We start from the raw sequence: 57,671 nt of genomic DNA on the forward strand, positions 1-57,671 counted from the left end.
AACCGTTGCCATTATGGGAGCGACCGGTGCTGGGAAATCATCCTTATTCCAATTGATTCCTAGGCTTTACGATGTTGATAAGGGAGTCATCCGGGTAGACGGAAAAGATCTCACTGACTTGTCTCTGAAAAAGCTAAGAAAACAAATAGGTTATGTGCCACAGGAAGCGCTTCTCTTTTCAGGAACGGTAAAAGAAAATATCGCCTGGGGAAAAGAGGATGCAACCTTAGAAGAAATCATTCAAGTTGCGAAGGATGCACAAATTCATGAAACAATCGATCGTTTGCCGAAAAAATACGAGACAGTTCTTGGCCAAAAAGGCGTCAACCTTTCCGGAGGGCAAAAACAACGCCTTTCCATTGCCCGCGCTCTTGTAAGGAAACCGAAGATTCTCATGCTGGATGACAGTACAAGCGCACTTGATCTAAAAACAGAAGCAAAGCTGCTCGCGGCCATTAAAAAATACCAATGCACCATGTTCATTGTGACCCAGAAGGTTAGTACGGCCATGGAAGCAGATAAAATCTTACTGATTGAAGACGGAAGGCTACTAGAAGAGGGAAGCCATGAGAAGCTGCTGGCAACCTCGGAACTTTACCAGAAAATCTATCAATCGCAATTTGGAACGGAGGTGGCAGAGCATGTCCAAGCGTATAAGTAGCAGTGCCGCCGTCGCAAGTAAAGCGAGTCCCAAGCCGAAAGCCAAGGACTGGAAAGGGACGATTAAACGAGTTTGGAGATACCTTGGTGAAAATAAAGGTTTGTTAATGCTCGTCATGCTTATGGTCGTGGTTAGCTCAGCCTTAGGGCTTTTGGGACCTTTTATTGTCGGGATGGCCATTGATAACTATGTCGTGGAGCAAAATACTTCGGGACTATTAAATGTTTTAATAGGGCTCGTATTCATTTATATTTTCTACTCGCTTTCCATGTGGTTACAGAACTACTGGATGGTGGGAATAGCACAAAATACCGTCCTGAAGATGAGGACGCAGCTGTTTGAGCATTTACACAAATTGCCAATCCCTTATTTTGATAAAAGGCAGCATGGTGAACTAATGAGCCGTGTGACTAATGATATGGAGAATGTCAGTTCAACGTTAAACAGTTCCGTCATTCAGATCTTCTCCAGTATCTTGACCCTGGTCGGAACTGTATCTGTCATGCTTTATCTAAGTCCTTTGCTGACAGGCATTACGCTAATCATCGTACCGGTCATGTTCTTTGGATTAAGATGGATCACCAACCGGACAGGTCCATTGTTTAAGCAAACCCAAAAGAACTTGGGTGAGTTGAATGGGTATATTGAAGAAACCATCTCAGGTCAAAGAATCGTAAAAACATTCTCCCAAGAAGACAAGGTGATGGAGGAGTTTACCGAAAAGAGCTTAAAACTGAAGAAGTCCGCATACTGGGCGCAAACATATTCAGGGTTCATTCCAAAGCTTATGAATATGTTGAATAACTTAAGTTTTGCTATCATCGCAGGTGTCGGCGGGATTTTGGCATTGAACACGCAATCGGGAATTACCATTGGAATTATCGTTATTTTCGCGGAGTACTCCAGACAATTCACCCGCCCGTTAAACGATCTTGCCAACCAGTTTAATACATTGCTGTCAGCTGTAGCTGGTGCAGAGCGTGTGTTTGATGTCCTTGATGAAGAAGAGGAAGAAAGTGATGAGACCGAAGCAATAGAACTGAAAACGGTAAGAGGAGAAGTGGAATTTAGGGATGCTTCCTTCTCTTATGAAGACGATGACACGACCATTCGGAACATCAGCTTCCATGTTGACGCTGGAGAAACCGTTGCGTTTGTAGGTCCAACTGGTGCAGGTAAGACAACGGTCATCAACCTGATTTCGCGTTTTTATGACCTTGATAGTGGCAGTATTCTATTAGATGGCCACCCCGTCAATCAGATTAAACGTTCGAATTTACGAAAACATATGGCCTTTGTTTTACAGGATTCGTTTCTTTTTGAAGGAACGGTTCGAGAGAATATCCGATACGGAAGGCTGGATGCTACGGACGCGGAAGTGGAGGAAGCGGCAAAGATGGCAAATGCACATTCCTTTATTAGAAAATTACCGGGTGGCTATGATTTCAAGCTGAAGCAGGACGGAAGCGGAATCAGTCAAGGTCAGAAACAGTTACTGTCCATTGCACGCGCGGTCTTAGCAAACCCTACCATCTTGGTTCTTGATGAAGCAACAAGTAGTATTGATACCATCACTGAGATGAAAATTCAAGAAGCGCTCCAACGATTGATGGAGGGAAGAACCAGCTTTGTTATCGCCCACCGATTGAATACCATTCAAAATGCCGATCAGATTCTTGTCCTGAAAGAAGGAGAAGTTATCGAAAAAGGGTCCCATAATGAATTGCTGACAGAACAAGGCTTCTACTATGAATTGTTTACGAGTCAGTTGAAGAAAGAAGTAGGGTAATAACGGATTATTTTAAGCACCTGTACGTTCATGAAAAGCGATCATGAATGCACAGGTGCTTTTTTGCATTAATTCTACATTTTATAAAAAAATCATTTCATTTTTCCCGGGAAATACGTCGCTATATAAAGGTTCGTGTCATATTTGCGCGCATGATGAAGAAGACATGTATTGTCTATTTCCCGAATATGATTTATAATGCAAGACAGAATGAAAATTCTAAATATTACAAATAAGTTAAAGGGGGGATTACAATTTGGATGCATTTATGCAAGATCCGATTGGGTTTATAGTCAGTCTTCTTTGGAGCACACCTATGATTGTTTTCTGTTTGGGAGTCGGATTGTTATTTACCATTTTGACAAAGTTTGTACAAGTAAGATTATTTGGGGATATGGTGAAGCAAATATTCACCGGTAAAGCGTCTAAAGCAGGGGTTTCTTCCTTTCAGGCATTATCCATTTCATTATCAGGACGTGTAGGAACCGGTAATATCGCTGGTACAGCAACTGCTATTGCGATGGGGGGCCCCGGAGCAGTTTTTTGGATGTGGACGATCGCATTTATAGGAGCGGCGAGTGCATTTGTTGAATCAGCGCTGGCCCAGGTATACAAATCAAAGCAAGATGGAGAATATCGCGGGGGTCCGGCTTATTACATAGAAAAAGGTATTGGCTGGAGATGGTATGGAATTGTCTTCGCATCTGCTGCCCTGTTAGCGATGAGTCTATTAATGCCAGGTTTGCAGGCTAATGCTATTGGGACAGGATTAAATAATGCTTTTGGAATTAATAAACAAGTAATTGCTATTACGTTAGTTATTGTCATCGGATTAATCATTTTTGGTGGAGTTAAACGTATTGCATCTGTTGCTCAACTTGTCGTTCCTTTCATGGCAGTAGCATATATGTTAGTAGCTCTAGGAATCATTGCTATGAATATAACAGAGTTACCGGCAGTATTCGGGTTAATTTTCTCAAGTGCTTTTGGCTTTGATTCTGCGTTTGGTGGAATTATTGGAGCAGCTATTGCATGGGGAGTTAAACGTGGTATCTTTTCCAATGAAGCGGGTCAAGGTACTGGGCCACACGCAGCAGCGGCTGCTGAGGTTTCGCATCCTGCAAAGCAAGGGTTAGTTCAAGCATTCTCTATCTATATTGATACGCTTCTTGTTTGCTCTGCCACTGCATTCATGATTCTATTCACAGGATCCTTTAATGTGGTAGATCCAGCGAACGAGGGACAGTTCCTTGTCAATAACCTTGGTGCAGGGGTAGAAGCAGGGGCTGAATATACACAGGCTGCTGTTGAGTCAGTCTTACCTGGCTTTGGTGCAGGTTTTGTAGGGATTGCTTTATTATTCTTCGCTTTTACAACAATCATGGCTTATTACTATATTGCGGAAACAAACGTAGCCTACTTGATGCGTGGACGAAGCAATAAGATTCCGATGTTCATCTTGAAGGTCGTTCTTTTAGGTGCAACTTACTTTGGGGTTGTCAGAACCACACAAGTAGCATGGAATTTAGGAGATATTGGGCTTGGTTTAATGGTTTGGCTCAACCTTATCGCATTGCTCTTATTGGCGAAACCTGCACTGGCAGTGTTAAAAGACTATGATGAGCAAAGAAAGCAAGGTCTAGATCCTACATTTAATCCTGAGAAATTAGGTATTAAAAATGCGGAGTTCTGGACAGAAGAGTATAAAAAGGATGACGAAAAAGCATCCTGATAGATGACATCAAAAAGCCCTCAGCACTAATTTGTAGTGGTGAGGGCTTTTTGTAATGCCTAGACTGACATGACCGGTACCATAATTTCCGGACTCGGTTTTCCTATAAAGTAGCCTTGTCCATAATGTATTCCGATGTCTCGGCAAAATTGAAGTTCTTCTATTCGTTCTATTCCTTCTGCAAGCACTTTTATGTTTAGCTTGGTGGCGACATTTATGACACTTTTTAAGAAAAGTTGCTTTTCTAATGTGGTGTCACAATGAGATATATAGTCACGATCTATTTTGACAAAGTCGGGTTGCAGTTTTTCGAGGACTTCTAAGGTGGAATAACCTGCTCCGACATCATCAAGTGCCACTTGCATACCCGATTTCTTGTATGTTTTGAAAATAGATTCAAGGTGATCGATATCGTGAATTTTTTCTGATTCTACCACTTCAAAAACGAGCTGATCGGGTAAGATGTCATTTTCACGAACAATTTTAAATGTATGCTGCAGACAATACTCAGGGTTGTAAATGGATGATGGCAAAAAATTGATAAATAGCTTTACATGAGAAGGAACATGTTGCCTGCTGCCGGAAACAATAGAGCTTTCCCGAGCCTTCTGATCTAAATAGTTATGTAAATTCGTTTCACGGGCGAATTCAAATAGTTTAAAAGGTGGAACAGACTGCCCCTTCCAGTGAGGGCGTAACAAACACTCATAGGCGAAAATTTCATTGTTTTTCTGCAAATTTATGATTGGTTGAAAATGGGTGGTGAAAGAATTGGATGATATCAATTCTAATAGATAATGATTTTTCACCAAGTCCAACAATTGATTTGGTTCATAAAAGCCTAATTGGGATGATGTTTTCACCAAAACTTCTGAGCGATCATTATAGTTAAGTATTTTCTTTTGAAGGAGCTGCTCTAATTCTTCAAGTGATTGATAATTAAGTTCCTCTTGCATTTGCTCTCTTTTTATATAAAGTATCCCTGAGCGGCTTATATTGTCAGGTACCCCACAATCCGTACAGTGCAAATAGATCACCCCTTTTAATAGATAGGATAATTTTACTATTAAACCATTGATGGAAGAAGTTTTTAGCTTGAAATGTTGAAAAAAAGGTTTGAATAGATGAAAAGTAGTAGAATGGATACATTTTTTGACGGAATGTACAAGGGTTTTCTCTAATGTTGTCGAAACATAACTATACGATAGAATTTAGAAGGTACGGTTAGGGGCGGGCTTGTATGTTGGCGGAAAAACTACTTTTACATGTATTGATTATTTTAGCACCGGTGCTGATTTATTATGTTGTTTCCGAAAATAAGAGGTTTGGTCAATCACCATATTTTATTGGAATCCTGCAGGGGCTTTCTGCGAGTCTTTGTTTACTGTTTGCATTCTATGATTATGGTCTATATTGGGACTTGCGATACATACCTTTAGTACTTGCCATCCTTTATGGCGGACCAAAGGCCGGGTTAATTGTGCTCGCTGCCATTCTTGGAACAAGAACCTATCTTGGTGGCGATGCTTTGGCATTTGGCTACATAAGTGGACTCGTTGCAGCAGCCATTCCGTTCTTAATGCTAAGGCGGTTTAACAAAATTCAAACAAAGAAAAAGAGGATTGGCTTTGCTGTGCTTGTAGGCTTATGGCCAAACTTTGTCATGCTGGCAATCTTAATCGCTTATCTCGTCAGTTCCACAGCTGCAAATGAAGGACCAAATCTACTATTATACATCTTGCTGTTTGGATTGATTCAAGTAGTAGGTGTCGGTTTCGCCTCGACTTTACATGAAGCGGTCCTTGAACGAGAATTGATGAAACAGGAAATCAGGCGTGCGGAAAAGCTAAATACATTAGGTGAACTTGCAGCGTCTATTGCTCATGAAGTAAGAAACCCGTTAACGGTTGTAAAAGGGTTTCTTCAGCTCATGCACAGGGAAGACAAGGGGAAGAATTATCAATATATTGGGCTCATTTTAAGTGAACTGGCAAGAGCAGAGTCCATCATTAATGATTATCTCAATTTCGCAAAACCCGAGTTCAAAAAAATTGAAAAAGTGGATCTCGGTGAATTATTGAATGATGTGAGAATGCTTTTACATCCATTAGCAGTAAAGGAAGGCATTCATCTTGAAAGTTTCCTTGAGAAGAATGTTTTTATGGAAACGGATAAAAATCAATTTAAACAAGCTCTTGTTAACATTTTAAAAAACGCCATTGAAGCAACTCCTCAAGATGGCCGAGTATACATTAAGCTTTTTTCCAACACTTCAGGCATCCAAATCCTCATCAAAGATACAGGTAAAGGGATGAGCAAAGAGCAAGTGTCACGCATCGGAACCTTATTTTATACAACAAAAGATAAGGGGACAGGTCTTGGTACCACTGTTTCAATGAGGATTATCGATACAATGAACGGAAAGGTCGTGTACTCGAGTGAACTTGGGAAAGGGACTGAGGTGAAGATTTCTTTTCCGCCTGTGAGGCAAGAGGAACAGGTGAGGAAGGAATCTTTTGTAGGGTAAATAAAAAAGAGACTGTCCAGTAATTTTGACAGTCTCTTTCTTTGCTTATTCCTTTTACAACTTCTCCAGCGGTTTATCAGCCGGCCCTTCCAGTACGTCGCCGTGAATGGAGAATCGGGAGCCGTGGCATGGGCAATCCCAGCTTCGATCACCATGGTTCCATTCGACTTCACAACCAAGATGCGTACAAGTCGTATCCACGCAGAATACTTCTCCTTTGTCGTCTTTGTAGGCTCCTGCACGTCGACCGTTGATCATAACGGTTCCACCTTCATCCAGACCAAGGTCTTCAGGCTTTTTGGAAGGACGATCAAGCTTTCCTTCAATGAGGTGCCCGGCAACATTCATGTTGGTGCTGATGAATTTTTTTAAGCTAGGATCTGCAACAAAGCGGGAAGGGGAGAACAGGTCTTCATACGCGTTATTCCTGCCAAGAATCATGTCTTGTAGGAGAAGTGCGGCTGCTGTTCCGTTCGTCATCCCCCACTTGCGGTAGCCTGAAGCAATTAAAATATTCGGATGCCCCGATGTAATGCGGCCAATATAAGGGACCTTGTCTAACGTATATAAGTCTTGAGCAGACCAACGATACAGAATCTCCTTAATCCCAGGCACTTCTTCACCAAAACTTTTTAACGCTTCGTAGTGTTTCAAGGTATCTTTTCCTTGACCTGTCCGGTGGCCGTCTCCTCCAATCAAGGCAACTTTCTCACCGTTAATCGTCACATAACGCAAAGACCTGGAAGGCTGGCCTGCGCTGTAATACATGCCTTCTGGTAGTTCTTTTTCCGTTTTTGCAGCCAGAATATAAGAACGCTCCGCATACATTCTCGTGAAAAAGAAACCATTGCCATCGTAGAATGGAAAATGTGAGCCTGCAACAATATAATCACATTCAATCTTTGCTCCACTTTTCGTCACTACAGATAAACCACGTGACTCTTCTACATCTGTTGCAACTGTGTGTTCAAAAATTTCTCCGCCTTTTTCAACAATGCCATTAACTAATACCTTCAAATATTGAAGAGGGTGAAATTGTGCCTGATTTTTCATGACGACAACAGATTTAGTCTCAATTGCAAAAGGAATTTCATAAGTTAAATCGCCATCGATTCCCAGTTTCTGATAGGCCTCGAATTCTTTCACTACCTTTTGGTCATCCTGTTCTGTTTGAGAATAAATATAGGCATTCTGTTCACTAAAATCACATTGAATTCGTTTTAGATCCACAAGGTCTCGGATGAAGTGAAGCCCTTCCTGGTTTGCTTGGTAATAGAGTTTTGCCTTTTCCTGTCCTAAATGCTGAAGAAACTCATCGTAAATCAGACCGTGTTGAGCGGTCACTTTGGCTGTTGTGTGGCCTGTTGTGCCATTTAGAATTTGATCAGCATCAATGAGAATGACCTTAAGTCCTTCTTGAGCAAGTTGATAGGCAGTCGTTATTCCGGTGATACCGCCACCTACTATACATACATCTGTTTTTATATTTTCCTTTAATGTAGGAAAAGAGGGAAGTGGTGCAGAGTCCCGCCAATAGGCTTCAGGTCCTTTTGGAAGTTCGTTAAAATTTGTTTGATCCATTACGTATTTCCTCCTCTGTCATGTAACCATATACATAATTTTTCCAAAAAGCAGGAAAACATGTATCTTTTTAGCGGAAATGACAACGATATTTCTATTGGAACCTCTAGTGAAAAAGGGTAGAATGGAGAATAGCGTAAAACCCCGTATGAGGGTCATAAAGGAGAAAACGATGTCTACAACTTTTATAAATACATTACAACCTTTTATACAACAGCTTTGGGAAAAAAGTGAATTTGTCGCTGCAACCCCCGTTCAGGAACAGGCAATTCCGGTTATTTTAGACGGAAAGGATGTTCTTGTTGAATCGCCGACAGGGACTGGGAAAACGTTAGCGTACCTTTTGCCGATCATTGAACGCGTTGATCTGTCTAAACAGCACCCACAAGCACTCATTGTGGCTCCGTCCAAGGAACTTGCTATGCAGATTTTTGAACAGATCCAGAAATGGACAGAAGGCAGCGAAATTAGCGGTGCATCTTTCATTGGTGGAGCGAATGTGAAACGCCAACTAGAAAAGCTGAAAAAGAAACCGCATATTTTGGTAGGAACACCTGGCCGACTTCAAGAGTTAATACAGATGAAAAAAATTAAAATGCATGAAGTGAAGACGATTGTTATGGATGAAGCAGATCAGCTATTTGTCCCAGAACATAAAAAAACCATAGAAAACATCATTAAATCCTCCATGCAGCAGGAAAGACAGCTTCTATTGTTCTCCGCTACTTTGAAGGAGGAAACGGAGAAACAGGCAGTTAATTTGCTGAAGGAGCCTTTAGTTATTAAGGTCACCAAAGAAGACTTGCCGCCAGCACGTGTGGAGCATTTATACGCAGTGGTCGATCAGCGAGATAAAGCGAATGTCCTGGCTAATTTGCTTCGTGAGCCTGGAATCAAAGCATTGGCATTTGTGCGTGATATTGGAAACCTTGCCGTATTAACGGAAAAACTTTTATATAAACAGTTAAATGTCGGGTTTCTGCATTCCGAATCCTCCAAACAGGAACGCGAGAATGCCATGAAAAACTTCAGAAAAGATGAGTACCCTGTCCTTCTTGCAACAGATGTGGCAGCACGGGGACTGGATATTAAAGAGCTCAGTCATGTGATCCATTACGACTTGCCTGAAGAAGTGGAAAGTTATGTGCACCGTTCCGGAAGAACAGGCCGCCAAGGGGCAGAAGGGACTGTCATTTCCATTGTAAGTGAACGTGAAGAACGAAGACTGAAGCAGTTCGCGCGTGAACTTGGCTTGAAACTGGAGAAGAGAGTTGTGTTCGGCGGGAAGCTTGTTGGTGAAGACGAGCTGAAGTCTAGCAAGCCTGGTTCTGGTGGAGGACGCGGTAAAGCTAAACCGAAGAAGCCTGGTGTTAAGAAGCAAGCTAAGAAAAAATAAATGTAGGATGTTACATGAACCATTCCGATTTAGGGATGGTTTTTGTTTTTAGCCAAAAAATCGGCAGCCCTACCAAGCGACTGCCGACATCCACCAAAAACCCTACTCCACTACCCCGCTAAACTTCAACGCCTCAAACCCGCGAAACACAATATTATTTCTCCTAATAGGCTCTTCTAGTAATTCTACATCATGTACGCGTTTGAGAAGTACCTCCAATGCTATAACGGCTTCAAGTCTTGCAAGGGGGGCTCCTAAGCAAAAATGAGGTCCTGATGCGAAGGAAAGGTGCTTCACATTTTCTCTAGTTACATTAAAGACATCAGGTGACTCATGAATATTAGGATCTCGGTTGGCTGCAGCTAGAGCGATAATGGCTGTTTGGGCCTTTTTAAGTTGTTGTCCGCCAAGCTCCATATTTTCGCCCACCCATCTTGAGGTTAGCAGAACTGGTGGGTCGTAACGCAAGATTTCTTCCACCGCATTTCCAATCAGGGAAGGATCATCAATAAGCTTTTTCATTTCATCCCGGTGCTTAAGCAACAGGCGATAGCCGTTGGTAATCAGATTCACGGTTGTCTCATGGCCGGCGATTAAAAGCAATAAACAAGTCGCCACAAGTTCGTTTTCGTTTAACTTGTCTCCGGAGTCAGATACCGAAATGAGTCCGCTCAATAAATCCTCTCCTGGGTTCACTCGTTTTGCCGCAATGAGTTTACGCATGTACTTGTCCGCCTCCTCTAGGGAAGGAGCAACCGCTTCTAAATCTGCTTGTGTCGTATTAAAATCAATGAATGTTACAAATGAATCCGACCAGACGCGGAATCGTTCTCTGTCCTCTTTTGGCACTCCAATTAACTCTGTTATGACCATGACTGGTAGGGAATAAGCAAAGTCTCGAATGAGTTCATGCTCCGCCTTACCTTTTCTTGCATCTAACAGATAGTTCGCCATTTCCACAATAGTAGGACGCAGGCGCTCGGTCATCCTCGGAGTGAACGCTTTATTGACAAGCCCGCGGAGCCTGGTATGATTTGGCGCATCACGGAAAAGCATCATGTTTCGATTCAGCATCACCACTGGCAGTAATGATTGTGGGATAGGAGGCATATTCTCCTCGGGCACCAAGTTTCTTATTTCTTTTATAAATCTAGCATCTTTTAAAACGGACTCCACTTCCTTGTATCCTGTTATCAATCATCCATCTACGTTGAAGAAGGATACCCATTGGATGGGATTTGTAGCTTGTGCTTGTTTGAACATTTCATATGGATTTTCTATAAATGTCTTTGCCAGATCTGTTTGTACACTCATTAAATTTCCCCCTAGATTACTACTTATCTTTAATCATTCGCTAAAAAGCGGGGAAATCCTTGATAAAAATACAAAAAAGGAAAAAGTTTCTACCTTTTTTCTCCAGAAATACCGACCTCATTTGACACTTATCTAGCAATCTATTGTAAAATGGTGTAATAACAAAGATGAGATTAATTACATAGAGTGATGGAGGCTTATATAGAATGTTTTGTCACAAATGTGGTAGGAAAGTGACATCTGATGCGAATTTTTGCTTTAATTGTGGAGCGAATTTGAAGGATGATGTGGAGCATAGTGAAGACGAATGGTTGGAAGGTAGAGGCAAAAGTAAGAAAAAGCGTTTTACATATATGCCATTTTTACCTCCCATTGTTAGTCTAGTATTGATAGCAGGAACCATTGGATGGTATTACAATCATGAGCAAAGTGTCAATGCAGAAGTGCTGGCTATTAAAAAGGAAGCAGAAGACTTGGCCCTTCAAGGAGAATATGACATGGCAAAGGAAGAATTGGCCGGTGCCATGGAATTGAGACCATCTTATCATGTGTTGAGAAACAATCTTGAAGTGGTGAAAATTGCAGAAGAGGTTAACGGGGAGTTAGAGGAAGTAAGGGAGCAGATCAAAACGAAGAAGTTTGAAGATGCCGAAAAAAATCTAACAAGGCTCCGTGAGAAAATTACGAGGTTAGATGGACCTTTGATACAACCTTTGAAAGAAGATGTGTCCGAAAAGGATGTCATGATTAAGGTCGGAAAAATAAATAATGAGTTAGATCAGCTAAAAACGGTGGATGAACTTTCAAGAAAGCTTGCCGTCATTTCTTCCATCCCTTCAGAAGAGGGGAAGGCGGTAAAAGAGCAAATCTTAAATCGCATCGTGCAGCTTACTGTGGAGGATGCAGAAGAGAAAATGGAGCAAAAGCAGTTTACCAATGCGATGACCCTAGCAGACAGAGGGCTACAATATGCCGTGAATGATAAACGACTCCTGTCTTTAAAAGAAAAAATTGAGCAGTCCCGTCAAGAATTTGAACAGGCGGAGTTTGAAAGAATAGAAAAGGCCATGGAAGCGGCGGCGAAAGAAGATTTGAAAAATAAAAACGCAGCCCTGGAAATCGTCGACTTTAAGGCAGAAGAGGATGAAGTCGGAGGCATGACCGTCACTGGTGAAGTGAAGAATATCGTGTCGGCAACTGTATCCTCCATTACTGTCTACTATAATATTTTAAGCAAAGATAAGAATGTATTAGATACCGGTTTTACCACCGTCTACCCATTCAAATTGGAGCCAGGTAAAAAAGGAAAGTTTGAAGACTATTATTATGGTGTATTTGAAGATGTGACAGTGGAGATAGAAAACATCACATGGGTTGTGGAAGAGTAAAAAAGCTAGGAAACGGCCAAACATAAAGAAGGTGTAGCAATGAATGTAAGATGGTTCATAAGTATCATCATGACGATTATACTAATTAGTGGGGGGCTTCTTGGTTATTTTCATATAAAAAATACGGTCCCTGCTCAACTGACAGCTCCATCCAAGTTGTATCTGGAGTCTGAAGTAGTAGAAAAAGAGAATGTTCCCCAAGCTTTGAAAGAAATTATATTTGAATCTCAAAAGCTGGTTGTGAAAATTGAATTACCGGACGGATCGTTTGGATCTGGTTTTCTTTACAACGACAAAGGCGATGTCATTACAAATGCCCATGTTGTAGCGAATGCGAAAGACGTGAAAGTAACTTCTGCGGATTCTAAGGAACTGACAGGGGAAGTAATCGGCATCAGCATTGATACGGATATTGCTGTAGTGCGGGTGCCTGAACTTGAAGGCACACAACCTTTCAAACTAGCTAAAACTAGAAAAGCAGAACTGGGTGATGATGTGATTGCCTTGGGAAGTCCTTTAGGTCTTCAAAATACAGTCACTACAGGGATTATTAGTGGTGTAGGACGTGAGTTTGAAATCGATTCATTTAAGTATGAGGATGTTTTCCAAATCTCCGCACCGATTGCACCAGGTAATAGCGGCGGTCCCCTTATTGATACAAAAACAGGGGAAGTGGTGGGGATCAATTCCGCAACCATGGATCAAGGAGTGATTGGCTTCAGTATTCCCTTAGTCAATGTCATGCCGATGATAGAAAGCTGGTCAGAATCTCCAATGGAATCACTGCCAAGGATTGGGGCTAACACAACCGGCAACAGTGCAGGCGAAACTTCAACAAATGTCGATATCGCAGAATATCTCGTCAACTATTTTTATGAAAGCATCAATTATCGCGATTATGTGACGGCCTACTCCTTATTGGGTAGCAGCTGGCAATCTAAAACGGCATATGAGGATTTTCGTGCAGGGTATTTGGATTACTTAACAATCGAGGTAGATGATTTGCTTACGAAGCAGAATGGCAATAACGTGGAAGTCATCACTGTCATTACTGCGCAGGAGCGTTCGGAAAAAGGAGTATCTTACAAGAAATTCAAAGTTACCTTTGAACTGGGGCTTGAGAATGATCAAATGAAGATTCTCTCAGAGAAGCGGGAGAGTATGGAATAAAAATAAGAAATAGTATAATACTGTTGATCTCCGTTCCAGGCGCTTCGCTTGCCTGCGGGCGGTCCGTGAGCCTCCTCAGGCTTCGCCTTCCGGGGTCTCACCTGTCCCTTCCTCCCGCGGGGGTCTGCGCGCCTTCCACTCCAATCAACAAGGTTACCTCATTTTTCTAAGGGTTTATGAAAGTAATAAACGGACCAGGCAGGATTTGCCTGGTTTTTCTTGTTGTTTAAGAAATTATAGAATAATGGAATAGTCTTCAGAGTCATTCTTGTTCGTTGGGATGAAGACCTCCGTGACGAGGAAAAAGGAGTAGAGAGGTCCTCATCGCCGTTATGAAGACCTCCGTGACGAGGACAAAGGAGGAGAGATGTCCTCATCGCCGTTATGAAGACCTCCGTGACGAGGACAAAGGAGGAGAGATGTCCTCATCGCCGTTATGAAGACCTCCGTGACGAAGAAAAAGGAGGAGAGAGGTCCTCATCGCCAATATGAAGACCTTGGTGACAATGAAATTTCATTGAGATGGTCAAAGGTTAAGTGCAAAGGCAAGATCCGGCCAAGGCCAATATTTCAAAGCTATGCGAAAAGCGAGAAAGGTCCCAAGAGATTAAAATCTTACTTGGGACGTGGTTTTAGGTCGCGTTAGCTATTTTGTTTTTAGAGAGTATCTACAACACGTCTTACGCCTATCAGTTTCTTCCGCCAATATGGTTCTAAAGAGGCGATTGCCACTTTCTTTTCCACCCGGGATGTGTGTAAGATGGAATTATTCCCAATGAAAATGGCGACATGGCCAATTTTGTGAATGCCTTTATATCTAGCACGCTTGGGTGTGGTGAAGAAGAGAAGATCCCCGCGTCTTACAGATGTGAGTGGAACAGATTTACCTATAAGATACTGTTGCCGAGAAGTTCTTGGCAAAATAATGCCATGCGCACCATATACATATTGAACAAAGGAACTGCAATCGAACCTGTCTGTCCGCCCGGACTCGGCACCAAAAACATATGGTGTACCAAGGAATTCCTTGCCGCTTTTAATAATACGCTTTGCCTTTTGCAGGGACATACATGTCACCATCTTTCATCTATTGCTATATTAGTAGATGAAAGATGATAGAGAATTGCTTGGACAATCTAGTAGTTTTTTTACTTAGGAGGTAGGAATATGAGTGTAAAAGATAGATTTTTGCATTATCTGGGAGTAGTGGAAAAAGAGACGAATCTTGAATTTTTGAATGAACTTATTGCTGCCCACCAGTCAAAGGTAAGGTGGGAAACTTGGACGAAGTTCCTTGATTTTGAAGAGAGGAAGCAGGAGGATCTTTATTTGCCAAGTATCGAGGAATATGTGAATAGAGTGATAAAGACCGGAACAGGCGGAACTTGCTGGACATTGGCGATTGGCTTTCATTATCTTTTAAAAGAGCTGGGTTTTAAAGTTGATTATTTGTATATGACACCTGGGCATCTTTGTTTGCAGGTGGAGTTGGATCAGCCCTACTATGTGGATGTCGGGTATTGTGCGCCGTTTTTTAAGGCGTTTCCTTTGCATAGCTCTTTTGAAGTACGTACAGATATGGAGATATTCCGTTATCAGGTAAACGGGGATGAGGCTTTGGTGGAGCGTACCCCAGGGCCGACGAAGTCATTGGGTCTGAAGCCTGTTACATTTGAGGAAGTGAGGGGTCCTTTACTTGATTCACATAATTGGGAGGAAGGATTTTCATTTCATAGCTTGAGGATGTTTGGTTATATTGACGGGGTTCCTTATCAATTGCGTGAGAATGCGATAAGAAGATTTAAAGATCAAACACATATCGAAGAAGCATTGACCGATGAGCAGATGCGTTATTGGATTGAGGAAAAGTTTGGTGCAGATTACGGTGTATACTTGCGGGCGAAGGAAATATACCGAAAGCGGAAGGGAACTAAAGAATAAATAAAAAGAACCTTTGTGCTACATCAAAGGTTCTTTTTAGCGTCTAATCTCTAATCTGACTTCTTTATCTTTCCTCCAAGCAATGTCATCACCAGAATCACGGCAGCCAAGGCATACGCAACATACGCGACATTGCTGTACTCCTCCATATTTTTCACGCCAATCCCAATAAACGCCCATACGAACACAAGCGGATATATCCAGTCAGCTTGAGAAATCCGGAACCAGATAGCCAAAAGGGTCGCAACAACGAGCATGATGATCGTCCATGTCACATCTGACAGACCAAATCCATCCCAGCCCTTTTCAACCAAAACATAACTAATGTTAGCAATGGTGGCTACACTGATCCACCCTAGATAAATGGAGAATGTTGCAAAATCCAGTTTCCCAGGGTTAGATTCACGCATTTTCGTATAAAGCGCAATAAGTGTCAGCAACAAGCTAAGCATCACCACTACTGTGGTCACCCAGAATCCGTAATGCCACAGTACCACCCATGCACTGTTCAATAAGCAGCTTAAGACAAAAAGGCTACTTGTGTTCACATATATCGGGAGATCCCTGCGCGATTTCGGAAACTGGCGAATAATCCAAATCCCAAGCAAAAGATAAATCAAACTCCAGATGGAAAATACATAGCCAGCAGGCTGAAAAAGGACGGTAATCCGATTGGCGATATCTCCTGTAGTAAGGCCATTAAGCGGAAGAGCATTGGCGAGGTAATTGACAACTATGACCAGTATAAATGCAGCGATATTCAATAAAAGTCTCCACATTAGTAACACTCCTTTCTTCTCTCTACTATTACTATTCCTTTTGGCGAACCTACATAACCATCCTAATATGCAAGTGAAGCAGAATAAGTAGAAGGACTCACAACAATACAGCCATATTTTCACAACTTGTCTCATAAAATAGGAAATGGATTTTCTTAGAGTAAGAGTGAGCGTTAGAGAGGGGACAATTTCGGCTATGAATAAATTTTTTAAAGGGACACTCCTTCTGGCAATCGCCGCCTTTTTGGGAGAGAGCATAGAATTTATCGTAAATATGGTACTGGCAAAGAATCTTGGGGAAGAAGGTATGGGGCTTTATATGTCTGTTCTGCCAGTCATTTTTCTGGTAGTCGTCATTTCTAGTTTGGAGCTGCCGATATCCATCTCCAAATTTGTCGCTGCCAAAGAAGAGAAGTATCACCAAAGCATGCTTCATCATGCCATGCGGCTGACCATTGTTTTTACGATTATGGTGCTGTTCGTCGCAGCGATCATCCTGCCGTTTGTTCCGGTCTTTCTACATTACCACCCACTTGTAAAATGGTTGATTCTTATTCTGATCCCGGTCATTTCCTTTTCATCCATCGCCAGAGGTTACTTTATGGGACTTCAGCATATGGGCAAGATTGCGATCTCTAACTTTTTAAGAAAGATTGTGCAACTAAGCCTGCTCGTCCTTGTTTACCACTTCTTCCATTTTTCGTTGGAAGTTTCCATTCTAATAGCGCTTTGCACATTGGTAGCGACAGAGCTGATTGTCTGTTTGTATCTTCTTTATATGTACAGGCTTCAGTATATTGAATTAAAAACAAAGGCTGCCGCCAGAATCGATGGCAGGACAGTGAGGAAAAGTTTACTTGAAGTTTCCATTCCTACAACAGGCATGCGTCTTTTTCATGCGGTCACAAATGCGATTCAACCTTTTCTTATTAAAATAGCGCTTGTAAAAGCAGGGCTCACTCATACGATTGCACTCGAGGAGTTTGGTCTCCTAGCAGGGGTGGCGTTGACCATTGGCTTCTTCCCTGGATTTATTGCGCACTCTTTGTTGATCGTCCTTATTCCCACGGTGTCTGAGGCCCATGCGAATCATGATTATAAAAAAATGCAGAAGCTGTTAAAGCAAGTGATGATTATCACGTTTATTTATGGCATTCCTATTGTGATGGTGTTTTATCACTTTGCGATTCCGCTTACCAATGTCTTTTTTGAAAATTCCCATGCCGCATCCTATGTCCAGCTGTTGTGGCCTTTCTTTCTTTTCCATCTGTTTGTCTCGCCATTGCAAGCGTATTTGATAGGATTGGGCCTGATTAAGGATGCTTTTCTACATTCCATTTGGTCCACCTGTATTTCTTTTTTACTTATGTTTCTTCTCGGTTCGCTTCCAAGCTTGCAGATGAATGGGGTGATCCTTGGCATGAATACGGGGATGGTGCTGCTAACCTTGATGCATTATTTGACGGTTTGTAACAAAATTAATGTAACACTATGGTTGAAAAGAATGGAATCACGGTCTGTTTAAATTTAATGGGAAAAAGTAGTTTTTAAACAAACGTTTGTTTCACGTGAAAAGAATTAATCCGCTTTCAATTGTGCAACTTCTTGCTTATGTGTTTACATGCCTGTCCTAGGTCTTTATAATCCCTACTAGACTGTAAAAATCACGAGGGAGGCTGACCGGTATGAACAAACACTTGAAAACACTTTTATTCTTGCACGTAGGTCCTCTTTTTGTTGCAATACATGTACATTTTTTCCTCTCGCCCAATAGCTTGGCAACAGGGGGAGTGAGTGGACTTTCCATCATATTAAACGATGTATTCCCGATGTTATCAATCGGTGTGTTAATGTTGATCGTCAATTTAATTTTGTTTGTTGTGGGCTTTTTACTGCTTGGATTCGGATTTGGGGCAAAAACCATTTATACGAGCGTCATGTTGTCTGTGATGGTTTGGCTATTAGAAGCTTTCTTCCCAATCAGCGGGCCGATAAGCGAAGACATCCTGATTCAGTTAATCATTGGGCAATGTATTGCGGCACTAGGGATGGCGCTAGTTTTTAATCAGCGTGCTTCCACAGGTGGAACCGATATTATTGCCTTGATTTTAAATAAATATTTTTCAGTGGATATGGGCCGTGGAGTATTGTTGGCAGATATCTTTATCGCTTTATCCTCCATTCTGGTGTTCGGACCGGAAGTAGGGATGTATGCGGTATTTGGCGTTATCTTGAATGGATTGGTTATTGACTATGTGCTTCAGCAGGTGAACGAAATGCGTGAAGTCGTGATCATCAGCAGCGAAAGTGATCAGATTCGCTCCTATATTGTGGGTCAATTGGGCCGTGGAGCAACCATTCATTATGCAAAAGGTGCCTTTACTTCTGACGAAAAAGAAGTAATCACCACCATCTTGAACAAAAAAGACTTCTCTAAATTGAAGAAATTCATCGGTGCAACGGACGAACAGGCATTCATCACTGTTCATAACATGAAAGAGATATTAGGACAGAACTTTAAACAATTGGTGACAAAATGATTGAAAGGGACAGGTCCCTCGATCCCAAAGCGGGTGAGGGACCTGTCCCTATTTATTTCCAGCACCCAAAAAGTTTCTTTTCCCGTGCCAAAAAGTTTACAATAAGAAGAGGGAAATTCATATGAGGTGGACATATTGTTAGAAAAAAAGGAAGTTCTTTTTAGAAAAGCAGAGGAATTTATCCTGCAGTGTTATCAGGAATTGGGAAAGTCCGAGGACGAAATGACTGTCAGGTTGCAGCTGATAAAAGATGAGATAGACCTATATGGTTATTATGAGCATACATATGAAGAGTTGGCACACGGTGCGAAAATGGCTTGGCGTAACAGCAACCGTTGCATAGGCAGGCTTTTTTGGAATTCGTTACATGTAATAGACCGTCGTCACTTAGAAGACGAAGAGGATATTGCAGAAGCGCTACTGCATCACATTGAATTTGCAACGAACCATGGCAAAATAAAGCCTACGATCACTGTTTTCCGTCAGCAAAAAGAAGAAGGGAAACAGTTGCGTATTTGGAACCACCAACTCTTGAGATACGCAGGTTATGAGACAGATTACGGTGTTATTGGAGATCCGGCATCCATTGACTTCACGAGAAAGTGTCAGGAATTGGGTTGGGAGGGTGCCAAGACCCATTTTGATATCTTGCCTTTAGTTGTACAAGTCGATGGAGCGGAGCCAAAGCTATTTACCATCCCTGAAGACATGGTGCTTGAAGTGCCGATTGTGCATCCTACCATGCCTGCGTTTGTTGATTTAGGGCTGAAATGGTATGGAACTCCGTTGATTTCCGATATGCGATTAGAGATAGGCGGCATCCATTACACTGCTGCGCCTTTTAATGGCTGGTATATGGAAACAGAGATTGGCGCGAGGAATTTGGCTGATGCTGATCGGTATAATATGCTCCCGAAAGTTGCTTCGCTTATGGAGCTTGATACGAGTACCAATGCGACGATGTGGAAGGATAAAGCACTGATAGAGTTGAATGTAGCGGTGGTCCACTCCTTTAAGGAAAAGGGAGTGAGCATTGTCGATCATCATACTGCTGCGACGCAATTCAAGCTTTTTGAGGAGCGGGAAGCGGAGAGTTGCCGGCATGTAACGGGTGAATGGGCATGGTTGATTCCGCCCGTGTCGCCTGCTGCCACACATATCTTTCATAAGTCGTATGAGAACAAAATAGTGTTGCCGAACTATTTTTATCGGGATAAATTGTATTGAATTTGGTCTCTTCCCGTGGGTGGGAAGAAGCTTTTATATATTAGGAAGTATGTATGACGGTTGATTTTCGTTCCACGCGCTTCGCTTGCCTGCGGGCGGTCCGTGAGCCTCCTCGGCTTGCGCCTGTGGGGTCTCACCTGTCCCTTCCTCCCGCGGGCGTCTACGCGCCTTCCACTCCAATCAACAAGGTGGCTTCATTTACTTAAGGGCTTGTGAGAATTCATCTAACTGAGTTATGTGTAAAAGCACTAACATTTCAGTCCTCTTAATTTCTAGCTGTGGATTGGAGCAAATGGCGGAGACTCCAGCGGGGGAGTAACGGTAGCTTGAGACCCCACAGCGCAGCGAGGAGGCTCAAGCACCGTCCCGCGGAAAGCGAAGCCATATGCGAAAAGGAACAGCGTCGGATAGTCAAACAACAAAAATCCATAATAAACAAAAACCGAGCCCTGAAATAGGAGCTCGGTTTTTGTTTATTTTTTAAAATCAAGTCGCAGCCTTTTGCAGCTTATGAATGACACTCAACGACTTCCCAGTACCAATCGCAACAGACTCCAACGGGTTTGGTGCAACATATACAGGCACAACAATTTCATTGCTCAACCATTCTTGCATGCCGTTCAACAGAGCTCCACCACCAGTGATGATAACCCCTCTGTCAACAATGTCCCCACTTAGTTCAGGAGGGCAATCTTCAAGCGTTGCACGGATTGCTTCAAGGATGTGTAATAAAGATTCTTTAATTGCTTTTTGAATTTCAGTAGAGTGCAATTCAATCGTTTTTGGAAGACCTGTTACAAGGTCACGACCGCGGATTTCCATCGTGATTTCTTCGTGGTCCACTAGTGCATAACCAATCGTCATTTTGATTTGCTCTGCAGTACGCTCACCAATCAACAGGTTGTAGTTTTTGCGTACGTGGTGCACGATATCGTCATCAAACTGGTCTCCACCTACACGGATAGAGTTACAAGATACCACACCACCGTAAGAGATGATGGCAACTTCCGTTGTACCGCCACCGATGTCCACTACCACGTTAGCCACAGGCTCGTCTACTGGTAAGTCTGCACCGATTGCAGCTGCTACAGGCTCTTCAATCAAGTGAACGTGCTTTGCGCCACAATTTTTTACAGCGTCTTGAATCGCACGACGTTCAACAGACGTGGAGCCGGATGGTGTACATACAACTACACTTGGCTTACGGATGGAGAAGCCCATCGTTTTGCTCGCTTTTTTCATGATTTGCTTTAACATGCTTGTCGTGATGTCGAAATCTGCGATAACGCCATCCTTCAATGGTCGAACTGCCACGATTCTTCCCGGAGTCTTACCAATCATGTTTTTCGCTTCTGTACCAACAGCAAGCACTGCCTTTGTTTCTAAATCAATTGCTACAACGGACGGTTCATTGAACACAATCCCTTTACTTTTACTATAAACCAGCGTATTCGCTGTACCTAAGTCGATCCCAATTTCAGTTGTTGAAAACATAATCCATTCACCCAATCTTTTTAGTTAGTTAGTTTAGGTCTCTTATATACTTTCTACGAAGAATGTCGTTTTGTGGGGGTGAATGTACTAGAATAATATGGTAATATATTTAGGCATAGAAAAAGAAATCTATACGATATAAAACAATTAAAAACTCATGGATTTTACTGGATAGTTATGTTATATTCTAGAAAAAAACGAGGATATACTGCCTATGATTTTTCGTAATGAGCATAAGGAAATAGAAGAAATAGAAGAAGAGAGATTTTGGGATATTAATCCTAGAACGGTTACTTTTTTCTTAGCGGCGTTGGCCTTAATTGTTGGGATCATCACTTTTCTAAGCTTTTATGATGGATTTAAAGTAAAGAGTCAGGAAGAAGTAGCGACATATGTAAATGAAATGAATCAACTTTTGATAAAAAGTAAGCAATATTCCGATTCTGTGGAAGACTCCCTTAAGAATGAGACAACTGCTGTGTTTACTAAAAAAGATGAACAGGAATTTCGTATCCTTATGGAGACAGCGAGCAAGTTGCCTTTCCCGTCAAAGTGGAAAGAGCATCATGAAACAGCAGCGGGGCTAATTTCTGCCAGATATATGTTTTTCTATCACTATCAGCAGAACGTTTGGCTAGGGGAGGAAGACATGGAAGAAAAGCTGTCAGAGCTTGAAAAACTTGAAGAGGTAGAAAAAGAAATGCTTCTATCTTCATTTGATGCTTCAGGAATTTCTTATCGTGAATCAGAGGAAGGGAAGATCACCTTTTCCATTAAAACCTATTAAAAAAACCTGAAGTTCTCTTTTTTATGGAGAGGCTTCAGGTTTCTTTTAATTGGGAATAGATGACAAGCCGTTCTTGGTGATTGTTTGTTTTACGATCATAAAGGCCGGTGCAGGTGATCAAATTCAGTTGTTGATTGTTTGTAGGTCCAAATATGGTCCTTATCGGCGCTTCATTGTATGGATAAGCTTCCTTCCCTGTGACAACAAATGTCAAGGTTTGGTCCCCATCCTCTACTATGATCTCATCACCAACCTCCAAGTCTTTCAAATAGAAAAAGATGGCGGGGCCTGTATAGTCGTCAACATGTGCTGCCAACACGGCATTTCCTTTTGCACCAGGTTTTGTTCCCGGTTCAAACCAAGCGACCGTTTCCCCGTCTTCAGGAACAGCCATGGCACCTGATTCATCCAACCCATAAGGTTCTACATTTGCATCAACGTTAATGGCAGGAATCTGAATACGGGTAGGAATAATGCCTTTAAGAGGAGGAGTAATTTCTGATTTGTTAGAATCAGCTTGATTTTCCTCTTCAGGTTTATCGGCATTCTCATCTATCTGTGAAGCTATTTCTTCCGCCGGAGCTTTGACAGACTCCGGTGGAAGATTTGTATCAGCTTCATTTTGTGTAATAGGTGTGCATGCTGTGGATAAGATTAGAATGCTTCCCAACAGACCTATTAGTTTTCTATTATTTTTGTGTTGCAAAGCGACGCACTCCAACAGCCGCTGCTCCAACTACTAGAAGACCGGCAATTAAAGCCCAAGCGTTCATTCCATTAGATTGTGAAGCACCACCCATACCTGTTTGAGGCATTTCGCTTGGCATCATCGTGTTATCTTCTAATACTAATACTTCGATACTGTCTACTGTGTTAATTGCATATACAGAGTAGACTTTATTTTCCTCAAGCATTGTACCAGACAGGTCTAATACTTGCTCTCCACCGTCAGCTGTACGAACTTCCAAATCATAAGTTCCAGCATCAAGTGTCATGTAATCTGTTACTGCTTTAAATTCTGCTCCAGAGAATACGTCATCTCCATCGATTAAGCCAACATTCACTGCAGGTGCGTCAGGTGAGAAGTGACCTACACGAATTTTAGATTGACCTTCAGCTACCATGTTGTCATCAGTAGTAACAGACAGTTCAAGGTTTTCCACTGTATTGATTGCTGCAACTGTATAAGACATTCCAGCTTCTACTGTTAAGTCAGTAGCGATGACAGGATCTGCTTCGCCCATTGTTCCAGCTGCATAGATTTCCACTTCGTGCGTTCCGGCTGGTAAGTTCATGTAATCAGTAGCTGCTTTGAATTCTGCATTTTCAACTGTTGCTTCGCCATTTACATAAACATCAACTGCCGGAGCATCAGGTGAAGCGTGGATGATACGAACCATTGCGTGATCATCTGCACTTGCAAAGCTTCCTAATACCGAGAATGCCAAGATACTTGCGATACCTGCAATCAATAAACGTAACTTTTTCAATCAAATCTCTCCCTTTTGTATAATTTATGTACAGGTGATGTTCATCTCCTGTATAACTACTATATACCACATTACTTTGAATTAAAACTAATAATATGCACTTGAATGTGCTCTGTTGAAAAAATGAATTTGTTTTATGAGTGGGGAGTGAGGGTATTACAAGACTATAAAACAAGGAGGCGATAAAATGAGTAAACTATTTAAAAGAGTATTTGTTGCGGTATTGCCGATATTGGTGAAAGAAGGATTCCGTTATTATAAAGAAAGAAAAAAATCGTCTACCAGCACAAAGAGTGCGTAAGGATTTAATGTTTGAAAGGAGGGAATCACATTGGACAAATATACTTATTATGTAACGATGGAAACAGGTCAAATTCACCGGGAACCTTTCGACGATCAGGTTAAATATTATGAAGTACTTGCAACTCAGGAAGAAATTCATGAAATTGAAAGACTTTTTGAGGAGCTGCATACTACGGAATATAGTCCAGATGCATTCAAGAGTCCGTTAAATGAAAAAAGCACCCAAGAGCATCGGGACAAACAACAATTAATTCTTGATAAAATTATTGTAGCGATCTATGAACTGGGTACGGAAGTGACCAAAGAAGAGATTCGCACAATGAATGGAATGAACCAGCGTGTTTAAGCGGACGCTGGTTTTTTTATGGGGGTAGAGTGTGAGATTGGTAGCTTCTAACCACAAATAAGAACATTATGGAATAAATTATCTGGAGGAAAGACCTATTTTTGGCTATGGCTCGGGCTTTCCGTTGAAAGTGGCATGCAACCGCGTTAGACTAGGTAAAAAAGTAGTGTTAGGAGTATTCCTATGATGAATAAACAAAAACAGATTAGTATGTATCCTGCCGTGGCAGTGATCATCTTTGATGAACAGAAAAGAATTTTATTACAAAAGAGAGCAGATGTGGGCTTATGGACCATTCCAGCCGGACATGTAGAGCCTGGTGAGACGGTGGAGGAAGCGGCTGTTCGCGAGGTATACCAAGATACAGGACTCGTTGTCGATCCATACCGCCTGATTGGCGTTTACTCTGATCCAGAATCACAAACCTTTGAATACCCGGATGGGCGCTTAGTTCAGTTTGTGACATCCTATTTTGAAGCGGAGATTACAGGTGGGACAACAACCAAGAAGGATCCTGCCCTGATTGAGCTCGAGTTCTTTGCGCCAAACAAACTCCCGCATGACTTGTTGCCCATGCACCCAAGATGGCTCGTCGATGCATTCTCAGATAGACCTGAGGCATTTGTAAGATGAACGTTTAATGTGAGGGGAAATTTAGTTTAACCATTTAGTATTCGACGCGAACTGAAAAAATCCTTGAGGGGTCTGACCCCCTCAAGGATTTTTTTTCTAAATATATATCAATTAATTTCAAAATCATTCAAAACCATCAATGCACATTTGTCAGGAACGTCAGGAAGAAGAGTGCCGCGATCACGTAGAGTGGAGCGGAGACTTCTTTTGCTTTGCCTAGTAAAAGTTTCATTAGCGGGTAGGCAATGAAACCGAATGCGATTCCGTCTGCAATAGAGTAAGAGAATGGGATCATTACAATTACTAGAAAGGCAGGGAATCCTTCTGATAAGTCTTGGAAGTCGATTTGTTTCACTGATTGAAGCATCAGTACGCCAATGATAATTAAAATTGGCGCAATCGCACTGCCAGGAATAATTTTAATGAAGGGGATCGCAAACATGGAAAGCAAAAATAGGCTTCCTGTCGTTATTGCTGTTACACCGGTTCTTCCGCCAGCGGCAATACCTGCTGCCGTTTCCACTGTCGAAACAGTAGGGCTGGTACCGAAAAGTCCACTTGTTAAAATGGAGATTCCGTTTGCCTGGAAGGAACGTTTGAACTTTTCAGGGCGGTTGATCATTCCCAGGTGTCCGTTAATAAGCCCGATGTTCTCAAACAAGAGAACCATCGTTAAAGAGAAGACAGCCACTAAAAACGTGAACTCTCCAATCTTTGCAAATGAAACGGCACCAAATAAGGAAAGATAGCTATCCAGCGGTAAAGCACTTCCACCAACATCAGAGAAGTTTACCACTCCCAAAGCAGCAGCGATAACCGTACCAGCAACAATACTAATTAAAAAGTTTGCTGGGACATTTCGCATAAACAATGTTACGGCTAAAATCACAGTCAGAATCGTGGCAATCACATAAGGACTCGAAACATCTCCAAGTGATAATAGAGAGTTTTCACCTTTTACGATAAGTCCGCCTTTTTCCAACCCGATTAGTGTCAGGAATAACCCTAACCCAACCGTAATCGCATGCTTTAAAGAGCTTGGAATTGCCTCGAGCAGCACTTGTGCAAGCTTTGTAAACGAAATAATCGTCACAATCACACCAGAAACCACTACGACGCCCAATGCTTCTTGCCAGGTTAATCCCATAGAGTGAACCAACGTATAGGTGAACATCGCGTTGATTCCCATACCAGGAACAAGGATGATCGGCGCATTCGCCCAAAATCCCATCAGCCAACAACCTACAACACATGTAAGGATGGTAGCGATGATTCCGGCTTCAATCGGAATACCTGCTTCTGCAAGAATCGTTGCATTAACAGCAATAATGTACACAATGGTAAAGAATGAAATCATTCCGGCCATCATTTCACGCTTTAAAGTCGTCTCATGACCAGCCAGATCAAATGAATTCTTCATCCATTGAAGCATAATAAAACACCTTATTCAGTTTCCCTCTCCCACCCGGCCGCACAGGACCCACAAACAAGTATTATAACGTGCAATTAAACATTCGACAATAGAAAATTCGAAAGGTTAATTGAAAGAATGTTCAGAAAAAGTACACACTCTTTTAGAAAGAAATGGGGTAAACTGGTAGTAATGAATTGGAAAAGGGTGAGTGCGATGGACTTTTTTCGATTAACAGATGAAAAAATCAGAAAAGCTTATGAAGACGGAGAGTTCGAAAATCTGCCGGGTTACGGAAAACGTTTGGAACTTGAAGACTTATCCAATGTTCCTCCAGAGATGAGAATGGCATACAAAATGATGAAAAATGCCGGGATGATGGAAGAACAGCAGGTTAGAACAGAGATTGAATACTTGGAGGATCTTATCGAAGGGGCGCATAGTGATGTGGAGGAAGCCAGGTTGAATAAAAGGCTGACAGAAAAACAACTTCGATTACAGCAACTTATCCAAAAGAAGAAAAAAGATGCCAATTCGGCAGTTTTTAAAGACTATCAGAATCAAATCATGAAAAGATTTGATTGAACGATAAAATTTCAGAACCGAGTCACCCCTTGAATTAGGTGTACTCGGTTTTTATTTTACATAGACGTTACACCAACATTACACTTTCAATTCTCATCAAATTCTCATCCCACAAACACCAATATTTAGGTAGTATAAAAGAGAGACTCAAAACCAGGCAATTCGTCTAAAATAAATCTAGAACCCACACGTAAGGTGGAGGTGCAACCATGTGCAGAGTATTAATAATAGAAGACGAAAAGAATCTTGCTCGCTTTATTGAGCTAGAGTTACAATATGAAGGTTTTAATGTTGCCACATCCTATGATGGGCGAGAAGGACTGGATCTTGCATTAAAAGAAGATTGGGATATTATCTTGCTAGATCTGATGCTCCCTGGATTAAGTGGGATGGAGGTTTGCCGAAGAATACGTGCAGCCAAAGAAACTCCCATCATAATGCTGACTGCAAGGGACAGTGTAATGGACAAGGTGTCAGGACTTGATAGCGGCGCAGATGATTATATGTCCAAACCATTTGCAATTGAGGAGCTTTTGGCAAGAATTCGTGCGCTTTTCCGCCGTATGGAAGGAAAGAAGGAAGAGGAGAATAATATCCTGTTCTTTAGGGAACTGAAAGTAGATCTAGATGCAAGAACCGTTACGAGGGCGGAAGAACAGATTGAATTGACAAAGAGGGAATTTGACCTGCTTGTGGTTTTCATGACCAATATTAACAGGGTACTGACAAGGGAAATTTTGCTAGATAAAGTATGGGAGCTTGGTTCCTATGCCGAAACAAATGTTGTCGATGTTTATGTCCGTTATTTGCGCAATAAGATTGATAAACCAAGTGAAGAAAGCTATATCCAAACCGTGCGAGGGACAGGTTACGTGATGAGAAAATGAATCAACTTCAAAGATATTTAAAGCAACTGCCGATCAGGTGGAAAATTACTATATGGTCCTCCCTGGTATTATTCGTTCTTTTCGTAGCATACAACTCTGTTCAATATTATGTGATGAGGACGTGGATGATTGAACAAGAAGAACGCAATATACAGGAAAAGATGAATGAGATTCAAGCTTATTTCTCGGAGCAACCTTTCTTTGTAGGTAGGACGGAAATAGTAAACAGCAGCGGTTTTATCGAGAAAGTAAATGAAACCAATGAACTTATCCGTGTCATCGATAAAGATGGAGCTCTGCTGGTTGCGGTTGCAACAAATCTACCTCGAGAACTACTCATCACTCCAGTTGAAAGCAAAAACCTGGAGCATGTGAAGGTAAATGGAAAACATTATCTCATCCATCGAAAACCTGTGATTACCAATGGATTTATTGGGTACATAGAAATCATAAGAGACTTAAAGAATTATGAAAGGCTTCGAGGATTGATTTTCCTTGTCACATGGTCTGCCGGTGCCGGAGCGATTCTGTTGAGTGGAGTCGGTGGTATGCTTATAGCCAAACAGCTCCTCGCTCCGATTCAAGCGCTCACAGATACGATGAAGCGGATCAAGATGCGCGGCTTTAAAGAACGTGTGCCGCAAGATAAAAATCAAAAGGATGAAATAGCAGACTTGTCCAATGTTTTTAATGAAATGATGGATGATGTGGAGATTTCTTTCCAAAAACAAAAACAGTTTGTGGAGGATGCCTCTCATGAATTGAGAACCCCAATTTCCATTTTAGAGGGCCATCTTAAACTGCTCAACCGTTGGGGGAAAAATGATCCTGAGGTGCTGGAAGAATCATTAAAGGCATCACAACAGGAAGTAGAAAGGCTCAAAATGCTCGTCTATGAACTCCTGGAACTCACTCGCCTGGAATCCGACCGATTGGAATTAGCAGAGGACTTCATTGAGCCTGTCCATGTTGTGGAAGATGTTGTGAAAAAATTCACCCTGCTATATCCTTCTCTGACATTTAAGTATGAAAACACCTTAAAAAGTGAAATGAAAGTAGCGATTGCAGAAAGACATTTGGAACAGGTGCTTATCATCCTACTTGATAACGCCGTAAAATATTCGAACGGATCTACTACTGTTGAGATCGTTACAGAACAAATCCAAGATCACTTTGCTTTATCCATTAAAGATTACGGCATTGGTATCCCAAAAGAAGATTTGGAAAAAGTCTTTGATCGTTTTTATAGAGTGGATAAAGCACGGAGTAGAGAAAAAGGTGGACAAGGTCTCGGTCTGTCTATCGCCAAGAGAATGGTGACTAATTATAAAGGCACTATTTCAGCGGACAGTGAAGAAGGCGAATGGACGATTATTACGGTTAAGCTAAATGGTGTATTAGAAGAAGATACACAACAGGAGTAGCACAATAAAAATTTCTCATCATATTCTCATTTTTCTTTAAGATTACTTTCATCCTTATAGGGTTTAATAGAAGTAGATAAAAAATTAATGAGGTGAACCAAGTATGGGTTATTATGACGATCATGTAACTCAAAAGAGAACAAGGAAAGAAAAGAGCTTCGGAAAAGTAGTGTTCGCTGCTGTCACAGGAGGAGTCGTAGGTGCGCTTGGAATTGTAGCAATGTTACCTGTCCTTTTGGATTGGGGATTTTACATGGATAACAATGAGGCGGGTGCTTCTGAAACAGCTCCAATGAGTGTGGAAACCAACTCGGTTGTTCAAACAGACCAGGTGGAATACGAAAAAATACAAACTAATATAACAAATGCGGTAGAAAACGTTTCTGAAGCTGTAGTTGGGGTAGTTAATATACAAAGAGGCGGAAATTCACTATTCGACCCGCGTGGTGCACAAGGAGATCAGGAGGCGGGAACCGGCTCAGGTGTTGTTTACAAAAAGGAGAACGGTAAAGCCTATATTGTAACTAACGCACATGTTATTGACGGAGCCTCAAAAGTGGAAGTAAGCCTTGTTGATGGAACAAGAGTAGAAGCTGAAGTCGTAGGCAGTGATGCTCTAACAGATTTAGCCGTATTAACGGTGGACGATGCAAACATCAAACAAGTTGCAAAGTTCGGTGACTCTGATGCAATCACGCTTGGTGAACCTGTCATTGCTATTGGAAATCCATTAGGACTTGAATTCTTTGGATCAGTTACTCAAGGAATCATAAGTGGAAAAGAGCGGATTATTCCCGTTGATATAGATCAAAATGGCCAACCTGACTGGGAAGCAGATGTTATTCAAACGGATGCTGCCATTAACCCAGGTAACAGTGGTGGAGCACTTGTAAATCTTCGTGGTGAAGTTATAGGTATCAACTCCATGAAAATAGCTCAATCAAGAGTGGAAGGTATAGGATTTGCTATTCCAATCCGTGCTGTTCAACCAATCATTGAGGATCTTGAAAAACATAAAGAAGTACAAAGACCGTTTATGGGAGTCGGCTTGGCTTCACTTTCTGATGTTCCTCTTGAAGCACAAAGGTCTACTTTAAAGCTTCCTGAAGAAGTGAAAAGTGGAATTGTCGTAACAGGAGTAGAACCAACTTCCCCTTCTGATAAGGCTGGTCTTAAACAATACGATGTTATCGTAAAACTAGATGATCAAGAAATAAAGGACGCACTTGGTTTAAGAAAATTCCTTTATAGCCAAAAGAATATCGGCGACACGATGAAAGTTAGCTATTATCGTGATGGTAAATTGGAAGAAACAGAAATGAAACTGGTTAAGCAGATGTTCTAGTATTAGTTTTAGATTAAATATGTATGTGAGAAAGTCCAATAATCTAATGAATAGAGGGATGAAAACATGCAAAAGACTGTAGAAAAAGCGAAAAAAGGAATCGACGTCAGGAAGATTGTTGATAAGTATAAAGCTAAAGGAATTAAGGTAGAAGTTGTAAAGCCAAGGTTAGATCTAATAAAAGGCTTAAGCCCACAATAACTATATATACTCCCCCCTTAAATATATATAGGCGACCTGTTATCAAGTTTGGTAACTGGTCGCCTTTTGTGTTTTATTTCCATATATTTTAGACAAACTAAAAAACCGGACATGAGTCACGGTTTTCAAAGGGGGAGTTTCTATTTATTTCGTAATTAATTCTTGCACCATGTATTTTTGATAGATGTGAATGATTTCTTCATCATCCATTCCTAGAACTTCTTCACGCAGGTGGCCTTTGTTAGTCAATGTTTGTTCTACACTTTCACGTTCCATGTCCGTTAAAAAGTATCTCTTTGAAACTATCATCTTCAAGCACCTCGTTTGTTTTTTAGTATTTAATGATAGTATTCCCAGTTTAGTAGAATAATATACATTAAAATCAAAAAACATTCAAAAAGTTTTAGCTCTTGCTTTTTATTGACTTTTGCCAAATGCCATCACTGTTTTTCTATATATTCAAATAGGAATGATTGCCCGTTGCGGTAGAATCTTGGGTCGTAGATGCCCAGTCTTTCTTTGTCATCGACAATGACCACGAAGGGAGACCATTCGTATAAGGTTTTTGCTTCTGGCACTTCGGTGAATAGTGTGTCCAAATCGGCTTCTTCTGCTGATTTTAGGGTGTATTGCAATTTAGGACTAGTGAAAAGGGCGTCGTCAAAGATTTCCACTGTATGTTCATTTTTACCTATCACAGAAAAATGCCAAGGGAGGAAACTTGCAGATAATGCGACTTGCTCGTATTTATCTTCATATTGCTTGTACAACACATATCCCTGGCTCGTTTGTAAGGCAACGTGGGCAATTATCAATATCCATACCAAACGATATAGGAGATGTCTTTCTTTATTCCAAAGCTTTCTCGCGAAAAAAGCGATCGCAATAATTGTCCAGATGACAAAATCCACGATGGGGATGGTGCCAAAGGTTACTCTTATAGACGAGAAGGGTTCTAGATAGCCTGTTCCCCATGCATTAAACAAATCTGCTGTGTTATGTATGAATACAGCAATAAGCGGCACCCAGAGAAAGCGCCAATCTTTTCTTTTTAAAAACCAGATACTTATTAAAAAGAAGAGCAATGCCCATATCGGAACCATAAATAGCGAGTGAGTAATTCCTCTGTGCCACATTTGGTACATGCCTTCTGTGTCCCAGAGGCTAGAGATGACATCACTATCCGGAATTTGGCTTGCCCCGACTGCTGAGACAAACATTGCTATTTTAGTCTTTTTGTCATCTTGGCGTTTATCCACTGCGCCATAAATGGTCATCCCAAAAAGTGTGTGGGTAATTGTATCCACGGTAAGCCACCTCATTGTATGTCTATTTCTTTTTTTATTTTACCTTATTAAGAGTAAAAAAAAAAAGAAACAACCTTCTTGAGGCTGCTTCATTTTGCGTTTATGGATTCATTTTCTTCTGTCGGTTCTGGAGGCAGAGGATCAATTTCTATAGCGTCTTTTTTGTTAAGTCCTTGTGAGACATTGTAGAGAAAGATGCCCATTAATAAAAATAATAATAAGACAAATCCTATGGTTGCTGCGTAAAGAAAAAACATGCTTATCCCCCCTCTGTACACTTATATGCACAAGGAGGTGGGGCTAGTACTATGTTTCGATTTAACTAGTTGATTTCCGTTCCAGGCGCTTCGCTTGCCTGCGGGCGGTCCGTGAGCCTCCTTCGGCTTGCGCCTGTGGGGTCTCACCTGTCCCTTCCTCCCGCGGGCGTCTGCGCGCCTTCCACTCCAATCAACTGAGTTACTGCATCAAATTTAATAGAAAAACACCTACCGAAGTAAGTGTTTTTTAGTTGTATTATTGTTTACGCAGGTTGCCGAGTTCTTCTGCGATTGCTTGCATTTCGTTGGGGCTGAAAGATGGTTTTCTCATGACAAGTTCATAAATGTCTTTTAGCTCTTCATACATTTCTTCATCAAAGTGTGAAGGCTTGATGGCACCAAGGTTTAACACTTTTAGTTTACCTTTGATGGCTTCGATCATATATTCTACATTTTCAGTTGATTTTTCTGTTAAGTTCATTTGAACCGTCCTTTCGTACAGAAGCTTTTCCTTATTTTATCATGAATTGAGGAAAAACAGTATCTTCTTCTGGGAACTGGGGTATTAAACCATTACAAGAGTCGTGAAAGTTTCGAAATATGTTTATAATAAAGGTAAGATTAACGGAAGATGTAAGAAAAAGAAAAATTAAATGGATAGGAGAGAGGATAATATGGGGAACAGAAATAAATTAGTGGATGGTATGCTTATTGGGGCGCTTATTGGAGGGGCCATTTCTTTATTAGATAAAAATACAAGAACCACGGTCATACATAATGGCAAGTGTGTTGGTGGAAAATTAAAGTATGCGATACAGCATCCACAGGAAATTGCTGATTCAGTACGAAATCAAATTGAATCTGTTAGAACAACTGTGGAAGATGTATCTAAAGATATTGATTACCTTCGTTCTAAAGTGAATGAGTTAAAAGAAACGACGCCGCAAATGCTTGAGATTGTTTCAGAAACTAAAGAAGTGATTGCCAAGCATTTGGAATCAGCAGAGCGAAAGAATAAAATCTTGTCGTAAGGTGGACTTGCTCACAATAGAATAGAGTAAATGATACGTTCTGGAGGAGAGTGAATGGGAATTTTACGTTTTGGAAAACAGCTGTTTCATCGCCTAGACAGGAATGAAGCATTGGGAATGTCAGCAGAGTTAGCGTACTTTTTCTTATTATCTCTTTTTCCGTTTCTTATTTTTTTACTCACGTTGATAGCCTATGTTCCAATAACACAGGATGATGTATTGGGAGTGATTCACCAATATGCTCCTGGCGACACGATGCTTCTAATTGAATCGAATGTCGTCCGAATACTAAATGAACAACGCGGGGATCTATTGTCATTTGGTATCATTGCAACCATTTGGTTTGCTTCCAATGGAATCAATGCGATTGTTCGAGCATTCAATAGGGCATTTGATGTAAATGAGAACAGGCATTTCTTCATTGTTAGGGGCACGGCAATTTTGTTGACCCTTGCGATGGTTTTTGTCATTATTGTTGCGCTTTTACTACCTGTTTTCGGCAGGGAGATCGGTTTGTTTATATTTTCTTCCTACGGTCTGTCGGAAGAATTTATCACCATTTGGAATACCATTAGGTGGGGAGTAAGTTTTGTTATTTTGTTTTTTGTTTTTACCTGTTTATATTTGGCTGCCCCCAACATCAGGCTGCATTTGAAAGATGTCCTTGCAGGTTCTTTTTTTGCAACGATCGGCTGGATGTCCGTTTCTGTGTTGTTTTCCTATTATGTGAGCAACTTCGGGAACTATACAGCGATGTATGGGAGTCTTGGAGGGATCATTGTTTTGCTTGTTTGGTTTTACCTTTCAGGCTTAATGATAATCATTGGTGGAGAAATCAATGCCATCTTGCTGCAATGGAAGAAAAGCTTTGTGCGATAAAAATTCCCAAGAAACTTTTTTAAGCAAAAGGGAAATCTATTGTTGAAAGATACTCTAACCAAATAGGAGGGACCTTTCATGACAAAGCATACGAAAAAAGACGGCGGTACAAAACAAAACTCTAAGCACAAACCGAAGAACAAAACTTCAGGTAGTGCGAACGGGCAAAACGGCTACCACTAGATAGCAAAAAGCAGCGAGGCCATGTGCCCGCTGCTTTTTTACAAGGTGAATTTATCGCAATAATCTTAACCCATTTAAGATAACGAGTATGGTACTCCCTTCATGTCCGATGACTCCGAAAGGGAGATCAATGAACTGAAGGAAGTTGGAACTGATCAGAAGCATTATCACAGTTATGGAGAAAATAACATTTTGTTTTATAATTTTGTTCATTCTCTTTGAAAGTTTTATGGCTTCGGCAATTTTAACAAGGTCATTTTTCATCAAAACGACGTCAGCAGTTTCTAATGCCACATCCGTTCCTTCTCCCATGGCTATACCCACGTTTGCTGTTGCGAGTGCGGGAGCATCATTGATCCCGTCACCAACCATGCCGACAATATTATATTCCTCTTTTAAGTTTTTTACAGTTTCTACTTTTGTCTCAGGCAAGCATTCTGCGACATACTTTCCAATAGCGGCCTGTTTTGCAATGGCCGCAGCAGTGCGCTCGCTATCACCAGTAATCATAATAGTTTGAACCTGAAGGGCTTGCAGCTGCTTAATGGCTTCCACGGTTTCTTTGCGAATAACATCTTTTAAAGCAAGGATGCCGACTATTCCTGCTTCGTCACTTACGTAAACAACTGTTTTTCCTTCATTAGTAAAGGTTTCTGCAACACCATTTTCAAATACTTTGGCAGCATCTGTACCCACAAAATCGGCCTTTCCAACAAGATATTCTTTTTCGTGTAGGTTGCCCTTCACTCCCCAGCCAGCCTTGTCATCCAAATGATCCGGACGCTGCAGTGGTTTAGGGGTATTCTTTTTGGCGTAAGCAGTGATAGCTTGTGCCAGGGGATGGTTAGAATAACTTTCAATAGACCCGACGATAAATAAGAATTCTTCTTGTGTGATGTTTTCGCGTACGACTACATCTGTCACTTCCGGCTTTCCTTTGGTTAGCGTACCTGTTTTATCAAAAGCGATGGCTTGCAGATGGCTTAAGTTTTCTAGGTGCACGCCTCCTTTAAACAAGATTCCTTTGCGTGCCCCATTCGAGATGGCCGATAATGTTGCTGGCATAATGGAAGCAACAAGGGCGCAAGGGGAAGCAACAACAAGTAAAATCATCGCCCTGTAGAATGTTTCGTTCCAACTCCATCCCAGTAGGAAATGAGGGAGGACCATCATGACGGCTACAACAACAAGTACAATTTTTACATACGGCCCTTCAAAACGTTCCAAAAATTGTTGCGAAGGGGATTTTTCACTTTGAGCATTTTGAACAAGATTAATAATTTTTTGGAACAAGGTTTCTGTAGAAAGTTTTGTGACCTCCACTACTATGGAGCCATTGACGTTCATGGTTCCCGCATAGACCCCATCGCCGTGTTTTTTCTCAAGGGGGATGGATTCGCCCGTAATGGCAGCTTCATCTATCGCGGATTCCCCTCTAATAATGTTTCCGTCTGTCGGGATGCGTTCGCCAGGTTTAACAAGTACGTGATCACCAATGGCAAGTTCAGAAATATGGACTCGTTCTTCCTTGTCATCCATTATTCTTAATGCTTCCTCAGGCTGAATGTCCATGAGGGCAGAAATTTCTTTTTGACTTCGATTCATCGTGTAGGTTTCCAAGGCTCCACTTAATGCGAAAATAAAGATAAGGATAGCGCCCTCCATCCAATATCCAATGATTGCGGCACCAATGGCCGCGATGATCATCAGCATTTCCACATTCAGCTCTTTCTCTTCAATAGTATCCTGAATGCCTTCTTTGGCTTTAAAATATCCGCCAATTAAAAAAGCGAGAATAAAGATGGGAATCGCAACCGTCTGAATGTCAAACTTTAAAAGGATCCAACCTGTAAAAATAAGAACGCCTGAAATAATGGCGAAAATAAGTTCAATATGAGTGGTGAACCTGTTGAAAAGGGATTCTTTCTGTAGGTTTTCTGTCATTTCTTTCATTTAATCAACCTCCTAATTGAGAAAAATAATCAACATCATTAGCCTTATTAAATGACGAAAGCTGCCATCTATCCTGATAGCAGCAACACTTTATAAGGGGGATTACTTAATGAGAGTAGTTATCAATAAATTATATTAATTATTATCTAGTTATTATTATAGATTATTGTCTGGAAGATATCCAGTATTTTTTCTTTTCCAAGACTATACAGTATGTAACCTGTGATTCTTCTGTGTATAATGTAGCTTGGAGAGAAGGTGAATGGCCGTGAAGGCTGAAAAATTTTTCACAAGCAAGCTTGGTATCATTGTAGCGGCAATGTTTGCAACATTTTTGTGGGGCAGTGCATTTCCGGCAATTAAACTAAGTTATACAGCTTTAAATATAGGGGCGAATGAATACGACAAGCAGCTATTATTTGCCGGCTATCGATTCTTCCTCGCTGGGATTATGATCTATTTATTTTTTACCCTATTCAAGCAATCGCTAAAACTGAGAAGAGCGACAATTGTTCCGTTGGCACAGTTAGGGCTTGTCCAGACTTTCTTGCAATATTTATTGTTTTACTTTGGATTAAGTTATTCCACTGGCATGCAAGGAGCGGTTATTGCTGGAACAGCTTCGTTTTTTCAAATCTTGTTTGCTCATTTTTTATATGCAGACGATTCATTGTCTGTACGAAAATGGCTTGGGATTGCCCTTGGCTTTGGAGGTGTGTTGGTGGTTAATTTGCCAAAAGCAGGGGCGGGCTTTCAGTTTGGAATAGGGGAGTTATTGCTGTTACTGGCAATGATGGCTTCTGCTTATGGAAACATCATGGCTAAAGAACGCGCGGCTTCCATGGATGTATCCTATTTGACGGCATATCAAATGTTGTTCGGATCGGTAGGATTAATTATTGTTGGTGGAGTGAGCGCAGGTTTCTTTCCTTTTGCCTTTGACGGTTATACATTATTACTTGTAGTGTATCTTGCATTTTTATCGGCAGCAGGCTTTATATTGTGGAACAACGTAATGAAATATAACAAGGTTGGCAAAGTGTCGATGTACCTGTTCCTTGTACCTGTATTTGGTGTGTTACTATCTGGTCTGTTTTTAAATGAGGTTATGCACTATACGATTTTGATTGGGTTAATGTTTGTGGTTATAGGCATTATTATTGTGAATGGACAAAAGACAGACGATAAAGCACCAAAAGAAAAACTGCAATCTTCCGCTTGATGTGGGAGGATTGCAGTTTTTTCGTTTGTTTATAAGCTCTGATGAATCATCATTTGCTCGTAAACATTATTGTATAAATGCTCGATGTCGGCATCCGTCATAAAAGCCAGTGACTCACGATCTGCCTTCTTCATCACTTCAATAAAATTAATCATGTTTTTACGTTCCTGTCTGCTCATGTTACTTTCTCCTCCTTTGTATTAGTACAGTGTATGTTCGATTGATATTATTATATAACAGAATATTTAGAAATGGAACAACTTTTTGAAAGTTTTTTTAAAAAAGGGTCAGACCCCTTTGTGTCGCGGTAATGAGGTAGTGTAGAAAAGGAAAGGTTGCTGTAAGGTATGTATTCCAAAAGTTAGCGGTATGGTAGGATTAACTATTATATAGAGTCTTTTTTTAGTCAGGAGGATAAATTATGGTGAATGTTATAACAGAGATTGTAATTAACTGTTCGAAAATGCAAGTAGCGGACTATGCAGCAAACCCGGATCATGCGCCGGTTTGGTATGATAATATCGATTCATCCGATTGGAGAACACCCAAACCTTTGCAGTTAGGTTCACAAATTGCGTTTAGAGCGAAATTTCTTGGCAAAGAGCTCGCGTACATATATGAAATTGTTGAATTTATACCAGGTGAAAAATTAACGATGAAAACTGCCCAAGGACCGTTCCCAATGGAAACAACTTATACATGGACAGCTATAAATACCAACACAACTAAGATGACACTACAAAATAAAGGAGAACCAAAAGGCTTTTCCAAACTTTTTTCACCTGTCATGGCAACCATGATGAAGAAGGCAAACGAGAAAGATTTGAAGAAAATAAAGGCTATATTAGAGAACCAATAGATTCTGAACAAGAAAAAAACAGGCAAATCCATTAAATGAATTTGCCTGTTTTTTTCTATACTATTTACCCTTTCACCGCAACCAATCCGCGCTCTCCAAAAGAATACGTTAACAGAAATATCACGAACAGCAAAAAGCTGATGATGTGGAAAAAGCTGATGTCTGAAAAGTATTGAATAAAGAGTCCTCCGAAGAATGGTCCTCCTAGGCTCCCGATACTAAAGGCAATTCCACACATAAGGTTACCAGTAGGGAGCAGGTTTTTCGGCATCAGGTCGGTCATATAGCTGATACCTAGTGAGAAGGTAGATCCCACGAGCATTCCTGCGATGAAGATGCATACCGCCAACGCAATGAAAGTACCTTCAAGGAAACTCGCCGTTACAAAACTTAAGCACCCAAGGGAAAGAATGACCAATAAGATATTCCGACGACCAAATTTGTCGCTCAGTATCCCAAGAGGAAGCTGAAAAACGATACCTCCGATAGCAAAAGATGCAAGTAATACAGATACACTTCCAACTTCAATACCGGAGCGCAAAGCATAAATGGGAAAACTACCGTTTAGTGAAGCTTCCAGAAAACCATAGCCTAAAGGCGGTAGGAACGCAATCCATCCGTATTTCCAAGCTTTACGAAAACGTTTGATGGTCTCAAAAAATGAATTCACCCCAAGTTCTTGTTCCGGGTGCTCATTTTTCAAGAAAAATAAGAACAACCAGCCTATCAAACAAAGAATGGAAGATAGGATAAAAGGTAGGGCCTGATTAATTTCGACCAGAGGAGTCATTAATGGTCCAGTCGCAAAACCTATTCCAAAAAACACTCCATATAGTGATATATTTCGTCCGCGTACATTTTCAGCAGAGAACGATGTTATCCAGGTTTGCGTTGCAAAGTGCAGGGCATGGTCCCCAATTCCAATCAGCAATCTCAATACAAACCAGAACCAAAAACTTTGCCATAATGGGAAAAGGGCAAGAGATACTACAACCAGAAAACCACCGACCAATATAACAGGGCGGTAGCCGTATTTACGTAAAGGCTGTTCCATAAAAGGAGATGCAAGTAATATTCCAATATATAAGGCAGTAGCGTTCAATCCATTCAAAGTGGAGGAGACGCCACTATTTTCAAATATGACAGCAATTAAGGGTAATAGCATTCCTTGGCTAAAGCCGGAAACTGCGACGATGGATACAAGGATCCAAAAACGAAAACGATTCATAAGATGCAACCTCGAAATTTTAGTATTTTTACCATCCCTAATTCTACATAATTTATGAACATTTTGGAATGGATAATACGAAGCAAACAAAAAACTGGCAGGATTATTTGCGGATTTGCTATTCTATTAAAAAGAAGGAGATGACAGTCAAATGGAATTCAAAATGAAAGAAGTGGGATTTACAACGAACTTAGAATATGGAGAATTACATGTTGCAGGGGATGAACAGTATGGTTTCCGTCCATATCAGTTGATGGTATCTTCCATCGCAGTCTGCAGTGGAGGCGTGCTAAAGAGCATCCTAAAGAAAAAGCGTCTAGAAATTGAAGATATAGGCATTAAAGCAGACGTTACCCGTAATGAAAAAGAAGCAAACCGAATCGAGAAGATACATATCCATTACACGATTAAAGGTAAAGACTTGGTGGAGAGCAAAATTGAGTCTGCTATCGAACTTGCCAGCAAAAACTGCCCGATGGTCCAATCTGTCAAAGGCAGCATTGAAATTGAAGAGACATTTGAATTGGTTTAACAGATTTTGAAGCGCTGTCCACTTAGTTGGATAGTGCTTTTTTTGTTTAGGGGATTAAACTTCGGACATTTAGACTTGCCAAACAAATTGAAGGCATCTCCAAACCCCTCCAAACCCCTCCAAACACTTTACCACAAGTATTTTCATAAACTAACTATCATATAAAATCAAAAAGGAAAATTTTATCATATGTAGAATACAAACAGATAAGGGTGCAAAAACAATGATAATTCTAAAATCCGAAAGAGAAATTGAAGCAATGGCAAAGGCCGGGAAACTCTTGGCTGCCTGCCACAGACGATTGGCGAAAATGATCAGACCAGGTATTACCACCATGCAGATTGATAAGTATGTGGATGCATTCCTAAAAAAGAATGGTGCTAAATCGGAGCAATACGGTTACAAGGGATATCAGTTTGCCACTTGTGCTTCCATTAATGATGAGATCTGTCACGGCTTCCCGAGAGAGATACCCCTAAAAAAAGGAGATCTGGTCACGATTGATATGGTAGTAAATTTAAATGGTGCACTCGCTGATTCGGCCTGGACCTATGCAGTTGGTGAGGTGAGTGATGCAGCGAGAAAGCTGATGGATGTGACGAAAAAATCCTTATATATTGGAATTGAACAGGCTGTTATCGGCAACCGTCTGGGGTATATCGGTCATGCTATTCAAACGTATGTAGAGGGAGAAGGGTATTCGGTTGTCCGTGATTTTACTGGGCACGGTATTGGCAAGAACATTCATGAAGAGCCGCAAGTGTTCCATTTTGGTTCGCCTGGGCGGGGTGTCCGTCTAAAGGAAGGAATGGTCATCACCATTGAACCGATGGTAAACGAAGGCACTTGGCACAGTAAGATGGACGATAATCGATGGACGGCGAGAACAGTAGATGGAAAGCTTTCCGCACAATATGAACATACCATTGCCATCACAAAGAATGGGCCGGTTATTTTGACAGAACAATAGAAAGAGGCGGGAAAAGTTGATAAAGAAAATGAATGATCTAAACGCCTATGAATGGATAGAAAAAGATACAGTAAGTGTTGATTTGGAAAATTGGAATGGCGGCAAGGTGGGCAATCTAATCCCAAATCGTTATACCCACTATTGCAAAATCATGAATTCTACTTTTTATCGAGACCGAAGTATCCGAGATGAGACACTTCTTTGGAACCAGATTCATCCAAATGATGAGGTGAAAAACGATTTAGGAGAAGGGATTACCTTGAAGGAGCTCGCTGAAAAATATGACATCCCTTATGACAAAAAGATCAGCAGTATATCAATTGAAAGAAAGCTCGGCGGCTGTCCAAGATATTTGATCTATCCTGATGAAGGTCGTATCAATCTGGATGTACTCAAGGAAATGACCAAGGTACTGGCACCCTTCACAAAAGAAAAAACATGCTACTTCTTCTATAATATCCTTAAACTAATAGGCAGGATTCCCAATCACGAAATAGAAAACGGGCATTTATATACAGGCGAACTCATCGATATATTCAATATATACAACAAGGGGGACATGGACGGATTGGCATCGCCCACATATTGGTGGCCTGAAGACCGAAGCTGGTGCATGTTCACCGACTATGACCTTGATTTCACGATTTTCGGGGGAAGTAATCAGATGCTCGATGCACTAATTTCAAACAAGAAACTAGAATGTATCGAAGTAGATTTGGACACACGAGTTGATGATTAATAATCAATAGAAACCACTCTCCCCGAGTGGTTTTTTAGAACCATTTTTGAAATTAAGTTTCAAAATTAAAAATAATCGTTGACACTAAATGTCAGAAAATTTATACTTATCTTATTAAAAGTGTTAGGGGAAAGACAATGATCATAGGCATTGATGGGGGAGGCACCAAGACTACCGGAGTGGCTGTAGACAAGGATGGAAACATCCTTGCATTTAAAACGGTAGGTCCTTCTAACCCGAATAGTTCGTCCGAAGAAACAGTTCGTCATGAAATCAATGAGTTGTTTTCTATTTTAACAAAAGGGAAAGCGCTTACAGAAAAAGATGTTGTTTTTGCAGGAATATCAGGTGTCGAAAGTGGCGGAAAAAAAGAGTGGTTCATCAAGTTGTTGAGAGAGTTCACAGGTCCGCTTGCCACTATTTTCGTAGATAACGATGCTGTGACAGCACTTTATTCGGAAACTAAAGGCCAACCAGGAATTGTATGTATCAGCGGAACGGGTTCTATCGTTTATGGTATCAATGACAGCCAAAAACGTGACCGTGTCGGTGGCTGGGGTTTCCTGATTGGCGATGAGTATAGTGGATTTGCAGTAGGGAAAAAAGCGTTGGAACATATTTTTTCTGAATTGGATCATGGTGAGTTACCTGGCGAAATGGCAAATCGAATTCTACGCCAATTTTACGTGGAAACTGTCCCTGAATTAATCCCCGTTATGTATGAGATGGGGAAAAGCCGGGACCGAGTGGCGTCCATTGCTAAAATTGTGATTGAGCTTTCTGATAAAGGTGATGAAAGAGCCATCAAATTCCTACATGAAGCAGCAGACTCCATGTTAAAAGACATTACTTTACTATTTAAAAAGTTATATGAGCGCGAAGGCGACCACAAACAAATACCTATTGTGTTAACAGGCGGAATCAATCAGCATGCCAAAGAGATCATAACTTATTTGCAAGAAAAAGGGTTGAAAGAGCGTTCGCCGTTTTCTTTCAAGCTGGCAGCCCAACATCCTGTGGCAGGTGCTATCTATGCTGCGCATAAGGAAATAGGGAAAAACATCACTCCTTCGTTTGTGAAAAGGTTGGAAGAAGAGTTAACAACATGGGTGAAAACGGATGTAAAAGGATGATAGAAAATGAATGGTGGACTATTACGATTACGTGAAGCATTATCAACGATCAATCCGGCGGAGAGGAATGCCGCTACTTTTATACTTGAGCACCCAGAGGAAGTTTGCACATTATCAGTAAAAGAATTAGCTGATAAAAGCAATTCCAGTCAAGCTGCTATCATCAGGCTTTGCAAGAAAATTGGCTTAGATGGATACAAGGAGCTGAAGCTGCGAATCGCAGGAGATGTTACAAGCATCTCGTCCAACACCCAAGAAGCATATCATGAGTTTAAATATAATGCCGATATTCCGACATTTATGAAGACCATTACTGAAAACAATATCAAGTCATTACGCGACACATTGGAATTACTTGATAAAGAGGAAGTAAGTCAAGCAGTTGAGTTGCTGCATAAAGCAAATAGGATAGACTTCTACGGGGTGGCAGCATCACAACTCATCGCGCAGGATGCTCAGCAGAAATTCATGCGGATTAACAAACTTTGCACCGCATATAGCGATTCCCATCTTCAACTGACTTCTGCTACAACAATGACCAAGGGTGATGTAGCGGTTGGGATATCTTATTCAGGAGAAACAACACAGACAATTGAAGCGATAAGGGAAGCAAAAAAGGCAGGAGCTATAACAATCGCGATTACGAAATACGGAAATAATACGTTGAAGGAGCTTTCCGATATTTCTTTATCCATCTCTTCTATGGAATCTTCTATCAGAAGTGCGGCAACTTCTTCTAGAATCTCGCAATTAAATGTAATAGACATATTATTCACAGCAGTTGCAGCAATTGACTTTGAACAATCAGTCGAATATTTGAAAAAATCCAGAGAGACAATCAATAAGACATACAGATAATTAAGAGTTACAAAAAAAGGTGATGGTGATGATGGGATTAGAAAATTTACAAGATTTAGTGACGGAGCAGCAGAATTCAAAAACATTAAAGATTGACCGTAAATCTACCGAAGAAATCCTCGAAATCATCAATGAGGAAGATCAAACGGTACCCATACATATAAAAAGAGAGATACCAAGCATTACTAAAGTGGTTGATCAAGTGGTGAAGTCTTTTGAGATGGGTGGACGCCTCTTCTATGTTGGCGCAGGAACGTCCGGCAGAATTGGAATCCTGGATGCCTCCGAGTGCCCTCCTACTTTTGGAACTCCGTCAGAAATGGTGAAGGCGGTTATCGCTGGTGGGGAAACGGCCATTTTTAAAGCGGTGGAGGGTGCGGAAGATAGTGAAGAACTTGGAGCATCCGACATGCACAGCAATGGGGTGAGGCTTCATGATGTTGTTATTGGGATCACGGCGAGTGGGAGAGCTCCTTATGTGATTGGTGCTCTTAAGGAAGCGAAGAAGCTTGGAGCAAGCACTGTTTCCTTCACCTGCACAAAGGATTCCGCCCTTAATAAAGTAGCAGATTATAAGATTAATATAGAGGTAGGTCCAGAAGTTATTACTGGATCCACAAGAATGAAAGCTGGTACCACACAAAAGCTGGTTCTGAATATGATTACAACCACTTCAATGGTGAAACTAGGAAAAGTTTATAACAACTTGATGGTGGATGTTCAACCATTAAATAAAAAACTGGTAGACCGTGCAAAAAGGATTATCCAAAATGTAACGGGCTGCTCGTTTGAAGAAGCCAGTGAGCTCTTTGACCAATCAGAGGGTAATCCGAAAATTGCCATTATCATTTTCACCTGCCAAGTCAATAAAGACAAGGCGGCAGAGTTATTAAGTGACGCAAATGGATTCGTTTATAAGGCTATAAAGGCTTATAATAAATAATAATTTTCAAGGGGGAATTGGTGTTGAAAAGGGGTTTAAGTTTAATGATGGTCATGTTGCTTGTAGCTGCCGTGGTTCTTGGTTGCTCCAACAATTCATCGACATCATCCGATGGAAAAGACGTTGTAACAGTTTGGACATATCCTGTTCATGGTGAATATGAAGCAGAACTAGAAGAGTTGATTGCTTCATTCGAAAAAGAAAATGAAGACATTAAAGTAGAATATGAAGTACTAAGTTGGGCGGAGGGTCCACAGAAGTTTGATATTGCCTTGAACTCTGGAAATCCACCAGATGTTTATTTTGGAAAACCACAAGGTAAATATGTGGATTCCGGTTTGATTGTAAACCTTAATGACAAGTTAAATGTTTCTCAAGATGATTATAATGAAGTTGCCTTAGACTATATGAAAATTGAAGATAATCTATATGGATTACCAATTTACATGTTCTTACATGTATGGGGTGGAAACAAACAAATGCTAGAAGCTGCTGGCGTTGACTACGAAAAGATCCAACAAGAAGGCTGGACTTGGGATGAGTTTGAAGAACTAGCATCTAAAGGTGTTGGCAAGAAAGACTCTGGTGAAGATACTTACGGATTTGTATTCCAAGGAAACAACGAAGAACTTCTTGTTCATTTAGCGATGAACAATGGTCTTCCAAGCCGCTATACTGCGGATGGAACGACTTGGAATGACGATAAAATTTTAGACACAATGAAATATATCTCGAACTTGGTTGATTCTGGTATCATGCCAAAAGAAACGGCTGCAGTTGATCCAGCAAAACGTATGGAATTGTTCTATAACCACCAAGCAATGTTCTTTGGGCGCGCTATTCCTTATTTTGACCCAGTAGTAGAAGCTCACAATGAAGAAATCAAAGCAGGTAAAATTGAAGGAGAGGAAGTAGATTTCGTTCTATTGCCAATCCCTCATAACGAAGGGGAAGAGCAAGTATCATTCGGTGGATCTGAAGGATACATGTTATTCACTCAAAAGAATGCAAAAGAAGAACACTTAAATAACAGCGTTAAAGTATTAGAGCACCTGACAAGTGCAGAGGCTGGTAAAGCTGCAGCAGCATTAGCATTGCCACAAGTCCATAAAGATGCTGAAGGCAAGTTTGAAATGCCATTAGCGCCTTATAATGAAACGGCTGCGGAAGTTCTGGCTTCTAAAGTTTTACCACCAGCTAACGCAAGTGCTGAAATGGCGGCAAAAGATGATCGCTTCCGTACAGAAGTTGTCATCCCAACATTCCAAGGTCTTCTGAGCGGGGAATTGACACCTGAAGAGGCGTTAGAAACGTTTAAGACCAAGGGCGAGGAAATCTTTAAGTAAGGTAGAAGGAAAAGAGGAGGGGGTAACGCTCTTCCTCTTTTATTTTCAAGGAGGTGTAGACATGTCAGCGAAACCGGCAGCAGCCGCAACTACCAACAAATTTAATTTCTCCCAGTTTATAAAAGATTATGGATGGTGTTATGCCTTCATAGCTGTTCCTATCATCCTCTTTCTAATGTTTACACTATTTCCAGTAGGTTACGCCTTTATTATGAGTTTTCAAAACTATCATGTGTTAGGTTCCACATGGGTAGGGTTGGAAAACTATCAAACAATGGTGAACGATGATATCTTTTGGAAAGCTATGTGGAATACATTCATTTTCACAGTGGGTACAGTACCTGTAAATGTTGCCATCACTCTATTTTTGGCGGTATTGATTTTTCCGCGTGCCAAAAAGGCTCAAACTTTCTTCAAAGCATCGTTATATCTTCCGACGGTAGCTTCTGGGGTAACGATCGCATTAGTATGGTTCTGGATTTATGATCCAACCTCTGCGGGACTTTTTAATATGTTCCTAGGACTTTTTGGTATCGATAACATCATGTGGCTCGGGCAGAGTAGTACAGCATTATTTTCTATCATGCTAATGTCTTATCTGACAGGACATGGCGCCGGTATTATTCTTTACCTCGCAGCACTTGGAGGGATTCCGAAATCTCTTTATGAGGCAGCAGATATCGATCATGCGTCTGAGTGGTCGAAATTCAGAAATATCACTTGGCCATTATTGAAGCCTACCACTTTGTATCTTTTAGTAACAGGTATCATTATGAGTTTCCAAGTGTTCATGAGTATCTATCTTATGACTCAAGGTGGTCCAAACTTTGCGACTACCACCATTGCCTATTTAATTTATACACACGCATTTGAATATTATAAATTCGGTTTGGCGGCGGCAGAATCATTTGTGCTTGGAGCAGTAATTATTTTGGCTTCTGTCATACAATTCAAAGTGATGTCATCTGATGTGGAATTTTAGGAAAGGAGGAAACATCTTTTGGAAACGACAACGGTAAGCAATCAAAATTATGCAGAAATAGCCTTGAAAAAAGAAAAAGCAAGAAATCGCAAAAAGAAGATTTATAGTGTGATCAGTTACAGCATTCTGATTTTATGGGTAATTATCACCATCATCCCTCTATATTGGATGTTAATTTCCTCTTTCCGGGATACCACTGTCAGTGTCTCATTCAAACCTGAATGGTTCCCTTCCGAAGTGACACTTGCGACATATATTCGATTTTTGACAGAAACCGATGCACTACGTTGGTTATTTAATAGTATTTTCGTATCATCCGTCTTAACGTTATCAAATGTAATTTTCTCTTCTCTAGCAGGGTACGCATTTGCGAAACTACGATTCCCTGGAAGAAACACTATTTTCTGGTTACTGCTTGGTACGATGATGATACCAGCGCAGGTAACATTAATTCCGGTCTACATCATGATCGTAAACGTATTCGGGTTAGTAGATACATATTTAGCCATTATGCTCCCGATGTTTACAGTAGTGGGCAACATCTTCTTGATGAAACAGTATATGTCTACACTTCCCACCACTCTCATTCAAGCTGCCCGTATTGACGGGTGCAGTGAGATTGGCATATTCAGAAAGATTATATTACCGATATCTAAGCCCGGTGTGGCGGTGTTAGCAATTTTCACGTTTGTGTCTACCTGGAATGAATTCTTTTGGCCGTTCCTTGTTACGCAATCCAGTTCCATGAGAACGATACAAGTTGGATTGGCTAGCTTTAAATTCCAAGATGCAACAGACTATGGAGCAATGATGGCAGGATCCATGCTTGCTGCATTGCCAATGTTCATATTGTTCTTTGCATTACAGCGTTACTTCTTACAAGGAATTACAATAGGTGCAGTGAAAGGATAGGTGGAAGAAATGGCAAGTATCATTATGGAAAACATCACAAAAACCTTCGTGGACGAAAAGCGTGGCGGAACCTTCACTGCTGTAAATGATGCCAGCTTTGAGATAAAAGATAAAGAATTTCTTGTATTTGTAGGACCATCCGGATGTGGAAAGACGACTTCCCTCCGCATGATCGCAGGACTTGAAAGACAAACTTCAGGAAACATTTACATTGGAGATAAAGTAGTAAACAATATGCACCCAAAAGATAGAGATATCGCGATGGTGTTCCAGGATTATGCGCTATACCCGCATATGACGATTGAACAGAACCTTGAATTTGGATTAAAGAATATGAAGGTGTCCAAAGAAGAAATTAAAAAGAAAGTTCAATATGCTTCCAGAATCCTTGGGCTTGATGAGATGCTTGATAGAAAACCAAAAGAATTGAGTGGGGGACAACGCCAGCGTGTTGCCGTTGGAAGGGCGATTGTCCGTGATCCGAAAGTGTTCCTTTTTGACGAACCTTTATCCAATTTGGATGCCAAGTTACGCGTGCAAATGCGTATCGAGTTAGCAGAATTGCATCAGAGATTAGGGGCAACAATTGTATATGTTACACATGATCAGGTGGAAGCAATGACACTTGGAGAACGAATTGTGGTCATGAATAAAGGTGAAGTACAACAGATAGCTTCACCGAGAGAATTATACCGAAACCCTGCAAACATGTTTGTTGCGGGATTCATCGGTTCACCGCCAATGAACTTTTTCGATGCAGTTCTTGAAACGGCCTCTACATTAAGAATCGGTGATATTTCCTTCACTATTCCAGAAGGACTTGTTAAACAATATTCAGATTATGTTGGCAAAAAAGTTATCTTGGGTTTACGACCGGAAGATATTTATGACGAAGAGTTTGCGTTCACCGTTCCAACCAATAATAAAACGGCCATCAAGGTAAAGGCGATGGAACATTTAGGTGGAGAGAACCTTGTGTATTTCTCGATTGGCGATCGAATGATTACGGCGAAAGTACATGGTGAGAGTTTTGTCCGTCCTGGGGAAGCGAAAAACTATGTATTCAACCTGGATAAAATGCATCTGTTTAATCCTGCAACAGAGAAAAGAATATTTTAATAGACATTAGCGAATACAACCAAGAAAAGATTTTAAAGGAGAGAGTGTAATGGATGGATTAACACAAATTATAAGAGTCACAGGGAGAGAGTATTACAAACATATAGTTTCTATGGTCATGATCAGCCTTATAATGGTGACGGTACTTAGTCCATCCTTCTTTCTTATTAAACTGCCATTTTCTATTGTATACGTCATGATTGTAATGGGGCCTTTACTTGTTGGGGCCGCGTGGGCGGTTCAGCAGTTATTGCTTGATAGAAGCACATCTGTGATTAAAAGTTTCTTTCAGGGGGTAAAACGATATTTTCTTCCAAGTATCGGATACAGCTTATTTTTATCCTTTTTTGTCATCATCATTGCTGCTTCTTGGTGGCATTATAATCAAGTGGGTGGAACGTTTGCCTTTGCATTAGCATGCTTTCAGACGTATTTCTGCGGAATGGTTTTCTTAAGTCAGATTTATACCGTTCCTTTATTGGTGAAATTTGAGTATTCATTAAAGGATAGTATCTTCACCAGTGTAAAACTTTTGGTGAAAAATCCGTTGTATACCATTCTATCGTTCTTCCAAATCTTATCGGTCTTTGCTTTATTGTTATTAACTGTCGTGGGCCTTTTCATTATTTTCCCTGCCCTTGCGACACTTTTCAATAATATTGTGACTAGTACCGTCATTGCTACAGAAGAAAACATCGATAGTTGGGAAACGGCAAATATTTAGGAGGGAAACATGGCCAAAGTATTATATGGAATCGATCGTTTTGTGGATGAAAAACCAAGTATATGGAGTGGGAAACGAATTGCCCTTGTTACGAATCAAACAGGTATCACTTCTGATTTCCGCTCTACTATCGACGTGTTGAATGAAATGGAAGGAATAACCCTTCATAAACTATTTGCCTGTGAACATGGAGTAAGAGGAGATGTTCAGGCAGGTGTGCATGTAGAAGATTTTATCGATGAAAAGACAGGATTGCCTGTTTTTAGCTTATACGGACCATCCAAAAAGGTATCTACAGAGTTGTTAGAAGATGTAGATGCCATTTTTTTTGATATTCAAGATGTTGGAGTAAGATTTTATACATATTTAGCTACAGTTAAGTACATCATGGAGGCTTGTCAGCAGACTAGAACGGCATTTGTGGTAATGGACCGTCCCAATCCCATTGCACCACTTACGTCAGGGAATATCCTGGAGTCTGAGTTTGTCTCTTTTGTCGGTCCTTATTCCCTGCCTGTTTGTCTTGGTTTGACGATAGGGGAATATGCAAGGCTGATTCAAAAGGAGTTATATCCGGAAGTGGAGTTGCTTGTGTACGAGGTGAAGAATTGGGACCGGAGCATGTGGGGCGATCAATGGCAGCAGCAATGGATTCCGCCATCCCCAAACATTCCGCACTTTTCCACCACTTTGTATTATCCCGTTACATGCTTTATCGAAGGAACGAACCTTTCAGAAGGAAGAGGCACGACCAAACCGTTTGAGTGGATTGGTGCGCCATGGTTTAAGCCGGAAGAGATGATCAAGCATTTTGCTGATAAAAATATTGATGGTGTGGAGCTTATTCCCGCTTATTTTACACCAAACATGAGTAAGCACGCTGATGAACTTTGTAAGGGAGTTCAACTGTTGATTACAGATCGGCACTCTTTACAAGTATCCAAAGCCGCCTATGAATTCTTGCATTCTATCTTTTCCGTTCATGAAGAGGCGGAGTGGCTAGAACCTTTTAAAGAAGGGATGCACCCTTTTGCCGACCTATTATGGGGAACGGAAAAAGTTCGGATGGCAATTGACTCTCGTGTGCCGTATGAAGTTGCAGCAGACAGTTGGGACAAAGGATTAGATGACTGGCAGAAACGAATAGATTCGATATTACTATATGACTGATAGAGGAGGACTTGGGATGAAGACAATTCACGAGATGACATTGCACGAAAAAGTAGGTCAATTGTTTGTTGCGGGATTTCACGGTACTGCCCCTTCTGGGGAGATAGTGAAACTAATAAAAGATTATCACATTAGTGGAGTCATTTATTTTGCACGAAATGTGGAGGACCCTAAACAGCTTCATGCGCTTACAAAAGAATTGCAAAAAGCTGCCAAGGATGCGGGAACAGCTCCACTTTTCATCTCCATTGATCAAGAGGGAGGAATGGTTGCCCGGATAACAGAGGGTGTGACGTTAAGCCCGGGGAACATGGCACTCGGCGCAGGAGGTAATGAAGAGACAGTTTACCAGCTAGGAAAAGTAGTGGGGACAGAACTCCGCTTGCTTGGAATAAACATGAATTACGCGCCATGCATCGATGTGAACAACAATCCTTTGAACCCTGTCATCGGTGTTCGTTCTTATGGCGAGAGTGCAGAGTTTGTTGCAAGGATGGGTGTTCAGAGTGTGAATGGATTGCAGGATGCCAATGTATCTGCAGTTGTAAAACATTTTCCCGGGCATGGAGATACTAGTGTGGACTCACATTTAGACCTTCCGGTGGTTCATCATGATTTAGAGAGATTAAAAGAGTTGGAACTGGTTCCATTTTATGAAGCGTTTAAGCATGGAGTGGACGCTGTCATGGTCGCACATGTGGCATTTCCTTCTATAGATCCAGAGAAAGTTCCTTCGACTTTGTCCCGTAAGGTTGTATCGGAATTACTACGTGGAGAAATGGGCTATGAGGGTGTGGTTGTGACCGATTGCATGGAGATGAATGCCATTATTGATTACTATGGCATAGAAGAAGCTGCTATCCTGGCAGTCGAAGCGGGAATCGATCAAGTCCTTATCAGTCATACATTTGAGCGCCAGACAAGGGCGATAGAAGCGGTGATAAAAGCAGTTGAATCGGGCCGCATCTCATTGCAGCAAATTGACGCAGCGGTGGAGAGGGTTCTTAATTTGAAGGAAGTACGTAATCTTCAAGAAAACAGCGCTGAATGGACGGATTGTAAAAGTGAAATCGGCTCTGTTAAACATACAGAACTTGCGCAAAAAGCAAGTGAGGCGAGCATCACGTTTGTAAAGGAAAGGGAAGGACTACTTCCACTTCAGTCAGAAGAGCAGATTCTACTGATATCTGTAGATCCATATGTCACTTCAGGAGCAGATGATACATTATATTCAGAGGTCACCATTGGTAGTTTCTTAGAGGAAAAGTTGCCAAATCTAACTGAAGTCATCGTTTCTGTTACTCCAGAGGATGAAGTGGTGGAAAAGTTGATTTTAGCAGCTTCTGGTGTGGATAAAATAATGGTTGCGACATATCAAGCCGTTCAGCACGATTCCCAGGCGGATCTTGTTCGGAAACTTGTTAAGGAATATGGGGATAAAGTAGGCGTCATTGCGTTGAGAAGTCCTTATGATGTGGTTAAGTTCCCAGAGGTATCCACTTATATTCTTACGTATGAAAGCAGGAAGCTAGCCCTTCAATCGGTTAGCAAATTCCTCTTAGGTGAAATAGAAGCAAAGGGGAAGCTGCCTATCACACTTGGAACAGCAAAGGTAAATTAACGATGTTTCAAACACTAATAAACGTAACAAGTAAACCAGAGCGAATCGGAATCGGCATCATGTCTGGAACATCTGTAGATGGTGTGGATGTTGCTATCATTTCTGTGAAAAGCAGCGGTGAAGAGCTGAGTTATCAACAACTTGCCTTTGATACGGTGGATATACCTCAAGACTTGAGAAAGAAGATTTTTAAACAGTTTAACCCTGCTGAGAGCTCTGTGGATAAACTGTGCAGTCTTAATTTTGAACTCGGCCAACTGTTTGCTTCAGCCGCTCGCTCTGTTGTGGAAAATGCAAGCTTGCGCGTGGAAGATATTGACTTCATTGGGTCCCATGGTCAAACAATCTATCATATCCCTGTAAATCAGCAGGATATGTGCTTAGTAAAATCGACCATGCAGATTGGTGAAGCTTCCGTTCTTGCAGAGAAGTTTCAATGCCCTGTTGTTTCTGATTTCAGGGTGCGCGATATGGCTGCAGGTGGGGAAGGTGCACCATTAGTTCCTTATGTGGATCATTTGCTTTTCCGGTCGGATACGGAGAATATCGCCTTGCAGAACATTGGAGGAATTGGGAATGTGACCTATCTTCCTAAAGGTGGTTCTGCTTCTGATGTGATTGCTTTTGATACGGGACCGGGTAATATGATTATGGATGAGGCGATGAATATTCTGACGGAAGGTAAATTCCAGTTTGATAAAAACGGAGAGATGGCAGCTAAGGGTACGATCAACGAAGATATTTTAAAAGAGTTGATGGACCATCCTTACTTTACGTTACCTGTACCTAAAAGTACGGGGAGGGAGTTGTTTGGGGCTGCTTATACTAGGAAGCTAGTCGATAAAATGCTTGTGAAGGGACTTTCTTCCGAAGACATTTTGGCAACGGTCACGATGTTTACAGCTTTGACTATTGTAGATCAATTAGGTCGATTCCTGCCAGGTGGAGTAGACACTCTTGTGGTGAGTGGCGGAGGGGCTTATAATGCTACCCTTCTCCGTTTCTTGAAAGAGTTAGGTGGCTTTGTGGTGAAGACCCAAGAGGATTTGGGATTTTCCAGCGAGTCTAAAGAGGCGGTGGCGTTTGCTTTATTGGCAAATGAGACGTTGTTCGGTGTGCCGAATAATGTACCTACTGCTACTGGTGCGGCCAAGCAGGTGGTGCTTGGGAAAGTGACGATTTGAAAAATTGTGTAAAAGCAGTTGAGAGTTCACATATGAGATGAAGACCTCTCTGGCGTGAAAATCGAAGGGGAGAGGTCTTCATCTGAGTTATGAAGACCTCTCTTGCGTGAAAATCAAAGGGAAGAGGTCTTCATCGGGTTCATGAAGACCTCTCTTGCGTGAAAATCAAAAGAGAGAGGTCTTCATCCGAGCTATGAAGATTTCTCAAGTGTGAAAATCAAAAGGAGCGAGGTCTTCCCGCTCTCCGGTGACAGAAATCCCTCAATCGCTGAAGTTTTGTCATCGTTGCCGCTCTCCGGTGACAGAAATCCCTCAATCGTTGAAGTTTTGTCATCGTTGCCGCTCTCCGGTGACAGAAATCCCTCAATCGTTGAAGTTTTGTCATCGTTCAAGCTCTCCAATGACAAAACTCCCCCGTTCACTGCAGTTCTGTCATCTTAGCCATGAAATCTACTATTACGTGAAATCCAAAATGGGATTCAACGTTCCCAAAACTATTTACTACCTTCTAATTTCCCCTCCAACCCCTCTAATAAAAAGTCAGCAATATGAACGGCCCTCAGCACTCCGGTCAACCCTTCTCTCTCAATCCCAAGCTTCATCTGCAAAAGACACCCGGGATTTGCAGTCACGATGGTTGTCGCCATACTTTCGGCTACTTTCTCCATTTTATGGTCCAGGATCTGCATGGACATTTCGGACTCGACGATGTTGTAGATTCCCGCAGAGCCGCAACAACGATCGGCATCTTTCATCTCATAAAAGTCTGCACCACCTACGGCCTGCAATAACAACCTTGGCTGGAGAAATGTGCCCTGTACATTGCGAAGATGGCAGGAATCTTGATAGGTCACTCGTTGAGGTCGCACCGACAAAACTTTCTCATGAAACTTCAGTTCTACCAAAATAGCTGACATATCTTTGATTTTCTTTTTAAAGGAAAGGGCCCGTTCTGCCCACTCGGGATCATCTTTCAGGAGATGGTCGTAGTCAACAAGAAAGGCTCCGCACCCACCTGCATTGGTGATGATATAGTCCACTTCCAAGTCTTCAAACGCAGCGATATTCCGCTTTGCAAGCTCCTTGCCTTGATCCTTTTCCCCGCTATGTCCGTGAAGCGCCCCACAGCAATTCTGCTCCTTTGGTATGACAATTTCACAGCCTGCATGCTGCAAAAGCTTCATTGTGGCATCGTTTGTTTTAAGGAACATGGTATCCATCAAGCAACCGGAAAAAAATGCTACTCTTTTTTTCTTTGTTTCAAGTGCTGGCAAATTAGTAGGACGATCCTTCATTTCCCTCATGCTAGGAACTTTTGGGAGCACCCGTTCCATGCTTGCCATGCTGTCAGGTAACAATCTCAGCAAACCGGTGTGATGAACAGCGCTTTGAAGTCCCGACCGTTGATAGATTCCGAGAAAGTTTGTCATTATCCTCATACGATTTTGGTGAGGAAACAGCCCTTCAAAGACAGTTTTTCGCAAGACACGGACCGGAAGCGAGTGTTTTTTATTTTGATTGATGATGTCACGTGCCTCCTCGAGCAGGTGGCCATATTTTACGCCTGAAGGACAAACAGGCTCACAAGCTCTGCAGCCTAAGCACAGATCAAGAGTGCGCTCTACATCTTCATCAGGTTCTATCACCCCGTCGACCACTGCTTTCATTAAAGCGATTCGGCCCCGTGGGGATTGGGATTCTTTAAAACCTGACTCCACATAGGTGGGACATGATGGGAGACAGAAGCCGCAGCGCATACAGTTCAGCAGTTCATCTTCATCCATGCGACTTTTGAATTCGTCTTGAATGACTTGTTTTTCTTTTATTGAGGTCATTTTGACACCACCACCCGTTTTCTGGATTCCTTCGCAAAAATTTTGCCAGGATTCATGATGTTGTTCGGGTCGAATGCCAGTTTAATGGCCTTCATGGCTGCAATACCTTCTGCCCCTAGCTTCCACTCCAGGTAAGGTGCCTTCATCATTCCGACTCCGTGCTCGCCAGTGATGGTTCCGCCAAGCTCGATGGCCTTTGCAAAAATGTCTTCAAATGCCGCTTCGACACGTTCCATTTCTTCGTGGTCGCGAGCATCTGTCGCTACTGTTGGGTGAAGGTTGCCGTCCCCTGCATGCCCGAATGTACAGATTTTCACCTGATGCTTTACCGCAATCTCACTGATAGATTTTACCATCGTGGCAATTTCAGAGCGAGGGACCGTTGCATCCTCAAGAATCGTCGTTGGCTTCAGTCTTGCCAGTGCAGATAAAGCGGAGCGGCGGGCGGTACGCAATGCTTCTGCTTCCAGTTCCGATTGTGCCACTTGCACGGAAACAGCCTTTTCTGCCAGACAAATCTCCTGTATTTTTTGCATATCTCTTGCCACCACTTCAAGAGGACCGTCCTGTTCAATGAGAAGAACTGCCTGCACGTCTGTAGGGAGGCCTATTTTAGCGAAATCCTCGACAACCTCTAGGGTCGGTTGATCTAAAAATTCAAGTGTAGCAGGGATGATTTTATTGGAAATGATGGTGGAAACCGTTTTGGCTGCGGCCTCGATATCTTGATAGAGGGCAAGCATCGTCTGTTTCGTTTCCGGCATAGGTACAAGCTTCAACGTTGCTTCTGTAATGATGCAAAGCGTCCCCTCTGAACCGACAAATAGTCTCGTAAGGTCATAACCAGCAACATCCTTTGCAAGCTTGCCGCCCGTCCGGATGATATCCCCATTAGGCATAACCGCTTCTAGAGCCAAAACATAATCACGAGTAACTCCATATTTCAAGCCGCGCAATCCACCAGAATTTTCATTGATATTGCCGCCGATCGTGGAAATCTTCATAGAACTTGGATCTGGCGGATAAAATAAACCCTTCGCTTCAACAGCTTGAATCATATCAAGGGTTACAAGACCGGGCTGAACCGTGACTGTTAAGTTCTCTTCATCCAACTCAAGGAGTTTGTTCATATGGGTAAAAAGGAGTACGATACCGCCTTCTGTGGGACAGGTCCCTGCGCAGAGGTTGGTGCCAGATCCTCTAGGGACGAGCGGAATGCGGTGTTCGTTGCATAGCTTTACGATTTGAGAGACTTCTTCTGTGTTGTGGGGAACGATGATAGCATCCGGCATAGATTGATAATTCGGCGTAGCATCATAAGAATAGACAAGCTTTTCGGCCTTGCTGTCCCGATAATTTTCGGATCCGACAATATGGATAAATTGTTTTTTTAAACGTTCACTAATCATAAAAAAAACCTCCCAGTCTATAAAACATCTTATCTTTATTTTATAAGAAGGAAGAGGGGAACTCTATGTATATTTATCTAAAGTAAAAGGCGGTTAACTAGTGATTATTTGTAGAATCATCCAAAAGGATGCATGCAAGGTAAAGAGTGGTCAAATCATGTGGTTTTTTCAATTCTAAATCAGTTAACATCTCCACTTTACGCAAACGGTAATGCAAGGTATTTATATGAATGTGCATGGCTTTGGCCGTCTCTTTCAAGGATAAGTGGTGGGTAAAGTAGACTTGAATCGTCTCAAATAAGTCCTTCTCGGATATGACTGGAG

At 41.5% G+C, this 57,671-nt stretch carries 57 protein-coding genes (2 of these 57 running past the window's edge); 37 read left to right on the forward strand and 20 right to left on the reverse strand.

Annotated features, from left to right (window positions below):
• From K7887_RS03920 to K7887_RS03930, 3 genes are all read left to right on the forward strand, one after another.
• Positions 1–661 carry the final stretch of an ABC transporter ATP-binding protein gene (locus tag K7887_RS03920; protein WP_223492284.1) on the forward strand. It extends 1,082 nt beyond the left edge of the window, so the window shows 661 of its 1,743 coding nt (coding positions 1,083–1,743); its start codon lies off the left edge, out of view; it ends in the stop codon at positions 659–661.
• The gene (locus tag K7887_RS03925; protein ID WP_223492285.1) at positions 642–2,450 is read left to right on the forward strand and encodes an ABC transporter ATP-binding protein; all 1,809 of its coding nucleotides are present in this window, start codon (positions 642–644) and stop codon (positions 2,448–2,450) included. Before K7887_RS03920 ends, K7887_RS03925 begins: the two co-directional genes overlap by 20 nt.
• A 268-nt stretch (positions 2,451–2,718) precedes the next feature.
• Positions 2,719–4,182 carry an alanine/glycine:cation symporter family protein gene (locus K7887_RS03930; protein WP_223493576.1) on the forward strand — a complete coding sequence of 488 codons (1,464 nt, stop codon included), beginning with the start codon at positions 2,719–2,721 and terminating at the stop codon, positions 4,180–4,182.
• 59 nt (positions 4,183–4,241) lie between these two features.
• On the opposite strand, the gene K7887_RS03935 is transcribed toward K7887_RS03930, so the two are convergent.
• Positions 4,242–5,210: an EAL domain-containing protein gene (locus K7887_RS03935; protein WP_223492286.1), complete on the reverse strand. Its 969-nt coding sequence runs from the start codon at positions 5,208–5,210 to the stop codon at positions 4,242–4,244.
• A 212-nt stretch (positions 5,211–5,422) separates the two neighbouring features.
• On the opposite strand from K7887_RS03935, the gene K7887_RS03940 reads away from it, so the two are divergent.
• Positions 5,423–6,709 carry an ATP-binding protein gene (locus K7887_RS03940; protein WP_223492287.1) on the forward strand — a complete coding sequence of 429 codons (1,287 nt, stop codon included), beginning with the start codon at positions 5,423–5,425 and terminating at the stop codon, positions 6,707–6,709.
• A 54-nt stretch (positions 6,710–6,763) separates the two neighbouring features.
• On the opposite strand, the gene K7887_RS03945 is transcribed toward K7887_RS03940, so the two are convergent.
• A complete protein-coding gene (locus tag K7887_RS03945) occupies positions 6,764–8,290 on the reverse strand; it encodes an FAD-dependent oxidoreductase (RefSeq protein ID WP_223492288.1) in 1,527 nt (508 codons plus the stop codon).
• A 172-nt stretch (positions 8,291–8,462) separates the two neighbouring features.
• Here K7887_RS03945 and K7887_RS03950 point away from each other — a divergent pair, with 172 nt between their 5' ends.
• Positions 8,463–9,686, forward strand: a complete 1,224-nt coding sequence (locus K7887_RS03950; RefSeq protein WP_223492289.1) for a DEAD/DEAH box helicase — start codon at positions 8,463–8,465, stop codon at positions 9,684–9,686.
• A 102-nt stretch (positions 9,687–9,788) separates the two neighbouring features.
• On the opposite strand, the gene K7887_RS03955 is transcribed toward K7887_RS03950, so the two are convergent.
• Positions 9,789–10,862, reverse strand: coding sequence for a cytochrome P450 (locus K7887_RS03955; RefSeq protein WP_223492290.1), 1,074 nt, complete (start codon positions 10,860–10,862; stop codon positions 9,789–9,791).
• 344 nt (positions 10,863–11,206) lie between these two features.
• Here K7887_RS03955 and K7887_RS03960 point away from each other — a divergent pair, with 344 nt between their 5' ends.
• Complete coding sequence (locus K7887_RS03960) at positions 11,207–12,388, forward strand: FxLYD domain-containing protein (protein ID WP_223492291.1); 1,182 nt, start codon at positions 11,207–11,209, stop codon at positions 12,386–12,388.
• A gap of 39 nt (positions 12,389–12,427) precedes the next feature.
• Positions 12,428–13,558, forward strand: a complete 1,131-nt coding sequence (locus K7887_RS03965) for a S1C family serine protease (protein WP_223492292.1) — start codon at positions 12,428–12,430, stop codon at positions 13,556–13,558.
• Positions 13,559–14,215: 657 nt separating this feature from the next.
• Here the strand turns inward: K7887_RS03965 and K7887_RS03970 are convergent.
• A complete protein-coding gene (locus K7887_RS03970) occupies positions 14,216–14,626 on the reverse strand; it encodes a C40 family peptidase (RefSeq protein ID WP_223492293.1) in 411 nt (136 codons plus the stop codon).
• 99 nt (positions 14,627–14,725) lie between these two features.
• Between K7887_RS03970 and K7887_RS03975 the strand changes: the two genes are divergently transcribed.
• Complete coding sequence (locus K7887_RS03975; protein WP_223492294.1) at positions 14,726–15,499, forward strand: arylamine N-acetyltransferase; 774 nt, start codon at positions 14,726–14,728, stop codon at positions 15,497–15,499.
• Positions 15,500–15,549: 50 nt separating this feature from the next.
• Here the strand turns inward: K7887_RS03975 and K7887_RS03980 are convergent, their stop codons facing one another.
• Positions 15,550–16,278 (reverse strand): tryptophan-rich sensory protein, encoded by a 729-nt coding sequence (locus K7887_RS03980; RefSeq protein ID WP_223492295.1) that lies wholly within the window; start codon positions 16,276–16,278, stop codon positions 15,550–15,552.
• 196 nt (positions 16,279–16,474) lie between these two features.
• On the opposite strand from K7887_RS03980, the gene K7887_RS03985 reads away from it, so the two are divergent.
• The 3 genes from K7887_RS03985 (at position 16,475) to K7887_RS03995 (ending at position 20,045) form a co-directional block, all read left to right on the forward strand.
• Positions 16,475–17,803, forward strand: coding sequence for a polysaccharide biosynthesis protein (locus K7887_RS03985; protein ID WP_223492296.1), 1,329 nt, complete (start codon positions 16,475–16,477; stop codon positions 17,801–17,803).
• Between the two features lie 160 nt (positions 17,804–17,963).
• A complete protein-coding gene (locus K7887_RS03990) occupies positions 17,964–18,818 on the forward strand; it encodes a YitT family protein (protein WP_223492297.1) in 855 nt (284 codons plus the stop codon).
• A gap of 135 nt (positions 18,819–18,953) precedes the next feature.
• Positions 18,954–20,045 carry a nitric oxide synthase oxygenase gene (locus K7887_RS03995; RefSeq protein ID WP_223492298.1) on the forward strand — a complete coding sequence of 364 codons (1,092 nt, stop codon included), beginning with the start codon at positions 18,954–18,956 and terminating at the stop codon, positions 20,043–20,045.
• 486 nt (positions 20,046–20,531) lie between these two features.
• Here the strand turns inward: K7887_RS03995 and mreBH are convergent, their stop codons facing one another.
• Positions 20,532–21,539, reverse strand: coding sequence for a rod-share determining protein MreBH (mreBH, locus tag K7887_RS04000; protein ID WP_223492299.1), 1,008 nt, complete (start codon positions 21,537–21,539; stop codon positions 20,532–20,534).
• Between the two features lie 214 nt (positions 21,540–21,753).
• On the opposite strand from mreBH, the gene K7887_RS04005 reads away from it, so the two are divergent.
• Entirely contained in the window at positions 21,754–22,326 is a 573-nt protein-coding gene (locus K7887_RS04005; RefSeq protein WP_223492300.1) for a hypothetical protein, read from the forward strand.
• A 34-nt stretch (positions 22,327–22,360) separates the two neighbouring features.
• On the opposite strand, the gene K7887_RS04010 is transcribed toward K7887_RS04005, so the two are convergent.
• Together K7887_RS04010 and K7887_RS04015 are read right to left on the reverse strand one after the other, a co-directional pair.
• Positions 22,361–23,032: a class F sortase gene (locus K7887_RS04010; protein WP_223492301.1), complete on the reverse strand. Its 672-nt coding sequence runs from the start codon at positions 23,030–23,032 to the stop codon at positions 22,361–22,363.
• On the reverse strand, positions 23,016–23,816 hold the full coding sequence (locus K7887_RS04015) for a DUF4397 domain-containing protein (RefSeq protein ID WP_223492302.1): 801 nt from the start codon (positions 23,814–23,816) through the stop codon (positions 23,016–23,018). Before K7887_RS04015 ends, K7887_RS04010 begins: the two co-directional genes overlap by 17 nt.
• 331 nt (positions 23,817–24,147) lie before the next feature.
• On the opposite strand from K7887_RS04015, the gene K7887_RS04020 reads away from it, so the two are divergent.
• Together K7887_RS04020 and K7887_RS04025 are read left to right on the forward strand one after the other, a co-directional pair.
• On the forward strand, positions 24,148–24,465 hold the full coding sequence (locus K7887_RS04020) for a hypothetical protein (protein WP_223492303.1): 318 nt from the start codon (positions 24,148–24,150) through the stop codon (positions 24,463–24,465).
• A gap of 183 nt (positions 24,466–24,648) precedes the next feature.
• The gene (locus tag K7887_RS04025; RefSeq protein WP_223492304.1) at positions 24,649–25,098 is read left to right on the forward strand and encodes an NUDIX domain-containing protein; all 450 of its coding nucleotides are present in this window, start codon (positions 24,649–24,651) and stop codon (positions 25,096–25,098) included.
• 136 nt (positions 25,099–25,234) lie between these two features.
• Here the strand turns inward: K7887_RS04025 and K7887_RS04030 are convergent, their stop codons facing one another.
• Entirely contained in the window at positions 25,235–26,530 is a 1,296-nt protein-coding gene (locus K7887_RS04030) for an NCS2 family permease (RefSeq protein ID WP_223492305.1), read from the reverse strand.
• A gap of 171 nt (positions 26,531–26,701) precedes the next feature.
• On the opposite strand from K7887_RS04030, the gene K7887_RS04035 reads away from it, so the two are divergent.
• The 5 genes from K7887_RS04035 to K7887_RS22935 all read left to right on the forward strand — a co-directional run bounded on the left by K7887_RS04035 (position 26,702) and on the right by K7887_RS22935 (position 30,951).
• The gene (locus tag K7887_RS04035; RefSeq protein WP_223492306.1) at positions 26,702–27,094 is read left to right on the forward strand and encodes a DnaJ family domain-containing protein; all 393 of its coding nucleotides are present in this window, start codon (positions 26,702–26,704) and stop codon (positions 27,092–27,094) included.
• 209 nt (positions 27,095–27,303) lie between these two features.
• A complete protein-coding gene (locus K7887_RS04040; RefSeq protein WP_223492307.1) occupies positions 27,304–27,981 on the forward strand; it encodes a response regulator transcription factor in 678 nt (225 codons plus the stop codon).
• Positions 27,978–29,405 (forward strand): HAMP domain-containing sensor histidine kinase, encoded by a 1,428-nt coding sequence (locus tag K7887_RS04045; RefSeq protein WP_223492308.1) that lies wholly within the window; start codon positions 27,978–27,980, stop codon positions 29,403–29,405. Before K7887_RS04040 ends, K7887_RS04045 begins: the two co-directional genes overlap by 4 nt.
• A gap of 103 nt (positions 29,406–29,508) precedes the next feature.
• On the forward strand, positions 29,509–30,750 hold the full coding sequence (locus tag K7887_RS04050; RefSeq protein WP_223492309.1) for a S1C family serine protease: 1,242 nt from the start codon (positions 29,509–29,511) through the stop codon (positions 30,748–30,750).
• Positions 30,751–30,816: 66 nt separating this feature from the next.
• Positions 30,817–30,951 (forward strand): hypothetical protein, encoded by a 135-nt coding sequence (locus tag K7887_RS22935; protein ID WP_010191666.1) that lies wholly within the window; start codon positions 30,817–30,819, stop codon positions 30,949–30,951.
• 144 nt (positions 30,952–31,095) lie between these two features.
• Here the strand turns inward: K7887_RS22935 and K7887_RS04055 are convergent, their stop codons facing one another.
• From K7887_RS04055 to K7887_RS04070, 4 genes are all read right to left on the reverse strand, one after another.
• On the reverse strand, positions 31,096–31,260 hold the full coding sequence (locus K7887_RS04055; protein ID WP_187442069.1) for a hypothetical protein: 165 nt from the start codon (positions 31,258–31,260) through the stop codon (positions 31,096–31,098).
• A gap of 131 nt (positions 31,261–31,391) precedes the next feature.
• Positions 31,392–32,258 carry a metal-dependent hydrolase gene (locus K7887_RS04060; RefSeq protein WP_223492310.1) on the reverse strand — a complete coding sequence of 289 codons (867 nt, stop codon included), beginning with the start codon at positions 32,256–32,258 and terminating at the stop codon, positions 31,392–31,394.
• Between the two features lie 89 nt (positions 32,259–32,347).
• Positions 32,348–32,515, reverse strand: coding sequence for a hypothetical protein (locus K7887_RS04065; protein ID WP_010191663.1), 168 nt, complete (start codon positions 32,513–32,515; stop codon positions 32,348–32,350).
• Positions 32,516–32,771: 256 nt separating this feature from the next.
• Positions 32,772–32,996: a DUF1128 domain-containing protein gene (locus K7887_RS04070; protein ID WP_010191662.1), complete on the reverse strand. Its 225-nt coding sequence runs from the start codon at positions 32,994–32,996 to the stop codon at positions 32,772–32,774.
• A gap of 193 nt (positions 32,997–33,189) precedes the next feature.
• Between K7887_RS04070 and K7887_RS04075 the strand changes: the two genes are divergently transcribed.
• Positions 33,190–33,546 carry a YtxH domain-containing protein gene (locus K7887_RS04075; protein WP_223492311.1) on the forward strand — a complete coding sequence of 119 codons (357 nt, stop codon included), beginning with the start codon at positions 33,190–33,192 and terminating at the stop codon, positions 33,544–33,546.
• A 54-nt stretch (positions 33,547–33,600) separates the two neighbouring features.
• Positions 33,601–34,425, forward strand: a complete 825-nt coding sequence (locus tag K7887_RS04080) for a YihY/virulence factor BrkB family protein (protein ID WP_223492312.1) — start codon at positions 33,601–33,603, stop codon at positions 34,423–34,425.
• Between the two features lie 234 nt (positions 34,426–34,659).
• Here the strand turns inward: K7887_RS04080 and K7887_RS04085 are convergent, their stop codons facing one another.
• Positions 34,660–36,561 carry a heavy metal translocating P-type ATPase gene (locus K7887_RS04085; RefSeq protein ID WP_223492313.1) on the reverse strand — a complete coding sequence of 634 codons (1,902 nt, stop codon included), beginning with the start codon at positions 36,559–36,561 and terminating at the stop codon, positions 34,660–34,662.
• Between the two features lie 268 nt (positions 36,562–36,829).
• On the opposite strand from K7887_RS04085, the gene K7887_RS04090 reads away from it, so the two are divergent.
• On the forward strand, positions 36,830–37,783 hold the full coding sequence (locus K7887_RS04090) for a DMT family transporter (RefSeq protein WP_223492314.1): 954 nt from the start codon (positions 36,830–36,832) through the stop codon (positions 37,781–37,783).
• 29 nt (positions 37,784–37,812) lie between these two features.
• On the opposite strand, the gene K7887_RS04095 is transcribed toward K7887_RS04090, so the two are convergent.
• The gene (locus K7887_RS04095) at positions 37,813–37,962 is read right to left on the reverse strand and encodes a BH0509 family protein (protein WP_010191652.1); all 150 of its coding nucleotides are present in this window, start codon (positions 37,960–37,962) and stop codon (positions 37,813–37,815) included.
• A gap of 242 nt (positions 37,963–38,204) precedes the next feature.
• On the opposite strand from K7887_RS04095, the gene K7887_RS04100 reads away from it, so the two are divergent.
• Positions 38,205–38,642, forward strand: coding sequence for an SRPBCC family protein (locus K7887_RS04100; protein WP_223492315.1), 438 nt, complete (start codon positions 38,205–38,207; stop codon positions 38,640–38,642).
• Positions 38,643–38,706: 64 nt separating this feature from the next.
• On the opposite strand, the gene K7887_RS04105 is transcribed toward K7887_RS04100, so the two are convergent.
• Positions 38,707–39,960, reverse strand: coding sequence for an MFS transporter (locus K7887_RS04105; RefSeq protein ID WP_399209192.1), 1,254 nt, complete (start codon positions 39,958–39,960; stop codon positions 38,707–38,709).
• A 61-nt stretch (positions 39,961–40,021) separates the two neighbouring features.
• Between K7887_RS04105 and K7887_RS04110 the strand changes: the two genes are divergently transcribed.
• The 14 genes from K7887_RS04110 (at position 40,022) to K7887_RS04175 (ending at position 54,103) form a co-directional block, all read left to right on the forward strand.
• Positions 40,022–40,402, forward strand: a complete 381-nt coding sequence (locus K7887_RS04110; protein WP_223492317.1) for an OsmC family protein — start codon at positions 40,022–40,024, stop codon at positions 40,400–40,402.
• Between the two features lie 223 nt (positions 40,403–40,625).
• Positions 40,626–41,372, forward strand: a complete 747-nt coding sequence (gene map / locus K7887_RS04115) for a type I methionyl aminopeptidase (protein ID WP_223492318.1) — start codon at positions 40,626–40,628, stop codon at positions 41,370–41,372.
• 16 nt (positions 41,373–41,388) lie between these two features.
• Complete coding sequence (locus K7887_RS04120) at positions 41,389–42,111, forward strand: hypothetical protein (RefSeq protein WP_223492319.1); 723 nt, start codon at positions 41,389–41,391, stop codon at positions 42,109–42,111.
• Positions 42,112–42,248: 137 nt separating this feature from the next.
• Complete coding sequence (locus K7887_RS04125; protein ID WP_223492320.1) at positions 42,249–43,244, forward strand: N-acetylglucosamine kinase; 996 nt, start codon at positions 42,249–42,251, stop codon at positions 43,242–43,244.
• A 6-nt stretch (positions 43,245–43,250) separates the two neighbouring features.
• Positions 43,251–44,102 (forward strand): MurR/RpiR family transcriptional regulator, encoded by an 852-nt coding sequence (locus K7887_RS04130; protein WP_223492321.1) that lies wholly within the window; start codon positions 43,251–43,253, stop codon positions 44,100–44,102.
• Between the two features lie 31 nt (positions 44,103–44,133).
• Positions 44,134–45,045 carry an N-acetylmuramic acid 6-phosphate etherase gene (gene murQ / locus K7887_RS04135; protein ID WP_223493577.1) on the forward strand — a complete coding sequence of 304 codons (912 nt, stop codon included), beginning with the start codon at positions 44,134–44,136 and terminating at the stop codon, positions 45,043–45,045.
• Positions 45,046–45,068: 23 nt separating this feature from the next.
• Positions 45,069–46,391, forward strand: coding sequence for an ABC transporter substrate-binding protein (locus tag K7887_RS04140; RefSeq protein ID WP_223492322.1), 1,323 nt, complete (start codon positions 45,069–45,071; stop codon positions 46,389–46,391).
• Positions 46,392–46,452: 61 nt separating this feature from the next.
• Positions 46,453–47,373, forward strand: coding sequence for a carbohydrate ABC transporter permease (locus tag K7887_RS04145; protein ID WP_223492323.1), 921 nt, complete (start codon positions 46,453–46,455; stop codon positions 47,371–47,373).
• 108 nt (positions 47,374–47,481) lie between these two features.
• Positions 47,482–48,285: a carbohydrate ABC transporter permease gene (locus K7887_RS04150; RefSeq protein WP_399209663.1), complete on the forward strand. Its 804-nt coding sequence runs from the start codon at positions 47,482–47,484 to the stop codon at positions 48,283–48,285.
• A 9-nt stretch (positions 48,286–48,294) separates the two neighbouring features.
• Positions 48,295–49,404 (forward strand): ABC transporter ATP-binding protein, encoded by a 1,110-nt coding sequence (locus tag K7887_RS04155; RefSeq protein WP_223492325.1) that lies wholly within the window; start codon positions 48,295–48,297, stop codon positions 49,402–49,404.
• 49 nt (positions 49,405–49,453) lie between these two features.
• Positions 49,454–50,128: a hypothetical protein gene (locus K7887_RS04160; protein WP_223492326.1), complete on the forward strand. Its 675-nt coding sequence runs from the start codon at positions 49,454–49,456 to the stop codon at positions 50,126–50,128.
• A 9-nt stretch (positions 50,129–50,137) separates the two neighbouring features.
• Positions 50,138–51,298, forward strand: a complete 1,161-nt coding sequence (locus tag K7887_RS04165) for an exo-beta-N-acetylmuramidase NamZ family protein (RefSeq protein WP_223492327.1) — start codon at positions 50,138–50,140, stop codon at positions 51,296–51,298.
• A gap of 16 nt (positions 51,299–51,314) precedes the next feature.
• The gene (gene nagZ / locus K7887_RS04170) at positions 51,315–52,919 is read left to right on the forward strand and encodes a beta-N-acetylhexosaminidase (RefSeq protein ID WP_223492328.1); all 1,605 of its coding nucleotides are present in this window, start codon (positions 51,315–51,317) and stop codon (positions 52,917–52,919) included.
• A 2-nt stretch (positions 52,920–52,921) separates the two neighbouring features.
• Positions 52,922–54,103 carry an anhydro-N-acetylmuramic acid kinase gene (locus K7887_RS04175; protein WP_223492329.1) on the forward strand — a complete coding sequence of 394 codons (1,182 nt, stop codon included), beginning with the start codon at positions 52,922–52,924 and terminating at the stop codon, positions 54,101–54,103.
• A gap of 191 nt (positions 54,104–54,294) precedes the next feature.
• Here K7887_RS04175 and K7887_RS04180 read toward each other — a convergent pair whose 3' ends face one another.
• The 4 genes from K7887_RS04180 to K7887_RS04195 form a co-directional block, all read right to left on the reverse strand.
• On the reverse strand, positions 54,295–54,504 hold the full coding sequence (locus K7887_RS04180) for a hypothetical protein (protein ID WP_223492330.1): 210 nt from the start codon (positions 54,502–54,504) through the stop codon (positions 54,295–54,297).
• 93 nt (positions 54,505–54,597) lie between these two features.
• On the reverse strand, positions 54,598–55,938 hold the full coding sequence (locus K7887_RS04185; RefSeq protein ID WP_223492331.1) for a (Fe-S)-binding protein: 1,341 nt from the start codon (positions 55,936–55,938) through the stop codon (positions 54,598–54,600).
• Positions 55,935–57,347 (reverse strand): glycolate oxidase subunit GlcD, encoded by a 1,413-nt coding sequence (gene glcD / locus K7887_RS04190; protein ID WP_223492332.1) that lies wholly within the window; start codon positions 57,345–57,347, stop codon positions 55,935–55,937. The genes K7887_RS04185 and glcD overlap by 4 nt, the downstream gene beginning before the upstream one ends.
• Before the next feature lie 97 nt (positions 57,348–57,444).
• On the reverse strand, positions 57,445–57,671 hold the 3' portion of the coding sequence (locus K7887_RS04195) for a CdaR family transcriptional regulator (RefSeq protein WP_223492333.1). Its footprint extends 892 nt past the window's final position; 227 of the gene's 1,119 nt are visible here — the last part of the coding sequence; its start codon lies beyond the right edge, outside the window; it ends in the stop codon at positions 57,445–57,447.

It is taken from the genome of Sutcliffiella horikoshii (assembly GCF_019931755.1).
Lineage (GTDB): Bacteria > Bacillota > Bacilli > Bacillales > Bacillaceae_I > Sutcliffiella_A > Sutcliffiella_A horikoshii_E.

Bases quoted from the DNA above. Each gene is read 5' to 3' on its own strand.
- glcD (WP_223492332.1), bottom strand. From the start codon at position 57,347: ATGATTAGTGAACGTTTAAAAAAACAATTTATCCATATTGTCGGATCC.
- K7887_RS03985 (WP_223492296.1), top strand. From the start codon at position 16,475: ATGAATAAATTTTTTAAAGGGACACTCCTTCTGGCAATCGCCGCCTTT.
- K7887_RS04035 (WP_223492306.1), top strand. From the start codon at position 26,702: ATGAATTGGAAAAGGGTGAGTGCGATGGACTTTTTTCGATTAACAGAT.
- K7887_RS04065 (WP_010191663.1), bottom strand. From the start codon at position 32,515: ATGTTTTTTCTTTACGCAGCAACCATAGGATTTGTCTTATTATTATTT.
- K7887_RS03975 (WP_223492294.1), top strand. From the start codon at position 14,726: ATGAGTGTAAAAGATAGATTTTTGCATTATCTGGGAGTAGTGGAAAAA.
- nagZ (WP_223492328.1), top strand. From the start codon at position 51,315: ATGAAGACAATTCACGAGATGACATTGCACGAAAAAGTAGGTCAATTG.
- K7887_RS04095 (WP_010191652.1), bottom strand. From the start codon at position 37,962: ATGAGCAGACAGGAACGTAAAAACATGATTAATTTTATTGAAGTGATG.
- K7887_RS04175 (WP_223492329.1), top strand. From the start codon at position 52,922: ATGTTTCAAACACTAATAAACGTAACAAGTAAACCAGAGCGAATCGGA.
- K7887_RS04130 (WP_223492321.1), top strand. From the start codon at position 43,251: ATGAATGGTGGACTATTACGATTACGTGAAGCATTATCAACGATCAAT.
- K7887_RS03925 (WP_223492285.1), top strand. From the start codon at position 642: ATGTCCAAGCGTATAAGTAGCAGTGCCGCCGTCGCAAGTAAAGCGAGT.
- murQ (WP_223493577.1), top strand. From the start codon at position 44,134: ATGGGATTAGAAAATTTACAAGATTTAGTGACGGAGCAGCAGAATTCA.
- K7887_RS04145 (WP_223492323.1), top strand. From the start codon at position 46,453: ATGTCAGCGAAACCGGCAGCAGCCGCAACTACCAACAAATTTAATTTC.
- mreBH (WP_223492299.1), bottom strand. From the start codon at position 21,539: ATGTTTTCAACAACTGAAATTGGGATCGACTTAGGTACAGCGAATACG.
- K7887_RS03980 (WP_223492295.1), bottom strand. From the start codon at position 16,278: ATGTGGAGACTTTTATTGAATATCGCTGCATTTATACTGGTCATAGTT.
- K7887_RS22935 (WP_010191666.1), top strand. From the start codon at position 30,817: ATGCAAAAGACTGTAGAAAAAGCGAAAAAAGGAATCGACGTCAGGAAG.
- K7887_RS04025 (WP_223492304.1), top strand. From the start codon at position 24,649: ATGATGAATAAACAAAAACAGATTAGTATGTATCCTGCCGTGGCAGTG.
- K7887_RS04030 (WP_223492305.1), bottom strand. From the start codon at position 26,530: ATGCTTCAATGGATGAAGAATTCATTTGATCTGGCTGGTCATGAGACG.
- K7887_RS04125 (WP_223492320.1), top strand. From the start codon at position 42,249: ATGATCATAGGCATTGATGGGGGAGGCACCAAGACTACCGGAGTGGCT.
- K7887_RS04080 (WP_223492312.1), top strand. From the start codon at position 33,601: ATGGGAATTTTACGTTTTGGAAAACAGCTGTTTCATCGCCTAGACAGG.
- K7887_RS04160 (WP_223492326.1), top strand. From the start codon at position 49,454: ATGGATGGATTAACACAAATTATAAGAGTCACAGGGAGAGAGTATTAC.
- K7887_RS04040 (WP_223492307.1), top strand. From the start codon at position 27,304: ATGTGCAGAGTATTAATAATAGAAGACGAAAAGAATCTTGCTCGCTTT.
- K7887_RS04085 (WP_223492313.1), bottom strand. From the start codon at position 36,561: ATGAAAGAAATGACAGAAAACCTACAGAAAGAATCCCTTTTCAACAGG.
- K7887_RS04075 (WP_223492311.1), top strand. From the start codon at position 33,190: ATGGGGAACAGAAATAAATTAGTGGATGGTATGCTTATTGGGGCGCTT.
- K7887_RS03940 (WP_223492287.1), top strand. From the start codon at position 5,423: ATGTTGGCGGAAAAACTACTTTTACATGTATTGATTATTTTAGCACCG.
- K7887_RS04165 (WP_223492327.1), top strand. From the start codon at position 50,138: ATGGCCAAAGTATTATATGGAATCGATCGTTTTGTGGATGAAAAACCA.
- K7887_RS04050 (WP_223492309.1), top strand. From the start codon at position 29,509: ATGGGTTATTATGACGATCATGTAACTCAAAAGAGAACAAGGAAAGAA.
- K7887_RS04070 (WP_010191662.1), bottom strand. From the start codon at position 32,996: ATGAACTTAACAGAAAAATCAACTGAAAATGTAGAATATATGATCGAA.
- K7887_RS03960 (WP_223492291.1), top strand. From the start codon at position 11,207: ATGTTTTGTCACAAATGTGGTAGGAAAGTGACATCTGATGCGAATTTT.
- K7887_RS04005 (WP_223492300.1), top strand. From the start codon at position 21,754: ATGATTTTTCGTAATGAGCATAAGGAAATAGAAGAAATAGAAGAAGAG.
- K7887_RS04055 (WP_187442069.1), bottom strand. From the start codon at position 31,260: ATGATAGTTTCAAAGAGATACTTTTTAACGGACATGGAACGTGAAAGT.
- K7887_RS03950 (WP_223492289.1), top strand. From the start codon at position 8,463: ATGTCTACAACTTTTATAAATACATTACAACCTTTTATACAACAGCTT.
- K7887_RS03970 (WP_223492293.1), bottom strand. From the start codon at position 14,626: ATGTCCCTGCAAAAGGCAAAGCGTATTATTAAAAGCGGCAAGGAATTC.
- K7887_RS03965 (WP_223492292.1), top strand. From the start codon at position 12,428: ATGAATGTAAGATGGTTCATAAGTATCATCATGACGATTATACTAATT.
- K7887_RS03930 (WP_223493576.1), top strand. From the start codon at position 2,719: ATGCAAGATCCGATTGGGTTTATAGTCAGTCTTCTTTGGAGCACACCT.
- K7887_RS04155 (WP_223492325.1), top strand. From the start codon at position 48,295: ATGGCAAGTATCATTATGGAAAACATCACAAAAACCTTCGTGGACGAA.
- K7887_RS04045 (WP_223492308.1), top strand. From the start codon at position 27,978: ATGAATCAACTTCAAAGATATTTAAAGCAACTGCCGATCAGGTGGAAA.
- K7887_RS04100 (WP_223492315.1), top strand. From the start codon at position 38,205: ATGGTGAATGTTATAACAGAGATTGTAATTAACTGTTCGAAAATGCAA.
- K7887_RS03990 (WP_223492297.1), top strand. From the start codon at position 17,964: ATGAACAAACACTTGAAAACACTTTTATTCTTGCACGTAGGTCCTCTT.
- map (WP_223492318.1), top strand. From the start codon at position 40,626: ATGATAATTCTAAAATCCGAAAGAGAAATTGAAGCAATGGCAAAGGCC.
- K7887_RS03945 (WP_223492288.1), bottom strand. From the start codon at position 8,290: ATGGATCAAACAAATTTTAACGAACTTCCAAAAGGACCTGAAGCCTAT.
- K7887_RS04110 (WP_223492317.1), top strand. From the start codon at position 40,022: ATGGAATTCAAAATGAAAGAAGTGGGATTTACAACGAACTTAGAATAT.
- K7887_RS04185 (WP_223492331.1), bottom strand. From the start codon at position 55,938: ATGACCTCAATAAAAGAAAAACAAGTCATTCAAGACGAATTCAAAAGT.